Origin of the sequence: Bradyrhizobium sp. SUTN9-2, assembly GCF_003122645.1 — a bacterium.
Taxonomy (GTDB): domain Bacteria; phylum Pseudomonadota; class Alphaproteobacteria; order Rhizobiales; family Xanthobacteraceae; genus Bradyrhizobium; species Bradyrhizobium yuanmingense.
The window spans coordinates 163207-210870 of sequence record NZ_LAXE01000001.1; the positions used below are offsets into that span (position 1 = coordinate 163207).

Genomic DNA, 47664 nt, shown 5'->3' on the forward strand with positions numbered 1-47664 from the left:
ACACGGCCGACGTAAACCCGATGGCTGGGAGCGTTGTCGCCCGAGCGGCTGGTTTCCGGGATGATCCGGACGTTCTTGGCTTGAAGCGAGAGGGTGACGATTTGGCCGTTGAACTCGTTGTTGCCGGTCTTCTTGAAGGTGCCGATGGTCGCCATGGTAATTCTCCTGATCTCTGTTTCCCGAGCCCGCACCTTGCGGCCTCGATGGTGATCGACAGGCCGGAGGCGATCGACGGCGCACCCCGAAGGGGCCGAAGCGTCAGCGGAGGATGGCAGCCAGGCGACTTTCTTGTTTCGCGAGGAATGACGGCGCAGCCGGCAGGGGAAGAAAGTCGATCGGCGCCGTTGCGCCATAGGCGGTCGAGGCGTCAGCCGTCCTTCGGCCAGATCAATCCATCGAAGAGGCCGCTTGGTGCGCTCGGTCCGAACAGAGCTGACATCAAGGAGAACGTGGCGATCTGCGAGTCCACTGAAAGAGTTGGCGCAACCGGATCCAATGGTGATGAGCTCTCTTTATTGCAGGTAGACCGATCTTCGCTTCCACGATAGCGCGTCGACAGCACACCACATTCACGAGAGCGGCTGGCCGTATCTGTGATCCGTCGCCGTTTGGTCGATGCCGCATACGACCGCCACGAAACTGCCACCCTGCGATGATCGGTCGAGGCTCGACGCTTGGGCCGCTCTGAGTGTAGCTCAAAGACAAGAATCGCGAGCACGCTGGATGCCTGATCCAGTCAGCCCCTTCCAATATGACGCTGCCGGCTTGCGCCAAGACTTGCCGCCCCTACAGGGGTTACGACAATTCGCCGCGCGGACCAAAAGGAGGGATCTCGCGCAAATGATGACCGCCAAGAGCTCGAGTGAGAAGAGAACCGGATGAGCGACAAAAGCGATCTTGAAAACAGAGCCATCGAAGCGATATGGAACTATCGTGAGGCCTTCGCCGTGGTCGGGCGCCTGGAGAGAAAACAGCGTTCCGCGCATCGATCATTGACCAAAGCGCTGATTAAATTGCGCCGCGCCACAAAGAGCGAAGACCCGCGGTCTCTCAAGGACAGCATCGAGATTACCTTGGCAGCTGTCTCGCGGCACGACGAAGCGCGGGCCACCCTAGACGAGGCGGCTGCACTAATGGAGTCAGCGCGCCTGACTTTGGCCGCCCTCGAGCGCCAACTGGGATATCTCCCACGTGTCTTGAAAGCGTGATTCGGACTAGCTCAAAGAATGCTAGGAGCTAACCTATGAACGTCGACACCGCCTCATCGTCTGAGCATCGAGCCGAGGTCGCGCGAGCCTGCCCCGGAACCTAGACGCGCAGGAAATACATGATCGCCTCGAGGTTCGGCGCGTTGCTGCTGTTCGGTTCCATCGCCTTCGCCGGCTCTGGCCACGGCTGGACTGCCGGCGCGTATAGTTGTCTGCCGTTAGCTCCGATCACGTTTGCCGCCTGGCTCAACGCACTGGGCACCAAACCTTCGCTCCATATCGCCATTGGATTGCTTATAGCAGCAGGCGTCGTGCTCGTGGGGACTGCATATGCCAACGCTGGCCGAAGGTACAAACTACTTCTTTCATTATTGGCGCGTGCAGGGTCCCATAGCCGGGGCGGTTATCGCTCTCATCTATTTCAACTGGGTCTTCGCTTGCGGGCTGCCGTGGTGGCGCCGTCGCGCAGAGCCTTAACGTCGTAACTGACCTGCTTTAGCGTTCGCCTCGCTTTGTAAGGCATCTGCAAGGGGACCAGACACATAACGGGCCAATGGATCGAAATGTCTCATGACATTGACAGGATTTCCGCCGGCCAAACGAAGCGTATTGAATCTGAAGAACACGCCCGGGTTATCTGCGTAGCAGCCCATCATGCGCAGCCAATCAAATGGCTCCGCCGCGTCGCTGTCAGCAACATGCTTGTTCAGAGTGACTGCTCTGGCGATGCAGGTTCTCGTGAATCCATGCATAAAGGCGACGGTGTATTCGGTTGATACGACGTATTTCGTCCGCGCCTCTCCCTGCAACTCATGAACTTTACCGACTGCCCGGCGCTGCTCAGCTTCGGTCAAGGCCGGCAGTCCCTCCAGAACCTGCCGCCAGTAGCCGATCAGGCGGGCAGATATTTCCTTTCGCGCCCCGCGGCTGACATCGCCAGCGCTCAAATCGTCGATCAGAACGTTTCGAAGGGCGAAGTCAGGGCCAAAGTTTTCTATTGGGAGCGCGCTTTGACCCATCAGCAGCACAGTTGAAACGAGCAGCAGGAATATCCGAAGCGCGCCCATGTTCCAATTCCGTCGGACGGGGAGGATTGATTCGAGTCCGGAGCAAAGCACCTTGCTCTCTTATTGCCGCGGAAGCGTGGTCCAAATTTTCTCCGCGAAGCCGCGCTTGTCGAGCTTCCACGTTTGGCGATCAACGACGGCCCTCCCGGCTCGGCACTTGAAGGAATAGGCCGATTCGTGGCCGGTGGCGTAGGCTGCAACGGGCGCGTCATCCGGGGTATTTCTGCAAAAGGCATCGGCTCCTGGGTTGTCCTTCGCGGTGTTGATCTTCACGCAGGGCAGGTTTGCTCCGATGAAACAGACCGTGACCCGTCCATCCATGCAGCGGTACTGCGCCTGGGTCGCGAATGTTGAAGGATCTGGTTCTGCTCCGGCGTCAGGGAACAACTTCTTGAAGGCTTTGACGGTCGGCTCCCGCAGCGTGGGTTCATAATTTCGCACGTTGTCATCGTTGCGAACGCTCGCGCAGTGCTCGAACAGTCCTTCCTTTGCTGCAGCGCCCTCGGCCTGCGACGTCACGAGCCCGAGGCCGCACAGCGAACTGGCAAACGCCGCCGCAATACCGATCGGAAGTCTTGCCATCAGCTCATTCTCCGAATAGTCGGCCGCAGTTACTGCGCGGCACAACGATGAAACACCTCTGGCTTCTCGGCAATCCAGGAAAAGCCATGCAGCGCAAGCTCAATGGTTTCCGGTGACCGACGCCGGATCACCACCGTCCCAGGCGTCTCCGGACTGCCGCCCTTGTAGCAGCGCGCGGCAAATCGGGTCTCGCCATGACTGCGTTTGGGTCTCCAAAGCTTGCAGCCGATTTCATAGAATTCGAGTTCCGATGACGTAATGGTCAGAACATCGACCTCACCATTCACCTGCTCGCAGCGTGGTGGATTGCTCGACCACTTACCTCGAAACTCATCGGCCGCAGTGGCGGCACCGACGGTCGATGCCAGGAAGACGAAGCCGCCAGCAAGAGAGATGATGCGCTGCGCCGCCGCCACGAGAGACATTTGATCACACTCGATTGACCAGTCGCGATAAGCCTAATCCAAGTCGATCGGCGCAGATGCCCCAGAATGCGCATAGTCCGCTTGCACATTTGAGCATTCGACTGCCGAAGCGATGGAGGTCATCCCCGATGCGGAACTCGGTCATGGCGATCGGTCATCCTCGTCGCGCGAGAGGCTTGCTCGCGGCCTCGCTGGCAGCGTGGAGCTTCTTCATGATCGTGGCCACGATGCTGCCGCTGCTCGCCGGCGCCGTCTCCTCGCTGATTCGCAGTGACACGGTTTGGCCCACCGCCGGAGAGATTTTCGGTCCCATTGGTTTCATGGCGGCAGTCGGACTGCCGACCTCCCTGGTCATTTGCTTCGCGCTTGGCTATCCGGCCTGGAAAGTCTCCAGCGCCTGCGGACTCACGACTCGATGGGACGCGATCAAGATCGGCGCCGTCATCGGCGCGGCGCTCTATCTTCTGGTGGCTGTAGGCTTCCACGTCCTGACCTACATCAAGGGCAGCAGCTTCTCGTACAGTCAGGGTGGGGTTCTGCTGACAAAGGACAGTCTGCCGACATTGCAAGGCATTGTCTTCGATCTTTTCCTCATGCTGTTCTACGCCGCTGATGGTGCAGTCGCCGGACTTGCCGCTTGGTTGACGGGCGGAAGCAGGTGACATTCCTGCAGTCGCCGCCTAAACGACTGCGTGACGCGTTTGTTTTCATGAGAAGGAGATGCAGCACTAATTCTTCCGACAACCGGAGCCAGCCGCCTCATCGGCCTTGGCAAGAGCGGCTTCATTCGCGTTTGCCATGTGGATGTCGACCGTTCCGTAGGCGCAGGCCTTCGCGCCCTCAATTGCAAAGACTGAGAGCTCCTGAACCTCGCTATCGTCGTCCGCCCGCCGCCAGGTCCGGATTACCGCGGCCCTTGGGATGCCTCCGCGCATGACCCAATGTACTTTTTCACCGAATGCTTTGCCGGAATCGCGCCATTGCGCCGTGGTTCCGGCCTTCTCGGTCGCCCGCGACGGCGCAATGGTAAGTGCCACCATGTTTCCCTCGTCCGAGAACTGCACTGCGTAGCCGGCGGGCCCCGGGCAGGTTCGCAGCGCAGGCCGAATCCGGGTCGCGACTCGTTCTTGCACCTTGGTCCGTCGACCGGTAAACACGGTCTGGGCAGAGGCTCCGCCTGCGAGCAGAATGACAGCCGCAAGAGTGCTCGTTCTCAGCATTCTGATCCTCTCAAACGGTGCGGCAGGCGCGAGTTCTTTTCCCCGCGATCGCGAGTATCTTCCCCGCGATGATGTGCCGTTGCTGCTCTGCTCGCCTTGGCCGCCCCCACTGCTTTGAACGCCTAGTCAACTTTCTGAATCTTTGCAGCCTTGATGATCGGCTCCCAGCGTGCGATTTCCGCGTTGATGACCGCCCGAAATTGCTCGGGCGAATTGCCGACCGGCTCCATGTACTGGGTCGCGAGCTTCTCGCGCACCGCCTTTGAGGTTATCGCCTCTGTGACTTCCTTGTTGATCGTGTTGGCAAGCGCTTTGGGCGTGCCCCGCGGCGCAATGAGCCCCATCCACGCGTCGGCTTCGACGTCAATGCCCGATTCCTTCAGCGTAGGCACGTTGGGCAGGAAGGATGAGCGCTTGGGCAGCGAAACGGCAAGAACTTTTACTTTTCCGGAGGTTGCTTGCGGCATCACGGCTACGGCCGGCAACGCGGCGAGCTGCACGTCACCACTCACCAGTCCAATCACGGCTGCGGGTGAGGAGGGATAAGGAACCTGCACCATCTTTGCACCGCTCTTGAGGCCGATCGCCTCCATTGCGAGATGCGATAGCGAGCCGTTGCCGATCGAGCCGAAATTGTATTTGTCGGGCTCCTTCTTAAGCAGCGCGATCAATTCGGCCATCGAATTCACATTGAGGGAAGAATTGACGGCGATGACGCTGGCGGTCGTCACAAGCTGGGTGATCGGCACGATGTCTTTCGCCGGATCATAGGGCAATTTCGACATTAGCAGGGTATCAATGGCGAGCGGGGCGCCGATGCTGACGCCGATGGTTGTGCCGTCCGGCGTAGCCTTGGCGACCGCATCGGTTCCAATGACGCCGCCCGCGCCCGCTTTGCTCTCCACCACGAAGGCCGAGCCCGGATGCTTCTTCTGCAATTCGTCGCCGATAAGCCGCGCCACCATGTCTGGCGTAGAACCCGCTCCGAACGGAACGATGATCGTGACCGCTTTTGCCGGCCATTCCTGAGCAAATGCGCTCGGGGAGACGAGCGCGACGATCGAGCACGCAAGACCAAAAATCAGCGTTCCCGCAATTTTCATGATTGATCTCCTCTCGATCGTCCAGGCTTGACGATCCGGCCGCCGAGCGCTGGTCGTCCGTCGATCAGGGAGCGCCTTGCGGCTAAGCGATCCGTCTCGATCAGACGGAGAATTCAAGACATGCATCATCGCGATTACGAAATAAATCCGATAACTTGCGTGCTCGATGTGCGCGGTGTGCATGTCGCCTCCGCCGGTCGGTTCCGAGCAGCCCCGGTTCCTTGAACGTCGTGAGGCGGCGATCCAGAGCAACGCGGATGCGGGCGCAGGCGGCAGTATTGAGCGTTTACAGTTCTACCGAGCCCGAGAGCGCACCGCGTTCGACGACACCCTCCACAAACCTGACACGATCAGACACCAGACATATCGATAATCCGATCATCCGTAACTAAGGACAACAATGAATCCGGATATTTACTTGCTCGGTCGGGGCAGTGCGGAAGTGGAGCGGCTCAAGCGGCAAATCGAGATGCTTGCCGTCGATTCCAACGCGCAGCTGGATCGGGTCGGAATCAAGAACGGCGAAAGTATCGTTGACCTCGGTTGTGGCCCGGGAGGCGCTCTGCATCTTCTTGCGGAGCGCGTCGGAGCAAATGGGTCGGTGCTAGGCATCGACCGAAGCAGCCAATTCGTGCAGTTGGCGAGCCGCTTCGTTGCGGATCGCGGATTGTCGCAAGTCGATGTCCGGGAGGGCGATGCGTACGATACCGGATTGCCGAAGGCCAGCTTCGACGGGGCTCACATGCGGCTTCTGCTGGTCAACGTGCCGGAGGCCGAGCGGATCGTGCGCGAGCTGGTTTCGCTCGTGCGGCCCGGTGGTTGGGTCGCAAGCTTTGAGGCCGATTACGTTCCCCACTGTTTCGACCCGCCTTTACCCGCATGGACCCGTCTGCTCGACGCGTACGCCGCCTATGCGCAGGCGCAAGGGATCGATTTGTCGGTCGGACGGCATCTCCACCGGCTGTTCCGCGATGCAGGCGTTGTCGATATCCAGGTCGATGCGATCATTCACGTCTTCCCAACCGGCCATGAGCGGCGCTCGTTCCCGTGTGGCCTGATTGGTAATGTTCGCGACAAGCTGGTCGAGGGCAAGTTCCTGACACGGGAGGACCTCGAGCGAGATATCGAAGCGCTCGAAGAGCACCTCTCCCGGCCCGATGTACAGATTACGTCCAACCTGTTCTTTCGGCTTACCGGTCGGCTGCCGCAGTAAGGACCGACGGCAGGCGCTGCGTCAGTGGATTCCCTGTTTGGAGCATCAATGGTACAGCCGAGCCAAATCGATCTTGCCCGCATCGAAGCGCTTCGGGGAAATGTCGAAACGGCGCTGCCGATTCTCGCTCAGTATGCCGAGGCGGGCGACGACGGTGCTGCGGCTTCTGCAGCAGAGCTGTCCGCCTATCTGTGGCGATGGGACGTCGTGATCGCTCAGGCCGCGCGGCTGATTGCCAATCCCTACGCGGTCTATGCGGGCAATGTCTTTGACGAGCTTGTCCTGCTGCTGGGACGTGCGGGGCGCGAGACGGGAGATTGGCGCGCAATCGCCCGCGTGGCCGACGCCGCTTCACAGCGGGTCGAGGCGGATCTGAAGGCAAACCCCTGGGGTTTTCCGGAAACAAAGATCGAGGGCTCTCGTTATCGTCTGCTCACAATACTCGATCGGCTCGGTGAGTACGCTCTTGGAGACGGACATATCCGGTCGTATGGCGAGCTCGATATCTTCAGCCCGAGGCCGCAGATACCAAGGCCAGATCTCTTCGACGCCGCCATGAAATCGAAGTGGAATCGAAATTGCTCACAGGAACGTCGGTTCATCTTCGCCTGCATGCACTGTGTCGACGACGAGGTGATCCGCTTGTTCGACATGATGGACGGCAAAGTGCCGTTGTTTGATCACGCCGTTTCAGTTACGAAGGCGTTTCTGCGCCGGGGTGAGGAAACCATGGCGTGGCAGGTGGTGCGCGCCAATTGGGTGGAATGGGCGCCGGTCGATCGAGCCCAGACGGCACCTCTCATCTTGCTCATCGACGCGGGCTTGGCGGGTCTCGTTACGAAGGATCGAGCCATGGAACTCGTTCATTGTCCGCGCGCCACGTTTCTGTCCGAAGGGCGCGCTCCCGGCCGAGGGGGATGAGGCTCACTTGGATGGCGATAAGTTCGGTCGCATCCGCCGTCTCACTGGAGGAATCGCATGAAGCGTTTTGCCGCCAGCTGCATGATAGCCAGCCTGTTCTTGACTTCCGCTCATGCCGAGAACGGCAACGCTCCGGCCTTCTTCGTCTTGGACGAACGCAGCGGACATCAATTCGACATGCAAGCATGGCAACAGGCGGCAAAGGCATCGAAGGGCGGGCAATTTGTCCGGACCTATCGGCTCCTGGGCGACGATTCGGTCTTGCGAAAGGCCAGGGACGATGCAGCAAAGGCGAAGGCATCGGACAATGTCGTGCACCTCATGACCACGACCACGCCCGACAAGAACTCCCGCGAATTCCGCGAGTCGCTCGCTCAACTGAAGCAACAGTTCCAGACCGATCCGAAATTCAAAGGCGTTAGCGCGCTGGCCGAATGGCCGATGTGCGCCCTTGTCCAACTGGGCCCGGGCAACGACGGCAGCAGTTTGCGCGGCACAATGCTGTTTGTTCTCAACCATCCGCAAGCGAGCGCGGCCTGCTATCCTTTGGTCCAAATCTACTTCACCACGCCACCGGGTCCTGACGGCAAGCGCATCGCACCAGTGAGGGTCGATAGTACATCCGTCGCACTGCAGGCGGCACTTCCCCCCATGAAACTTGCCCGGAAAATGCTTGCCGACAAGGCGGCCTTCCAGCAGGGCAAGCTCATCGAGCGGCCGACAAACGTCTTTGCGCCGGCCGAGGAGATATTCATCCACGCCTATTTCGAAAACGTCGGCCGTAAGGATGTCGGGACGCCGATGGCCAGTTACGAGATTGGCCTCGATATCGAAGTGCGGGACGAGACTGGCAAGGTCGTAAAGGCATTTCCCGACGAGCACACCTACAAGGGTGCTTCTCCGCCGCCGTTTCCGGAATCGCTCGACTACTTCACCAACTTCGTGACCGCCGGCATCACGATCGGTGAACCCGGCGAGTACACGATCGCTTACATCTTTCACGATCGCTCCCGGCAGGAGACCCCGCCCGTGGCGGCGGAATTCGCCGTGACAGTCAAGTAGATCGTTAAAGTCACCCGGTCACGGAGATTTGTCGTCTGATCTGCGAGGAGCGCAGGCGCATGGATTGGAGCGACGCTGATGCTTCCAAGCCGCGTGTTCGCGCAGATGAAAATCCATCTTCGTCCGTTAGCTGGATTGGTGGGTTTTGGTTCTGGGAAGGTTGAAAATGCTTTATCTTTCGACGGAGATTGACTGACACTCGCTCCGCCGCACTGCGTTTTCATTGTATTAGGCCGTTCGGAGCTACGGCAACGCATTGAGTATAGCGCGACAACGGCTATTGCGGTTAAATCAATCAACGACCCGGTCGCAAGTCTCCACGCGAATAGTGGCTCGGAAGAGATCCGTTGTCTCGCTCGGTCATAGGTCTTGGACAGAGACAATAAAATGCCCGGCGTGATCGATCGTGCAATGTGCAAGCCCCCAGAAATCAACCGACATTCAAGAGCGACGGTCGCGAAGGTCATATTTTCTTCGAGAACCCCGTGCTAACTGTCGCTTGGTTGTCGCGGCCGGATGTACGCCGTGGCATCACGGGAGCCCCGGTTCTCATGCCGGGGTTTTTCGTTTCCAGCGCGAGAAGTCCGCCGACTCAAGATCTTTAATGCGCTTGATTTGAGTAGGACCACGAAGTGTCGCAGCCCGCCGCGACAGTCCTGCTTGGATCGACCAGAGTCGTCCGAAGCGGCGCAGAGCGAAAAGCCGAACAGCAGGCAGACATGGCGCAGAATATCTACGACAATCCCGATTTCTTCGCTGGCTACAGCCAGTTGCCCCGGCAGGTGCATGGGCTGGACGGCGCTCCTGAATGGCCCGCGATCCGGGCCATGCTGCCCGATTTGGGTGGGAAACGTGTCGTCGATCTGGGATGTGGCTTCGGCTGGGCCTCGCGCTGGATGCGCGAGCAGGGCGCGGCCTCGGTTCTGGGTCTGGATCTGTCGCAGAACATGATCGAGCGTGCCAGGGCGGACACAGCGGACACCGCCATCGAGTATCGCATCGCCGATCTCGACACACTGGACCTCCCTGAGGCGGCTTTCGACCTCGCCTACAGCGCACTGACCTTTCACTATGTTCAGGATTTTGGCCGCCTCGTACATGTGATCCGCAAAACGCTCGTTCCTGACGGGCATTTCGTCTTTACGATTGAGCATCCGATCTTCATGGCAGCGGCACATCCGCACTGGATTTCCGATGAGGAGAGCCGCAAAACTTGGCCGGTCAATCGATATTCCGTCGAGGGTGAACGTCGGACGGACTGGTTCGCCAAGGGCGTTCTGAAATACCACAGGACGCTTGGCACAACCCTGAACGCGCTGATCGGCGCGGGCTTTCAAATTCGGCGAGTGGAGGAGTTTGCCCCAACACGCGAGCAGATCCAGCAGATGCCGCAATTGGCCGAAGAACTCGAACGTCCCATGATGCTGATTGTGTCTGCGTCCGCATCGATCGCCGGTAAAGTTTCGAAGCCGTCGTGATATTCGGCCTGATTGGGTCCCTTCCGGGCCCGCCCCGGTATTGATATCAGCCCGGCGTCAAGCGTTGTCTCGCCGGCCCGTCTGCGGCCATGCCGGTGAAGCGAGCCAAGGCCGTGATGCTGACCGCAACGGCCCCGGCGATCGCGAAGACCGTTTGCCAGGTGGACGAAGGCATCGCGATCTGGGCGATTCCATGCGTCGCGCTGTAACCGGCGACGGTGGCGGGCGCGACATAGAGGAGGATGATCAAGAGTCTAAGCCAAGTCCATGGCACGAAGGCGAGCGCGAGTTGGCCAATGCAAATGGTTGCACCGCCCGCTACGAGCCCTGCTGCAGCGCCGCCGAGCACTCCGGCGCCGGTGTGGAAGGCCCAGGTGCCGATCGTCAGGCCAACGAAGAAAGGCAGTGCAGAAACAGCGAGCGTGAACAGCAACCAGCAGAAGAAGCCGATGCCAACGAGGACAAGCAGTGGTCCAAAGATGATCATGGTGGTGGTCTCCGTGAGATGAAGGTCTGACGGTCGCGCCTTCCACCACCACCACGGCGCAATCGACAGCATAACCAAAAACGGCGGCGACGGGGAGCGGAAATCCGAAAGGACCTCCGCTCACCGGCCAGCGATTTGAACCGCCCCTTCGTCATTGGAACGGATCGAATTCGTAGATCACGGCGGCCGGATCGCCGTCGTATTCGGTGGCGGGCATGACGCCGTATCCGCCCATGCCGGTGCGGAAGATAACGACGCAGACCATGAGGGTGGTGGCGAGGTTCCATGCGCTGGCGAAGGCAAGGGTTTGAGACATCGGTCCGGCTCCTGTTCTGAGGCGGGGACCATCCCCGCGCGACAGGCGCCCGATGTGTCCGGGCGTGGGCCGCAATCACCGCGCAGGCGAAGACAAGCGGCGGCACGCTTCAGCGTAAGCCGACCCCTTGATGAGGTGGAACGGCCCGCTCCAACAGCATCAGAGTGCTAAGATCGTGGCCGTTGTTGTAAACGCCACAAGGAGGGACCGTTCCGTGAAAGATGTTACTACTATTGGGCTGGACTTAGCTAAGCAGGTTTTTCAGGTTCATGGTGCCGACGCTGAAGGCGCGCCGCAGTTCAATCGAAAGCTGCGGCGCGCGGATGTCTTGCGCTTTTTCGCAAAATTGCCACCGTGCTTGGTCGGAATGGAAGCATGCGCGAGCGCGCATTATTGGGCGCGCGAGATCGCGGCTTTAGGTCATGACGTCAAACTGCTGCCACCTCAATACGTGAAGCCATTCGTCAAGCGCGGGAAGACTGATGCTGCCGACGCAGAAGCGATCAGCGAGGCTGTAACGCGAAAGACTATGCGCTTCGTCCCGGTCAAGACGGCTGAGCAGCAGGCAGCCGCTATGGTTCTGAAGACGCGCGCCTTGCTCGTGCGTCAGAGAACGCAAGCGATAAATGCTCTGCGTGCGCATATGGGAGAATTGGGTATCATCGCTCCGGTCGGAATATCCAACGTCAAAGGGCTGGGCGAGATCATTCGGGATGAAAGCGATGCACGTCTGCCAACAGCTGCGCGCTTTGCCTTGGCCGAGATGATTATACAGATCGAATTGCTGGCCGAGCAGATCGACAAGCTCGAGCGTGAAATCGTCGTCCGGGCCAGGCAAGATGCTGATATGCGCCGCCTTGCCACCATCCCGGGCGTCGGAGCCATCATCGCCATGGCCGTGAAGGCTTTGGTTCCCGATCCCGGTGGCTTCAAGTCAGGTCGCCACTTCGCAGCCTGGGTTGGCCTGACGCCAAAAACGCATTCGAGTGGCGGCAAGGAGCGCCTGGGGCGGATCTCAAAAATGGGAAATCAGGAGTTGCGGTCCTTGCTTACGACTGGAGCCGCATCCGTTCTTCGTCACGTGCGATACCACGACAAGGCATGGCCGTGGTTAAAGGAGATGCTCCAGCGGCGGCCCTTCAAGGTCGTAGCGGTTGCGCTAGCTTTGCCAATAAGATCGCTCGGATAATCTGGGCATTGTTGAACAGAGGGGGCGTATACCGCGTCCCTGTGCAAATAATGGCGGAGCCGGTAAGGGGATGAGCAGGGCCGCCATAAGGAGCTGACCGGCAAGGGCCGGCAGAAGCGAGGTGTATAAAGCAGACGATGAACCCACGGGACGAAATCCCGAGACAGGCTAGGCCGAAACCCGCGACGCGCATAAAGCGCGCCCCCTTGATTCAGCCAACTGCTTCGCGGACTTCATCGAGGCCAGCGGTCAACTGCCGCGCAAACAGGCCGGACATATGACCGCACCGTCCTCGTGCTGGGAAATCGACTGAAAACACTCTTGCACCGCGGGCCGTTCCACATATGCGGGTTGATGGCGTCAGGCCAGCGCCCGGATCAAGGATCAGCGCCGATGCAGCGGGCGGTGTTCGCCGGACAGGAGACTGCATGCCGGGTCTGCGCGGCTCTCGGCTGGAACATCGTTGCCGTCACAGTGCGGTGGCTGATCGGTTGGAATGGATTGCGGATTGACGTGCGGTTGAGGAGGCCGGCATGGCGGAGTTCACAGGACGCGACCTGCATCTGGTGAAAAAGCTCTCGCGATCGCGGTGCTGACGATCGAGCGTCAGCCTGGGCCGTTTCAGTCGGCTTCGGATCAGAGCGACATGAAGACGTTGCTCGATGATACGATCGAGAACGATACCGAGCTGGCCTTTTATGCGCAGGTGGCGAGGATCGCCGTGACCGGCGAGCCGGACCAGACGGGCCGATCATCAAATGCAGGGTAGTCCGTCGACTGCCTGACCGCATTAGCGCTTGAAGCCGCGTAGCGGAAACGCGGCAGCCACGTGGTTCCGGCGCCGCAGAATGCGCCGACGTACACGTGTTGATACTCGACAGACAGAAAGCGTTGTAGCCGAACGCCCGGCCTCCGAACATCAGCGATTACCGCGGTAGGAAGAGAACCTCGGATTCATGAGACTTGTCCTGATATGATTCAGGAATTGCGATTCTTACGGTAGCTGACTTCCCACCTACTTCTGCAGGCCTGAGGTCGTCACGATCACTCAAGCCTCAACAAAAAACGAGGATACCCGGCATGGGAGAGATCAATATCCCCCGCGATCAACAAAATGCCCTCGCGGCGATCGATAACAGTGAGTTGGACAGGCTTATCGGGCAAGCGGTCCGCGAGGAGCGATTGGGTGATCTGCACCGTCTTCCTCTCGCGAATTGCGGACCCTATGTTGCAAAACAACTTCTTTATTTTGAACGGGCCTTGACGAAACACCGTGAGGCCAAGGCACCGCGAAAGCGCGCGGAAACAGAAAACACCCTCCGACGCGCGGGCACTGATTTGTCCTACGCGGTCGAGGCCATGAAGCGACGAATGGAAGAGGAACAGAAGGAGGGTCAGCTCTTTTACGTCGATGATCAGATCGTGCCGCCTTACCGCTGCGATAAGCGCCTGAATGTCAGAGTGAGCTATCGGTGGCGGCGGACGGTCGATGACGAGTGGACGTCCGGCAGCATAACATTCATCCATGACGTAGATCTACGTCCCAACTATACGATGCCTACTCCCAAGCGAAAGCTTAGCGCCGCCAGGCGGGAGCAGGATCGGCAGACCGAGCTGTATGAAACATGGCAGCACCTGATGAGAGGAGCGCTCTATTCGGTTAGGGATTATTTCAGAGAAGGTGGCGACGGCGACAAGATTCCGCAGACATTTCAGGCGACGGTCGATTCGCATACCCGAGGTCTTAACAATTACAGCACTCGGTTCTGGAGGCAGCCGGTCTAATTTTCGAGGTGATCGAATCAGCCCATCATTTCGAAGCGGCAACATCCGCGCCGGCGGGCTCGCGTTCCAGCCAAAACCCTGCTGCTTGAAACCAGACTTTTTCGGTATCGTTAGAGCTTTGGATCGCCGACGTGCAGCGCGCGAATCGGAACCTCGCCAGACGGCAGGCCTTCGAGCGTGGCATGCAGACGTTTTCCCGCCTCCTCGTCGCGGCCACCTATGCATGGATAAATTGAGACGGCACCAATCGAAGCGGCCTCGAACCGTCTTCGACACCGGACTGCGCGAAGAAGAAAGCCCTTCCAAGATTCGTCGCTCAGTGGCATCAGAAGCCGGCCGCCTTCGGCCAGGCGATCGAGCCAAAGGCGGGATGGATGGGTCGATCCGGCGAAGACGATGATGACGTCAAGTTCACCAACGTCTACCGGCCGGCCGTCGCCTGAGATGACATCGACCTGCGGCCAGTTCACGAGGTTCGCTCGGGCCTGCGAGGCCAGCATCGGGTCGGTTTCAACTGCTGTCACGCGACCAGTGGACCCGACAATCTCGGCCAACACCGCCGAATAGTATCCGGTTCCGGCACCAACCTGGAGCACGCGCTCGCCGCGCGCAATGTCGAGATGCTCAAAGTTGCGCGCCCAGAAGCTGGGCATCCCATTGTTAAGGTTGCGGCTCGCATCGATCGTCACAAGAACGTCATGATAGAGCCAGCGCAGGTCAGTATCGGGGGTCAGGAATGCATCGCGGTACGGCTCCGAGATGATGCGCCACGGTCCGGGACCGACAAATTTCTCGCGTGGAACAGACGCAAATGCCTCGATCAGCTGGGGGTTACGCAGGACGGGGACCTTGTATCGCAGATCTTCTGCATACCAGCGGCGCGCAGCTGCCATCGTATGGTCCATGAAAGCTCTCCTGTTACGATACAGACGATGCGTCTGATGTCCGCCTGCGCAGACATGTCAAAAAATATTCTCATCCGATGTCCGCACTGGGCCCGGTGAAGCGCATATTGGTGTGACCGTGGAAAGATTAACGATAGCTCCCAAGGCAGATGATGCGGGCGGCCGCGGGCGATGCCGCAACCGCGATCGACGCATTGTCCGATCTCGAACTCGTGCGGCTAAAAGCTCTGGCGCGGTCGTGGAGCCGCGACCTGCCGGGAGGCCTCGGCTGGAGCGACATCCTCCACGAGGCGATCGCACGCGTCCTCGATGGCTCGCGCCCCTGGCCACCCGACGTCCCCATTCTGGCGTTTCTGTCGGGTGTCATGCGCAGCATCTGCAACGACCATTGGCGGCGTGCGCGGCTCGAGCAAAGGCTACTTGTGAGCCGCGATGATCCGGACCAGAGAAGTTTCCCCGATGATGAGGGCGATGAGGTGCCCGATCCGGAGCGGGTCTTGGCCGCCGCACAGATGTTGGCCAACATCTATCGGCTGTTCAAAGCCGATCCGCTGGCGCTGAAGATCATCGCCGGCATGGCTGATGGCCTGGCGGCCAGGGAGATCTGCAATATCCACGATATATCCGAGCTCGACTACGACACGACGCGACGGCGGATGCGACGCGCTCTGCTGCGCGATCAACGGAACTGGAGCAAGTGATGACACGCTGGCATCCGACTGGCGATCTGGCCCGCCTGCTCCAAGCGCTGAGCGAGGAAATCCTTGCCGCGAGTGATGAGGAGGTACGGCAGACCTCCGGCTTGCAAGGATGGACAACCGCCAACACCGCCCTTGACGTCAGAGAGGTGATCAATGCCGCGCGCGGGGACGAGAGTGGGAGCCTTAATCAAAATTGTGATCTGAACGAAGATCTGAGCGGACCTGGTGCCAGGCTGCGGCCAGCGCGTCGGGGCCGCGGCCCGTTTCACAATCAGCGGCATTGAGCGAGCCGGACGGATTTTGCGGCAGCGCTCACGCGCCGCCGAATTTCCAGACCGGGATACCTAGTTTCTTGGCCTTGTCGGCGAGATTGTCCTGGATCCCGGTGCCGGGGAAGTGCATCACGCCGATCGGCAGCGTCTTCAGCATAGCATCGTTGCGTTTGAACGGAGCCGCCTTGGCATGCTTCGTCCAGTCGGGCTTGAAAGCGATCTGCGGGACCTTGCGGTTGTCGGCCCATTTGGCAGCGATCAGCTCAGCCCCCTTGGGCGATCCGCCGTGCAGCAGCACCATGTCGGCATGCTTGGCGTGCACCTGGTCAAGCTTGGCCCAGATCAAACGATGATCGTTGAAGTCGAGACCACCAGTCAGCGCGACTTTCGGGCCGGGTGGCAGGAGCACCTGATTGTCGGCGCGCTTCTTCGCGGCGAGGAAATCGCGGCTGTCGATCATCGCGGAGGTCAGATTGCGGTGGTTGACCTTTGACCCGTTGCGCGGTCGCCAAGCGGAATGGGTGTGGCGTTCGAACTCGTCGGCGGCCTGGTCGCGCATCAGCTCGAAGGCGCCTCGTCGCTCGATCAGCGTCTGCCCTTCCGCCGTCAGTCGCTCCAATTCGACGGATTTCACCTCGCTGCCGTCCTGCTCCCGCTGCGACCGCTGCTGCGCCAGCTCGTTATCGTCAAGCTCGCGCTCGATCCTGTCGATGGCACGATGGAAGACGTTCACTGTCGACCAGAGCAGGTCTTCGAGGTCGGGCTCGAGACGGGTATCGGACAGCGCCACCACCAGGGCATCGAAGATGTCGAGGATGCTACCGGCGAGGACTTGCGCTTCAGGGAGCCGCCGGGGATCGGGCTCATCGTGGAAGGGACGGTAGCCATAGAGCTGAAGTTCCTGGAGGACCTGGTCGGTCGGGGATGAGTTGTGCTGCGGCTCGAAATTGTCGTCAGTGGTCATTGCGGCTTTCCCTCGTCGGATCGACCGCGCCCATCGCGGCCTTCATGGCGACGAAAGCGGCAGGCGGAACGGACTTGCACCCGCAGCGCGAGCGGAGGGCCGGAGCCTTGGCGGAGGGCCGAAGGGGGCCGACTATTTTGCCTCGCGATGTAAAGGCGGCTCTGCCGCCGACGGAAAATAGTCGGCCCACGAGGTTGCCGGTCCGGGCCGCTTGCCGCCCGATCGCCCTCTCAGAAGGCCGTGGGTGCGGCCCTCTCCGGCGCAGAGGGGAAGCCGCAATGACCACCGGCCTCGAAGACGAAGCGGTCGCCTCGCCCCTCATCCCGTTCCGGCTATGCCGCCAACTCCATAAAGCGCGCGACATCCTGCGCCGCGATCTGCACGCGGCTCGCGGCCCGAAGGGCGTCAAATCCGAGCAGGCGAAGATCCTCGTTGAAGTCGCCAAGCCGCGGCGAGATCACGATTGCCTCGATCCCGGCCTCCTGCGCCCGATCGATCAAGGTCGCCATGGCGCCGTCACCGGCAGGATCATCGTCCCGGGCGATGTAGAGCCGGCGGAGCGTGTCCGGGAGAAGGATGGCGGAGAGATGCGCCGCCGAGAGGGCTGCGACCATCGGCATGGTCGGCAGAACGCTGCGGAGCGAGAGCATCGTCTCGATACCCTCGCCGGCTGCCATGACTTCACCAGCTACGCCAAATCGAACGGCGTGACCAAGCAAGTCGCCCATCGCCCGCTTCGGCGTGTCGATCAGCGCCTTACCGAGCATCGTCTCGCTGAAGCCGCCGGGGTCAAGCCAGGTGCGATGCGCGCCGGTCAGGTGGCCGTTCAGATCGGTGACGGCGGCGATCATCGCCGGCCAGGTCTCGGTCGGGCTGTGGTCGTCGGGCCGGTAGTAGCAACGTGGGTGAAAGCGCAGGCTTCCAGTTTCGTGCAAAGCCGTAATGCCGCGATTGCGGAGATACGCTTCCACGAGTGTACCCACGATCGACTGCGACATGCCGACGAGTCGCCGCGCTGCCTCGGGCGATCCGAGGGGCGCGGGCGATTTTCGTGACGGGGGCCGATTTAGCTCTACCTCCAGTTCTGGACGCGGCAGATTCAGAAAGCGTCGGGCCTCATTGGCGACATCGCGAAAAGTAGTGAAACCGCAGCTCTCGCGGATCACGTCGAGGAGATCGCCATGTTCGGCCGAGGCGGCATCTCGCCAATGCCCGGCGGCGCCAGCACCGGATTCCGGTCCGCTGAGCCGGACGAACATCGACCGGCCGGGCGTATTGCGAACGTCGCCGACTATCCAGTAGCGGCCCTGGCGCCGCCCGTTGGACAGGTAATGGCGGCACACCGCCTCGGCGTCACGCGCGAGACGGCGGGCCAGTTCGGAGACGTTGTCGCGGGCCATCAGGCGGCCTCCCGCTCACTGACGCGCGCGACCGGATAGTGGTCGAGCACCTTTGCCAACACCGCGGCACCCGTCGCATCTGATGGCACGAACATGCGCAGCTTCCACGAGATGATCTCGCTGAAGAGGCCGTAGGCGCGCAGCCGGTCACGCATCGCATCGGTGAAGCCGGACAGCTCGATGCAATGGGCGCCCATCACGCGGACACGACGAAGCTGCAGGTCCTCGGCGAGGTCGAGGACGGTGCGCCCCTCCATCAGCGCCGAGAAAGCTTCGTCCGGGGTCAGGCTGCTGGTGCCCGTCGCGCAAGCGTTCGCCGCCCAGGCTGGCGAGACTCTGCGACCGATGATGCGCTCGCCTTCGTCGGTCTGGAGACGATAGACGCGGGTCGACTCGTTCGGAAGTCGCTTCCAAATCGGCAACAGCAAGCCGGCAACGATGTGGAGAGTACTCTCGGCGAACTCGGGGACGTCGACGACTTCGCCGTTCCATGCCACGGCGAATGTCTCGCGATCCGCAGGTTGCCAGTGGCTTTCGTCCATCATCTTCATCGAAGCGCGATGGTGCTCCATCGGGCGAATCAGCCGCACGCGGCGTTCGATCTCGCCGTCATCGAGCATGAGGCTTGGCGCCGGAATCTGCAGCGCGGCACGCCCCGAGCGCTCGTTGAGGAGCAGCACCGCCCGAGCATCGGCGAGATAATCGAGCGCTTGATGCAGCGTCATGGGGTGATTGCGCCGGCGTTCGGTGATCGTGAGCAGCCGGGTTTCCGCGCCGGTCGCGGGGTGCGTGTAGATCGGGCGCCGATCGGTGACGATGAAGCTCTCGGCCTGCAGGGTCTCCAGGCCGACGTCGTAGACGCCGCTGGCAATAGCGCCCTCGACCTTGGCGTTCAGCAATTGCTCGAAGGCCGTGAACAGCACACCTTGCAGGTCGATGGTGAGCGCGAGCAGCCGGTTCAGGAACGTCGTGATGGGCGGGAGTTCGTCCTTTTGCCATTCGCGTCCATGAGCTTCAAGCCCGTGGCGTCTTCGAAGATCTGGAGCGAGCAGCCTTCGACCTTGCCTCGCACAAGCAGCAGATAGAGTTGGCGCAGCGCATCGCGAGCGTAGTGGCTCTCAAGATTGTCCTCCGGCCGGAACAGGCCCTGGCCGCCGGTCTGGCGCTGGCCGCGCGTGATCGCGCCCAGCGTGTCGAGCCGGCGGGCAATGGTTGAGAGGAAGCGCTTCTCCGCCTTCACGTCGGTGGCAATGGGGCGGAACAGCGGTGGCTGCGCCTGATTGGTGCGGTTCGTTCGACCGAGACCCTGGATGGCGGCATCGGCCTTCCAGCCCGGTTCGAGCAAATAATGGACGCGGAGCCGGCGATTCCGCGCCGAGAGTTCGGCGTGGTAGCTGCGACCCGTACCGCCAGCCTCCGAGAAGACAAGCACGCGCTTCAAGTCGTCCATGAAGGCGGCGGTCTCTGCGAGATTGGCGGAGGCGGCACGGTTCTCGACGGCAAGGCGGTCACCCCTGCGCACCACGCGCCGCGAACGTCCGGTCACTTCCGCAACAAGATCCGTGCCGAAACGCTGCACGATCTGGTCGAGCGCGCCGGGAACGGGCGGAAGCGATGCGAGCCGCTCGATCAACTCATTGCGGCGGGCGACCGCCTCGCGGCTCTCGACCGGCTGGCCATCGCGGAAGACGGGCCGGGAGGAGAGATTGCCGTCGCTGTCAGTGAAGGGCTCATAGAGCTGCACCGGGAAGGAATGGGCGAGGTAATCCAGAACATACTCGCGCGGCGTGATGTCCACGCGCACGTCGTTCCATTCCTCAGGTGGAATCTCGGCGAGGCGGCGCTCCATCAGCGCTTCGCCGGTCGACACGATCTGGATCACCGCCGCATGGCCCTCGGCCAGATCGCGCTCGACGGAGCGGATCAGGGTTGGCGTCTTCATGCTGGTGAGCAGATGGCCGAAGAACCGCTGCTTGGCGGATTCGAAGGCCGAGCGCGCGGCCGCCTTGGCCTGGCGATTGAGCGTGCCGGTGTCGCCGGTGATGTTGGCGAGCGGCCCTGAACGAAACATCGGCGAACGTCAGAGAAATGGACTCCAGATGGTTCTGACTATTTCGGGTTGCGAGTTTGCCGGAGTTTTGATTAACCGTGGTCGGCGGATTGCGGCACTCCCCAGCAAACTCTTCTGACGGTGAAAGCGCACCAGGGCATCTCCCTCTTTCCTTCGGCGCTTAGCGGATTTTTTGCTCGGGACTATGCAGGTTTCATGCAGATTTCGGCAAACATGCGTCACGATTCCTGGCAGATCTTAAAGCATCGCAAATTTCAGATACAACACTGACACTTGAACCGCAAATCCGCAGCATCGCTAGAGCATCAACCTCTGCACTGCCCAATGGATACGCGCTTACGCGGCAATAGATCTTCGTAACAGCATTGGTCGGTCCTACCTTTCGAACCAGCTACTGACCCCGCCTACGAAGCGCCGCATGTTGAGCTCCGAGGTCATCGGTCCACGCGCGCGGCCCGAGCAACTTTGAGTGCAGACATTCATGGCGCATTAGTTTCCCGACCTGCGCTTATACCGACCGCGCAGTACTACGCCCTTATGTTAGTCAAGAAGTCACCGACCTGCCCCTGTAACGAAGCGATATTTTTGCTCAAATGCCTTACCTTCCCAACGGCTTGGTCTGCCGATGATCCAGAGGCGCGCGAGGCGGCATTCAACCGGTCAATATCCCTGGAAGCTTCGCGCATATCAACACTGATGCTGGTGATGCTTCTTGAGATGTCGTTCGTCACAATCGATTGCTCTTCTATCGCTGCCGAGATGCTGCTCGATATCTCTTGCACTTTGTCGATGATGTCGGCGATGTCACCCATCGCTGCAGTCGCCAGCTCCGTCCTTTGTTGGATGGCGAGAATCTGAGTATCAACCTCGCTCGTCGCCTTGGCTGCCTGCGCAGCAAGATTTTTCACTTCTCCCGCCACCACTGCAAAGCCTCGCCCCGCTTCGCCAGCCCGTGCTGCCTCGATGGTTGCGTTGAGCGCCAGCAAATTGGTTTGCGAGGCTATACCCTCGATCATCTGGACGACGCTGCTGATCTTTGTCACCGAAGCAACGAGCTCACTTAATGTTGCTTCAGCGTGTGCGGTCTTGCCGCGCGCGCTTTGCGAAATATTCGCTGCGGTCAACACTTGTCGGCTGATCTCAGAAATCGACGCCGATAATTCCTGAGCAGCCGAGGACACGGCCGTCGAGTTTTCCTCGGTCTTTTTCACCATTTCGTCATCGCTTCAGTGCGAAGACAGACATCTCCCGTCGAAGCAGTAATTTCCGATGCGACCGCTTTCATGTCCTGCATCGAGCTCGCCACAACGTCCACGACCCACGACACATCACTGTCAAACCTCTTCGCAAGACTCAGTCTCTCTTCCCGCATGCGAACCAGGTCGGTTATGTCCTGCCAAACACACACGACGATCGGACGGCCTTCGAACCTCGAGACGACAAGACTTATCCTGACTGGAATGGAGGTCTGATCTTTGCGCCGAAGCCACCATTCGATCGCGACGTGACCTGACCTCATCACAACCTCATTGGTCTCTTCGAACATCTGCGCAACAGTTTTGCCGTTCGGCTGAGGATCCAGGGAAATGGAGGCGATACTCAATCCTTTCAGGTCTTCTGCGCTGGAAAGCCCAAGTAGCGGTGCCGCGCGCCAGCATCGAATTGGTGGATAACTGAGAAAGAGAGCCACCGTGCTCGGAGCCGTCAAGGACGGCCCTTTGAGCCACCGCCTCCGGCGGTCTTCGATCCTTCCGCTCCTGCGCGCGGCGGCGGGCCGGGAGGCGTCGGGACGAAGGACATCCCGACCATCGACCGCGCCTCCGGCGGGTCAAACAAAGGGCGACCAGGCGAGCCGGCTGTCCTCTCCCACTGACATTTCTAATGAGCGGAACCTGCGACTTGTCTATTGGGCGCCGACAAGTGCATTCCCACAATGACGCACTTTGCGAACGGGCTGAAGGCGACGAAGGCGCCCGTGCGGCCGGGCGGTGTGCTCCCTGTCTGGCTGGTGGAGCAAGGCGCGCCAAGAGCGCGCCTTTTGCTCACCCCTACTACGATCTGCGGCATCAAAACATCGTGTTGTTGTTCGCTGGATTATCGGGAATAGGCTGCACCACGTCCCAGTGTTCGACGATCTTGCCGTTCTCCAGCTTAAAGATGTCTACGATCGCGCGGCCTCTGCTGCCGGGCTCGCCGACGGAGTGAACGTGCAGGATGACAAAGTCGCCATCCACGAAGCTGCGCTTGATCTCGCTATGCGAGTTCGGGAACTTTTCGCGAAGAAAGCCGATAAATTTTCGGAACCCCTCCGGACCATCGGGCGCATTTGGATTGTGTTGGACATAACGATTTCCGACATAAGCAAGGGCCGAATCGGCGTCCTTCTGATTGAGGCCCTTCTCGTAGAAGGCCAGCACGGCGGCGCGGTTGGCTTCTTCCTGCGCGCTGGCGGCCATCACAGCGCTACTGCCGAGGGACAGTATAAAAATGGAAGCCGCAATCATTGCGACGGGCCGGACGATTAAATGCATATGAACTCCTAGGGGCCGCAGCCTCTGTCTTGCGATTGAGGAGGCCTGTATAGCTTTCTCGCCGGCCGACGTTAAGATAGTACCTGTAATCTCACAAAGTTACCGTGAGGAAACCCTGCGAAATGCGCAAACGTGAGTTCTCGTAGACCAGCAGGCGACGCGAGTTCGCTAAAGCGCCGCAAGTTCGGAAGTGCTACCGGCGTTACCGAGGTGTGACCCAATTGGTGGCTCCGCTTGGCCTCGAAAGGCCAACTATCCACCGAGGAGGATCTTCCGTGCCTCCGCCGGGGAGGCCGGTCTCGCCCCCTGGCGCGTGATAACCCGAGCTGCCTCCTCGACGAGTTGGGCGTTGCTCGACGCAAGTTGTCCTTTTGCGATGTAGAGATTGTCTTCGAGACCCACCCGCACGTGGCCTCCAAGTTCGCACGCCGCAGCGGCGATCTTGAACTGATCGTGTGAAATTCCAAATGCGCTCCAGAGCGCTCCGGGAGGAAGCATGGCGCGCATGACCTGAAGGACGTCCGACTGGGCCGGCGCTCCCCAAGGAACGCCCAGACAAAACTGGAAGAACGCCGGAGATTTCAGAACCCCGACTTCCAGTAGGTGTTTGGCTAACCGAATGTGACCCAGATCAAAAACCTCGATTTCGGGCTTGATGTTTGCATCTCTTATTGCCCGCCCCATCACCTCAAGGTCTTGAACGAGGTTGACCATCGCGATTCGTCCAAAATTCAACGTAGCTACATCCAGGCTGCAGACTTCCGGCTTCAGCTTCAGGATGTGCTCCAGTCGTTGTTGTGGAGTCATCGGCGGATTCACGCCTGGGGCCGGGTGGAGCAGCAGACCTTCCGCCGCATATAGCGAACCCGGGCCGCTGGTTAAGTTCACCACGACGTCCGTTGATGACCCCCGAATTCTTTCGACGACTTCCGAATAGTGCCCGAACTCGACCGACGGTGCACCCGTTGCCGGATCGCGAACGTGAATGTGCACGACAGCCGCGCCTGCCTTTGCGGCGTCTATTGCCTGATCAGCGATTTGCTTCGGCGTGATCGGAACTGCGGGATTCTTGCTAACTGTGTCGCCGGCACCGGTCAGCGCGCAAGTGATGATGGTCGGATTCAACATCGATCTTGACCAGCTTTGCTTCTATTGATGTTCGGCGTCGATCAGCACGAAGGCGACCCTGCAGATCCGGTCGGTACGATTGGACCAAGCATGGTTGGTGCCACGCTGGATTAAGACATCGCCGGGCCGCATCAGCGTCTCGCCTTCGTCGAGCATCGCCCAGATTTCCCCTTCCAGCACGATCGCGTAGTCGAGCGTATGCGTTTTGTGGAAGAAGAAGTGCCGCGCCTTGGTGTCAAAGGCTTCGGGGCTGCCGATCCCCTTCCTGAACTTCTCAAGCTCCTCGCGAGAGTAGAGGCTGTCCGGCGGAAATTCGGCAATGCGCAAAACATTCCCGCCGGCCGGAGGTTCAATGGCGAGCTTGCGATTGCCTGGAGCGGTTTCCACCTGCTGCACGATATCCGCAGGGGTTCTGTCGGCAACCCAGAGAACGGTTCCCGCCAACCCCGGTGTACCCGGCACGACATGCACATTGGGTGCTGCGCTATCCGAGACAATGACTGAACGGCCGTCAGCGCGATGTCCGGTCACGATGCGACGAACGGGTTTTGCCATGATGATTGGTTCTCGAACTGAGTATGAGCGGATTAGATACAGGTGCTATCGGCCCCGCTTGGGCTCCCCTGCGGATCACCAGAACTTCTTGCGCTTCTCGGGCCACCAGCGCTTTTCTTCGGGAGGACCGATCTTGGTGCGGAGCGTGCCAATCCGAGAGACCTCAAGCTCAAGAACGTCACCGGCCTCAAGCTTCCGGCCGATCTCCAGACCGGATCCGTTGCCAACCGTACCCGAAGCAAACAGGTCGCCCGGCTGCACGTATTCCGAGATCGACATGTAAGCCAGGGATTCACCCGGCGCCCAAACGGTCTCCGCGCTATTGCCGCGGGAGCATTCCTTGCCGTTGATGCGAACCGTCATCTCCAGATCATCGAGGCGGCCGATCTCGTCCATCGTCACGATCCATGGACCGATGCCGAAGGCAAAGTCCTTGCCTTTCCCGGGGCCCATGCCGATCTTCATCTCAAGCTTCTGGATGTCGCGCGCGCTGAAATCGTTGAAGATCGTCACGCCGAAGATCGCCCGCTGCGCCTCGTCGGGTGTCAGGTTGTGGCAGACGCGCCCGACGATGTAGCCAAGCTCCAATTCGTAATCGAAGTGGTCGGTATAGAATGGCTTGGGCACTTCGGCATCGTGACCAACCGCGGTGAACGGGGTGCCTTTGAAGTAACCGGGAATCTCGAGCAACGCTTCGGCAGGCTCGCCCCCGACACGCTCATGAAATTGCTTGATGTGCTTGACGAATGTCAGGCCATCCCGGATGACCGGAGGATCGACCGCGCTCAGCCAGTTCACGCTCGAGATTGCAGTGGAGGCATCGTCAGCGCGCGTCTGTAGCGCCTCGTGGGCGGTTTCCAGGAAGACATCTCCAAGACCAATCGCTGCCGACATGCTCCCGGGGAAGATCGCCGAGGCTAACCGCTGAGCCCCCTCCTCCGTCGCGCCCTTCGCCTGCCGACGAAGGATTTCCGCCGTCGCGAGGTCGACCACCCTGCTCTTCGCTGTGTCCACAGCGACAAGGCGCGTGACCGTTCCGAACGGCGTTGCGACTGAAATTCGTCCGAGCTTCATGGCTTCCTCCTAGTTATTATACGAAACGTATCGTCTCGTTAACTGCGGTCGAGAGTCAAGCGAGGTCGTTTACCAGCTTTCAACAGCTCTCGAGGGAAGTCGTTTGTCGGAAGACGTGACGCCGTGCTACGGAAACGCACTGGCTCGATATCCATTGAAGTTTGCTCGACACTGGCCATGCCATCACCCAAGCGCGTCCCAGCACGCGGACCGATAAACTCTAAAGATACCGACCCCTCGGATCCAAGGCCGATCGGGAGACCGCGCGATCTCGCCTCCAGGCGGTCGATTTTGTCGGCCACAATGGCCCTTCTGCAGACGGTTTCGGTCAGCGATCTCGCGATCGAAACAGTGGCGCGCGACGCCGGGGTTTCAAAAGCCACGATCTATCGGTGGTGGGACAGCAAGGGCGCGCTGGTCATCGACGCGTTCATGGAATCCCATTTCAGCAATACCCCGATGCCAACCGCCGTCGATCCACGGACCGCCATCAAACGGCACCTGACTTCCCTCGCGCAGTATTTCAGCGGCCGGGCCGGGAAGCTGGTCGTTCAGATCCTGTGCGAAGGTCATGACAACAATGCGCTGTTGGCCGAGTTCAATGCACGGTTCGCAAAGAACCGTCGGCGTCTCGTTCAGGAGACCTTCAAGCGGGGGCAGCGGGAGGGCCTCTTCAGGCCCGACATTGATGCGGCCTGGGCTGTCGAGATGCTTTATTCGCCGATCTACCGGCGCTTGATTTTCGGCGAGCCGCTGGATGGAGAGTTCATCACGCTCCTTTGCGGGAGCGTCGATGCCATGTTTTCCACGGAGTCTAAGTCCAAGGCGTCGCGACAGAAATCAAAGACGTAATTCTCGCCGGCTTCGCATTGTCACGCGATCTCGGCGCCGGCGGGTGGCTCAATGAACGACTTGCGACGGGGCGCCACGACGGCCAACGAGGATACCGAGGTGGCAACAGCCTTGTTCTCGCGATCCAGAAGCTGCGCGCGCGTGAACACGACCGCCTTTCCGCAGCGTTCGACTTCGGCGACTGCTCTGTATGGCCCCGGTTTGGCCGACCTGAGATAAGAGACGTTGATGTTGATCGTTGCGACGGAAAGTCCGTCAGGAATTGCCAGCAGCGCGGCATACGCCATGGCGAAGTCCAGCATCATCGTGACCGCGCCCCCGTGAATGACGTCCTCAGCCTGCAAGAACTGCTCACCGACAAGGAAGGACAGCTCGATACTTGGCCCTAAGAGGTCGATTTCTTCAAGCTTGGTTCCCAAGGCTTCGGCGAGGGAGGTCGACCTGACAGCAGCCGGCAATCCCTCCCCCGACCGGTATTGCCGCAGAAATTTTTGATCCAGGTTCATTGCCGATACCAAATGAATGTCACCGTGATGCCGCGCTCGGCGCGATCGCACTGTCGCGGAAGACCGAGAACCGACCAACCAGGCAAAGAAGGGACGAGACGAGCAGGCAGGTTGCGGCGACTACAAACCAGGGCAAGTAGTTGCCGGCTCGATCGTAGAGCATTCCGGCCAGAATCGGCCCACCGCCGCCACCGATCGACACCGCGAGATAGATGCCGCCAAATAACGTGCTGAAGTGCGCTGGTGGGAAGCGTCTGCCGACAAGGAAAAGAGCGAGGTCAAATTCTGAGCCAATCGTGAATCCCATTGCAAGGGTTCCCGGTAAGATCAACTCCGAATTACCCGAGGTCAGCATGAGCACCCCGCAGGCAGATAACAGAAAGCCGACGTGCTTACGCGCATTGAGGCCGCATTGGCCAGGAAGCGGCTTCGAGAACCTGACGTGTCGCGGAACACCCAGGTTTGCGATCGCGCTCGCAAGACCAATGCTTTCTGGGGTCGCGACCTCCCTGGACCCTCTGAATTGAATTCCTGCGTCCCTTCCGATTTGACGATGCCCCCAGTCTTGCCCTTGTCGGCGCATGGTCATGCCGCTCGAGCGGAGAACGCTGATGGCGTCCAATTCCAGGGCAGAAGCTCGTGCAGCCGATGAACTGGGTGGGCCCAGCATCTCCGCCCAGGCGCCCCTGGCGCGCTTGTCGAGTGAGCAAAGAAGCGGATTGGCGTATACCAGGACAAGCTCAAGCTGAATCTACATCGGGGCAATCATTGAAGGCGCGTTGAGCGTGGGGTAACGAGCTCTTGGCTCGAGCGGAGGCAAGTGAGCGCGCCATGTGATTTTCCGAGGCGTACCGCGCGGCGAGGCTGCATTGGCCGAGTCCGCTTTTCAGTCTCGGGACATACCCGCAGCCAGACTAGGTCATGTGCCGGCAGCCGAGAGGCGCAAGTATTTTTGCTACGCCCTGTAACGCCATCTTGCGACTGTGAACTAAAGTCGACGCGCCAACTCGTCCCGGTTCGACAAGAGCTATGCGCGTCATCGTGAATATCGTTTTCTTCCGGCATTCTGGGTGTCACCATCGCAACTGTCTCGACCGTGACGTCTCGCGCGGCAGAGTGCTGGAGAAGACGAATGACAGACGCTAAATTCCTTACCCCGGAGGAAGTGTCCGCACGATATCGTAACGAGGTCACTGTTGGTACGCTGCGGAATTGGCGCGCGATGCGAACAGGGCCCGCATATATCAAGATCGGGAAAGCCGTCTTATACCCGGTCAGTGAGCTTGACGCTTGGGATCGCAGAAATCTTGTGATTTGTAGTGCGTCGAAAGGACTGGAGTAAGCTAGCTCCCTCAGGCCCGCACACTGTAGGCTCGCATCCTTCATGCCGCGATACTCGCCAACCGCGCACAGTTTTCCACGCTCGGCGGTGTACGTCGTCAATCGTCGCCCACGTCGAAAATGAGCTCGCGCCACTGGGCCATTTTCCCAACGGGCCTTCCAGCGATGATCAAATACTCAATAGAGTGAAGGCGACGTTGAGCTGAGTACTCGCTTCGACGTGAGTCCCCTGTCTTTGAGAGATCGCAGAAGGTAGTGTAGACTCGTTCGTGATCCAGCGTGCTCTAAAGCAAACGGTCGATGCGCAGACCGTCGTGAGGGTGATGTTCACGTTGGATCATCGTGGACCGATCCCAGGTCCATACCCCAATGGCTCTTTGCTGCGACAAAAATGGCCCTACATCAAAGCGATATCCCCTGAGCGAGAATGATGCACAACCACCCCAGCGGCGATCCCTCGCCCTCGCAGGCCGACATCCAGATGACCAGGGCGATCATCGACATCGCAAAACCGCTCGGGATTGCCGTGCACGACCACATCATCGTCGGCAAGAACGGGCATGCGAGCTTGAGGGGGTTGCGGTTGATCTAGACGATCAGAACGCCTGGTTCTTGGCGGCTTTCAAATGGTCTTCCGCGGCCGTGATGCCGGCGAATGCCTTCAGCGTCAGGGCGGTCGGTTGCGGCTTCCATTCGGCAACCATTTTCTCGGCCTTCTCGAGCTCAGGCTTGGACAACAGGGAAGCCATCTCGTTCACGTTCTTGGCCGGCGCCACCTTCGAGAGCTTGAAATAGGCATACGACAGGGACAGGTCCCTCGGCGTGCCCTTTCCTGCGGAATATGCGCGGGACAGGCTGAAGAGGGCGCTGGGGAGACCCTGGTCGCCCGCCATCTTCCACCATTTCAGCGCTTCTTCCGAATTCCCTTGTCGGTCATACATGAGAGCGACGTCGTGCTGGGCACGCGCGTAACCGGCCTTGGCGGACACAAGCTTGTACTTCAATGCCTGATCCGGATTTGTTGCGACGACGCCCACGCCTTGCCCGTCATAATAACAGCCGAGCTTGTAGGCTCCGAGCGGATCGTTGGCCGCAGCCGATTTTTGAAACCACTCGAATGCCTGGCTGCGGTCCTGCTGTGTGCCGATGCCGTTATTGTGCATCATGCCGACATGATATTGCGCCTCCGCATCTCCGCGATTGGCCAACGCAACCATCGCATTGAAGGTGCGGGTGTCATTCGCGCTGGCGGGCGCCGCGACAAGCAGAAGGCACGAAAAGGCCAGGGCAACGAATTTCATGTCAAAGCCCGATCGAGTTTGAACGATTCCTGTCTTGGTCTCTCCAAATGCGAGAAAAGTTCGAGCCGGCAATATTCCGGGGTCAAGGCGATTTTTGGCCCATCCGAGTTCGTCCCGTCAGGGCACGACCAAACGCCGCACCGCCTTAGCGGTCTCGGCCGACGCCCTACTGCCGCAGCATGATCAGGGGATCGGCGGTGTCGGGGACGCGGCGCCATTGCGCGTTGTCGTCGGCCTCGAACTGCCAGGCTTCGCCGGATTTCGACATCAGGATGATCTGGCCGCGCTCGAGGCGCCATTGCGTCGGGTTGAACTGCGCGATCGTGGCGTCGCATCTCGGCTTGAGGAAAACTTGGAAATTGTCCGCATCAGCCTCGGTGTTGGTCAGCGTCAGCCCGCACACCGGCTGGCCGTTGCGGCGCACCATCGACCAATCGCCGATCATCTGGTCCATTGACTTCGCCATCGAGCGCGCGGCGGCGAGATCCTGCAGAATGTAGACGCCCTCACCCTGGCGCAGGCCCTCGAAGATGCCGGCCTCGACCTCGGTGAAGTCGATCACGGCTTCGCCGGTCGCATCCTGCAGGCGCACGATGTCGAGGCCCCTCACGCTCCAGGCCACGATGTCCTTGGTGAAGGGCAGCGCGGTCTTGCAGGACGGCTCCAGCTCCAGCTTGAAACCCTGGCCTGCGGCGTCAGCCTTCAGCGTGACGACGCAGGTCTTGCTGCGCTCGGTGGTCGAGAGCTCCCATTGTCCGGGCATCTGCTTCTTCAGGCTCGCCGCATCCTGCGCATGCGCGATGCCGATCGCGGCCAAGGAGGCCGCGACGGCGCCGATCGCGGCCAGGCAGGCCGCAACGACATATGCGAGAAGGCGACGAGCGATCATCAGCGTCCCTTGACCGGCGTTTCCGCAACCGGCGTCAGCGGCGCCTTGCCGGCGAACCAGGCCTTGAGATTGTCGACCACGAGCTGGTCCATGGCGTTGCGCGTCACCACCGAGGCCGAGCCGATATGCGGCAGCAGCACGACGTTCTGCATGGTCTTGAGCTCGTCGGGCACGTTCGGCTCGGCCGCAAACACGTCGAGCCCGGCGGCGAGAATGGTGCCGGATTTCAGCGCCTGGATCAGCGCCGGCTCGTCGATCACCGAGCCGCGGGCGACGTTGACCAGCACGCCGCGCGGGCCGAGCGCCTTGAGCACCTCTTCATTGATCATCTTGTTGGTGCTGGCACCGCCGGGCACGATCACAACAAGCGTGTCGACCGCTTTCGCCATCTCGATCAGGTCAGGATAGTGCTTGTACGAGACGTCCTTGGAGGGATTGCGGGAGTGGTAGACCACCGGCACCAGCGAGGCATCTAACCGGCGCGCGATGGCCTGGCCGATCCGGCCCATGCCGACGATGCCGACCTTGCGGTCGCGCAGCGAGCCGACGCTGAGCGGATAGTTCTGGGTCTGCCAGAGCCCGGAGCGGACATAGCGGTCGGCCTTGATGAACTCGCGCAAGGTGGAGATCAGAAGGCCCATCGCGACGTCGGCGACCTCCTCGGTCAAGACGTCGGGCGTGTTGGTCACGATAATGCCGTGCTCGGCCGCATATTTGGCATCGATGTGGTCGTAGCCGACGCCGAAGCTCGCCACCATCTCCAGCTTCGGCAGCTGCGACAGCGAGTCCTTGTCCGCACGCACGGTGTGGTAGGTCACCGCGACGCCGCGGATCTTGTCGCGGACCGCCGGCGTCAGCCGCTCGAGATCGCCGCGCGTCTCTGCCTTGTGCACGACGAAATGATCGGAAAACCCGTTCTCGAGGATCGGCCGCACCGGCCCATAGATCAGAAGGTCGATCTTTTCGGACGAAATCGAACCGGCAGCCATCAGTTTTCCTTTCCAAGCGCGCTCTCATGCCAGCGCCGTAAAACGAGGTGGGAAACTAGCGCCAGCACCCCATAGATGACAATCCCGGCCAGCGACAACAGAAGCAGCGCGGCGAACATGCGGGGTATGTTCAAGCGATAGCCTGACTCGGCGATCCTGTAGGCGAGCCCGGAGCCGGCGCCGGCCGTTCCGGCCGCGATCTCGGCCACGACCGCGCCGATCAGCGACAGGCCGCCGGCGATGCGCAGGCCCCCGAGAATGTAGGGCAGCGCCGCCGGCAGCTTGAGGAAGCGCAGGGTTTGCGGCTTCGATGCGCCATAGAGCTGGAACAGGCCGGCGAGGTTGCGGTCCACCGAGTTCAGCCCGAGCGTGGTGTTCGACAGCACCGGGAAGAAGGCGACGATGAAGGCGCAGACGACCACCGCGGTCTGCTGCTCCAGATAGATCAGCAAGAGCGGCGCGATCGCGATGACAGGCGTCACCTGCAGCACGATTGCATAGGGGAACAGCGAATATTCCACCCATTTCGACTGGTTGAACAGCAGCGCCAGTGCGATGCCGCCGATGCTGGCGGCGACAAAACCTTCGAGCGTGGTGACAAGCGTGGTCGCCAGCGATTGTGACAGCACCGCCCAGTCCTTGATCAGTGTCAGCACGATGACGGAGGGCGCCGGCAGCACGTAAGGCGGGATCTCCCTGATGCGGACCACGAGTTCCCAGGCAAAGAGGCCGGCTGCGAAGACGATGACGGGCAGCACGAAGCGCATCGCGCGTTGCGCGCCGGACGATTTTGCGGGCACGGGAGCTTGAGCGTTCATAGCGTCGACTGCCCCGAATAGGACGGCGCCAGCGCGGCCGACACGCGTCGGCAATAATCGGAATAGGCCGTCGAGGTGCGAAACTCCTCGCCCCGCGGCTCGACCGTCTCGATGCGGATGTCGGCCTGGATGCGGCCGGGGCGCGCCGTCATGACGACGACGCGCTGCGACAGATAGACGGATTCGAACACCGAATGGGTGACGAAGATGACGGTCTTGCGTAAGCCTCGCCACAGCGCCAGCAGATCGTTGTTGAGGCGGAAGCGCGTGATCTCGTCGAGCGCGGCGAACGGCTCGTCCATCAGCAGGATATCAGGATCGGTGACGAGCGCACGCGCCAGCGACACCCGCATCTTCATGCCGCCGGAGAGCTCGCGCGGAAAGGCATCGGCGAAATCAGCAAGGCCGACGCTGGCCAGCGCCGCGTCGGCACGCGCGCGCCCCTCCGCTTTCGGCACACCGCCGAGCTTCAGCGGCAGTCGCACGTTCTCACGGACGTTGGCCCAGGGCATCAGGGTGGGCTCCTGGAACACGAAACCGATACCGTGGCCCGGCTGCGGCACGCCCTCTTGCCGTGCCACCCGCACCGTGCCCGACGACGGCGCGCTGAGCTCGGCGATCAGCCGCAACACTGTCGACTTGCCACAGCCGGAGGGGCCCAGCAGCGAGATGAACTCGCCCTTGCGGACGGCAAGGTCGAACGGGCCGAGCGCCATCACGCCGTTGTCGTAAGTTTTCGTCACGCCACGCAGGCTGACGGCGAGATGCGTCAGGCTGGCCTCGACGGCGGGCGCGGTTCTGCTCTCTGTCATCACGCGCTGAACATGGCGGGGCACGTCACCTCCCCCCAGCGGGGAGAGGTCGGCGCGCAGCGCCGGGTGAGGGGCCTCAGGTCCAACGAGGGAGCGTTACCCCTCACCCGCACCGCATCTGGCGATGCGATGCGACCTCTCCCTTCGGGAGAGGTGGGCGCCAGCCTCACCGGCGTGCCTGATCTCAACATTTACGGCTTGTTCGGGCGCAGCTCGACGCCGACGCCCTTGTTGACGAAGCGCAGCGTGTAGGATTTGCGGTAGTCGAGATCCGCCTTCACGACCCCAGCCTTGACCATCTTGTTAAAGAAGGAGGCATAGCGCTCGTCGCTCATTGCGCCGATGCCGTTCTTCAAGCTGTCGCCGGAATCGACGATGCCGTGCTCCTTCATCTTGACGACGGAATAGGCCAGGAGATCGTCGGTCATCTCCGGGTTGAGCTGCTTGATCAGGGCGTTGCCGGCGGAATTGTCCCGGTAGAGGTAATTGTACCAGCCGATCATGGAGGCATCGACGAAGCGCTGCACGAGGTCAGGCTTCTTCTCGACGATCTCGCGGCGGGTTTCGATCAGCGTCGAATAGGTGTTGAAGCCGTAATCAGCGAGCAGCAGCACATTGGGCTTGAAGCCGGCGGCCTTCTCCACCGCAAACGGCTCGGAGGTGACGTAACCCTGCATCGCGCTCTTCGGGTTGGCGATGAAGGGCTGCGGATTGAAATTATAGGGGCGGACGTTCTTGTCGCTGAAGCCGTATTCGGATTTCAGCCACTGGAAGTAGCTGGTCATGCCTTCCTTGGAGACGAACAGCGTCAGCGGCTTGAGGTCCTCGATCTTGGCGACCTTGGCGTCGGGCTGCGTCAGCATCACCTGCGGATCCTTCTGGAAAATCGCGGCGATGGTGATGACGGGAACGTTGTTGGCGACGGCATCGAACGACATCAGCGTGTTCGCGGCCATGAAGAAATCGATCTTGCCGGCGATCAGCAGCATCCGGTTGTTCTCGTTCGGGCCGCCAGGGACGATGGTGACGTCGAGGCCGTATTTCTTGTAGGTGCCGTCGGCGACCGCCTGGAAGAAGCCGCCATGCTCGGCCTCGGCGACCCAGTTGGTGCCGAAGGTGACCTTGTCGAGCGTTTGGGCGCGCGCCGGCGCAAAGGAGGCAAGAGCGGCCAACAAGCCCGCAACTAACGCTCGCCGCAGATGAAAGGGGGTCATATTGGCACTCCGTCGATCGTGGCTGGCCCAATCGCGACTGGTCCGGGTGAAGGCAACGCGATAGAACCGCATGACATCAGGGGATGCGAGCCGCCCGGGCCCGCATCCCCTCATACCGCAAATTACGTGACAAATTCGGGCAAGGAAACCTCGATGACGCCCTCCCGCGACTGGATCGACATCGACTGGGCTGATGCGAGCCCGGACGAGGCGTCGCGCTGGATCGCGGTGCTGCCGCTGGCGGCAACCGAGCAGCACGGCCCGCATCTGCCGCTGACGACGGACGTGCTGATCACGGACGCCTACCTCGCACGTGTGCGCCAGCTGTTACCCACCAGCATTCCGGCGAGCTTCCTCCCGGTCGAACGGGTCGGGATTTCGACCGAACATATCGACTATCCGGGCACGCAGACGCTGCCGACTGAAATCGCGCTGAGGAAATGGGCAGCGATCGGCGCGGACGTTGCACGCCGCGGCGTGAGGAAGCTCGTCATCGTCACCAGCCATGGCGGCAACAGCGCGGCGATGATGCTGGTCGCGCAGGATCTGCGTGCGCATCACAAGCTGTTCGTGGTGACGACGTCGTGGTCGCGGCTCTCAGGCGCCGACAAATTGTTCCCGGCCGATGAAGTGCGGCACGGCATTCACGGCGGCGCGGTCGAAACCTCGATCATGCTGGCGCGCTATCCGGATCAGGTGCACAAGGATGCGATCGCCGATTTTCCCGCGAGCAGCATCGCGATCGAGCAGCAATATCGCTGGCTGTCGACGCAGCGGCCGGCGCCGTTCGCCTGGCAGGCGCAGGATCTCAACACCAGCGGTGCCGTCGGCAACGCGACGCTGGCGCAGCCAGAGAAGGGCGAGCAGCTGCTCGATCAGGGCGCGACGGCGTTCTGCGAGCTGCTGGGTGAGGTCGATAACTTCGACGTGAACAGGCTTGCCAAGGGTCCCCTCGGCTAGGGGGCATCTTCCTGGATTCATTCAGGAAAGATCTATTCTTCGCGAGCACGTTTGCGGTCTTCGAACCGGACGCGAGCAGCCTCCGTCCAACTGGGCACGCGGGCCACAACGGACCGCCTCAACCCCGGATGGAGTTTCACATGTCGATCAAGACCAAGATTGCCGCCGCAGCTCTCGCTGCTCTCACTGTTGCCGGCAGCATCGCATCCACCACCACCTCGGCCGAAGCCAAGCAGCCCGGCTGGGTCTGGGGCGTCGGTGCCGGCATCGCCACCGCCGCCGTCGTCGGCTCCGCGATCGCCGCCAGCAACGATCCCTATTACCACGGCTACCACCGCTGCGGCTGGGTCGCCCAGTACAACGCCTTCGGCCAGTACGTCGGCCGCGTTCGCACCTGCTACTGATCTGACTATCTGAGGCCGATCTCCACGTGGATCCCGCGTCCGACACGGGCGCCTCATCCACCCCGTGTCGTGCCCCCGACCCCGCCCGGCCGTCCCCCCGGGCGGGGTCATTCGTGTTGCGGCCAGAACAGCCCATGATGAGTCGGACAACCCTTCCGATTGCACGTTCCGCGTGTCAGGATACGAATGGGCGGCTGGAGGGCGAGCGTGAGTTGGCAGATCTCAATTGGATCGATCCTGATTGCGATCCTGACATCGACACAGGCATGTCCCGAGCCGGCCTCACAGCCGCTAACGGCGACCCAGGGCGACAGCCGCCCTGCCGTAGACCTCGAGCTCGTCATCGCAGTCGACGTTTCTTACTCAATGGAGCCGGATGACCTTGCAGCCCAACGCGAAGGCTATGCCAAGGCCATCGTCTCGCAGGAGTTTCTCCGGGCGGTGCGAGCCGGTCCTGCCGGCAAGATCGCGCTGACCTATTTCGAATGGTCATCGACCAGCGACCAGAAAATTGTCGTTCCCTGGCGACAGATCGACGGGCCGGGAGCGGCTGAGGCGGTCGCAACTGAAATCACCAATGCACCGATCCGCCGCGGTTCGCGCACCTCGATTTCAAGTGCAATTAAGTTCGCCGCCTCGCTATTCGAGCAGAACCCCTACAGTGGTCCGCGCCGTATCATCGACGTCTCGGGCGATGGCCCCAACAGCAATGGCGATCCGGTCACCTCAGCGCGCGACAAAGCGTTGCAGCAAGGCCTCGTCATCACAGGCCTGCCGGTCATGACCAACGCAACACCCGCTGCTCCGACAGACTTTCAGCATATCGACCATATCGATTGGTACTACGAGGATTGCGTGATCGGCGGCCCGGGTTCCTTTGTCGTACCGGTCACCGATCGCGAAAATTTCAAGGAGGCGATCCGGACCAAGCTGACTCTCGAGGTGGCGGGCCAAACGCCAGATCAATCGCCTGCCCCCTCTACGGACAAGGAGCCGCGCGTTCTCTGCACGATCGGCGAGAAACTCTGGCAGGAGCGCTGGGGCGCGATCACACCGGGGAGCAATAGTCCGGCCATGAGCAAACCGGCGGCGAGCAGTCAGTCCAGCAAGGATGACGCGCTGCTCGACAAGAAGATCAAGGGCATCTGCCGCGGCTGCTAGGTCCTTCCGCGGGCCGGGAACCGGCCATCGCCCCCCATGGCCCACCATCCCTGACAGGTCCTCCCGCAAGCGGCCGGGCTCCGCTCGGGCTGTTCAGGTTGCTGAGCAGAGGGGCGATGTTGCAGCCGCGTCACATAGTGGTGCGAACTCTCCTCTATGGCGATGGGGATCAGTTGCTATTGCGAATTATTCGCAATAAGGCTTGTCGCAGATTCAGGAGCTTGGGACGAAGTCGAGGCGAATCGAGACCATCCCGGCCGGTCGCCTCGAACGCGGAGGCCTGGTGACAGAATCGCCGCGACCCGGCAGGGATATCGCGGCGGGTGGGACACATTCGCGTTTGGGGGCGTGCGTTTGGCGTTGAGAGGTCACAGACACCGGTGCTTGCGAACGGCCGCGGCGATTGCCACGGGCGTGCTGGCTTTTCCGACCGCCGGCCGCGCGGCCGATCTGCCGCTGAAGGAGCCGGCCTTGAGAGCGGTCTATGACTGGACCGGTCTCTATATCGGCGCGCATGCCGGCTACAGCCGCGGCTCGTCGCGCTTCGCGCTGAACGACGGCACCGCACTCGGCGACAGCGGCGTCTTCAGCGGCATGATCGGCGGCGTGCAGGCGGGCTACAATTACCGCCTCAACTCCGGCTGGCTGGTCGGCGTCGAAGGCGATTTTACGTTTCCCAACTACATCACCTCGAACTCGATCGTCTCGTTCCTGGCAACGCCCGCCAACACCGTCACCCAGCAATGGGACTACGCCGCGAGCGTGCGCGGCCGCGTCGGCTACACCAGCGGTCCCTGGCTCATCTATGCCACCGGCGGCTTCGCCTGGATGGGCGAGCGCTATTTCGACGCGCCGGCCTCCGGCGCCGAAATCCCGAAGATCCTGAACACGCGGCCCGGCTGGGTCGCAGGCGCCGGCCTCGAATACGCCTTCGCGCCGCATTGGAGCGCGCGGCTCGAATATCTCTACAGCCGCTTCGACGGCGCCAACGTCGCCTTCTCCACGGGCGCGCAATACACGTCCTCGTCGCTCGACTTCCAGCAGGTCAGGCTCGGCCTCAACCGCAAGGTCGATTGGCCGGGCCTGCCTAGCTATGATCCGAAGAGCTCACTGATCGACACCGAATCGGACCGCTGGGAGATTCACGGCCAGACCACCTATCTGCCGCAAGGCTATCCATCCTTTCCCGCGCTCTATACCGGGCCGAACTCGCTGTCGCCATCGCGGCAGGCCAAAGCGACCTGGAGCAACAGCCTGTTCCTGAACGCGCGGCTGTGGGACGGCGGCGAGGTCTATTACAATCCCGAGCTGCTGCAGGGATTTGGACTGAACGACACGGTCGGTGCGGCCGGATTTCCGAACGGCGAAGCGCAGAAGTCGAACTTCCCCTATCCGCACTACAACACCTCGCGCCTGTTCGTGCGCCAGACGTTTGGATTCGGCGGCGAGCAGGAAGAGCTCGCGAGCGGTCAGCTGCAGCTGGGGCAGAAGGTCGACGTGTCACGCCTGACGATTCAGGCCGGCAAGTTTCCGGTGATCGACGTGTTCGACGGCAATGCCTACGCCAAGGATACGCGCCGGGATTTCATGAACTGGTCGATCTGGGCGCCCGGCGCCTTCGACTATTCCGCCGACAAGGTCGGTCTCACCTACGGCGTCACCGCCGAGCTCAACCAGAAGCAATGGGCGCTACGCGGCGGCTATTTCCTGATGGTCTCCGAGTCCAACGCCAATCACTTCGACACCAGGGTCGGGGAGCGCGGTCAATATTTGCTCGAGCTCGAGACGCGCTTCTCGCTGTTCGGCCGGCCGGGCAAGCTCAGGACCATCGGCTGGCTCGATAGCGCCAACATGGGCAGCTTCCGCGAGACGCTGGACAATCCCGCGCTCAATCTCGACATCGCGCAGACCCGGCGCGGCCGCCTGAAGTACGGCTACGTGCTCAACCTCGAGCAGGCGATCACCGACGATGTCGGCCTGTTCGGCCGCTGGAGCTGGAACGACGGCAAGACCGAAACGCTGGCCTTCACCGACATTCATCGCAGCCTGTCCGGCGGCGTTTCGATCAAGGGCACGACTTGGGGCCGACCCGACGACGTGATCGGCGTCGGCGGCGCGATCAATGCGATCTCGCAGGATTATCGCGACTTCCTCGCCGCCGGCGGCCTCGGTGTGCTGGTCGGCGACGGCGCGCTGAACTACCGCAAGGAACGTATCCTTGAAACCTATTACGCCTATGCGGTGAACAAGAACATCACCCTCACCGCCGACTACCAGCTCATCGTCAACCCCGCCTACAATGCCGACCGCGGACCGGTGTCGGTGTTTTCGGGGCGGCTGCACGGGGAGTTCTGAGCTGCGGCTCGGGCGCGATGAAATCAGGTGATGGCCGTTTCACCTCTCCCGCTTGCGGGAGAGGTCGGCGCGAAGCGCCGGGTGAGGGCTTTCTCCTCTTGGGGATTGTCCCATTGTGGAAACACCCTCTCCCCGACCCTCTCCCGCAAGCGGGAGAGGGAGCGCACTTCCTTTGCAGCGATCAGCTCTGATATCGCGACGTTCTACGCCGCGCGGATCGCGTCGAGGAATTTTCCGACCTCGACCTTGAGCCGGCTGCTCTCGCCGGACAGCGATCTCGCCGATGCGAGCACGTTGGAGGAGGCCGATCCGGTCTGGCTCGCGCCGCGCTGCACGTCGACGATGCTGGCGGAGACCTGCTGGGTGCCGCGTGCGGCCTGCTGCACATTGCGTGAGATCTCGCGCGTCGCTGCGCCCTGCTCCTCGACCGCCGCGGCGATCGCGGACGCGATCTCGGACATGCGGGAGATGGTGTCGCCGATCGACTTGATGGCGCCGACGGAGTCCTCCGTCGCGGCCTGGATGCCGGAGATCTGCTGGCTGATTTCGCCGGTCGCCTTGGCGGTCTGCTCGGCCAGCGCCTTGACCTCGGACGCGACGACCGCGAAGCCGCGACCGGCCTCGCCGGCGCGCGCCGCCTCGATGGTGGCGTTGAGCGCCAGAAGGTTGGTCTGGCCGGCGATCTGACTGATGAGCTCGACGACGTCGCCGATCCGCCCCGCAGCCCTGGCGAGCTCGCCGACATGCTCGTTGGTCCGCCCGGCCTGCTGCACGGCCTCGCCGGCGATGCGCGCGGAATCCTGAACCTGACGGCTGATCTCGTCGACCGACGAGGCCATCTCCTCGGCCGCGGCGGCAACGGTCTGCACGTTGGTGGAGGCCTGCTCGGATGCGGCGGCAACGGTCGCGGTGACCTTTTCCGATTGCTCGGCCGTGCTCGTCAGCGTTCCCGCGGAGGCTTCCAGCTCCGAGGATGCCGATGAGACGGTGTTGATGACGTCGCCGATCATGGCTTCGAACTCGCGCGCGATCTGATCCATGCGCTGGCTGCGCTTCAGCTTCGCTTCCGCTTCGATCGCGGCCGCCTCGTCGGCGGACTTCTTGGCGAGCAGCGAATCCTTGAAATGCTGGAGCGAGCCTGCGACCTGGCCGATCTCGTCGCTGCGGCCCGTCGCCGGAATCTCGACCTCGTGCTGCCCGGCGGCGAGCGCTCCGATCACGTCGGCGATCCGGCCGAGCGGCGTCACCACGCGCCTGCGCAGCATGATGGTTACGCCACCGAGCGTGCCGAGCAGGGCCAGCACGGCGACACCGGCCAGTGCGAGCATCGCCAGCGCGCCGTCGCGCGCGGCCGAGGCACGCTCGGCGGCTTCCGCCAGCGCGGCGTCGCGCACGCCGTAGAACATCTGGATGGCCGGCACGATGACCTTCGCCAGTTCGTCGGCGGTGGCAACGTATTTGCCGTCACTCCGGGCCGCAGGAAGCTCCTTGTCCACAGCAACTGCAGCTTTTCCGAAATATGATTCCGTCGCAGCCTTCAGCGCGGTGGCGATGCGGACGGGATTTCCGAGTTGCTCGAGACCGGCCTCGATGCGCTCGCGATCGACCTCCACGCGTCCCTGCATGCGGTCCATCAGCGACAATTCGGCCGCGGTGAGCGGACGGCGCGCGGAGAGCGCTGGGGACAGCGTGGCCGCACGGCTGCCGGCCGAAACACGCAGGTCCTGCGCCGTCCGCGCCAGGTTCAACAGCGCCGCAAGCGAGGAATCGGCGTTGATCACCTTGGCCTCGAGCTTGTTCATGACAGGCTCGAGATTGGCGAGGACCTCGGCAACACCGGGCAGGAAGCCCTTTGTCACGGCGCTGTCGCGCGTCGCGAGGGGAACGCTCATCGCACGATCGGCCGCGGCGGTGATGTCTTTCAGCCGCCGCGCGGCACGGTCGAGATTCTCGGCAATCGCGCCGCCGTCATCCAGCACCATGACGGCGCGCGTTGCGGCCTCGAAGCCCGCCTCGGCCGTTTTCGTGGCCTTCGTCGCAGCTTCGAGCTGCGCCTGCGTTGCGGCGCCCTCCTGGAAGATCGGTCCGATATAGGGAGCGCGAAGGCTGGCGACGTGCTGGCTGGCCATCAGCGTCGCGCCAAAGGCATCGACTGTCTTGATCGCGTCGGAGCGGTTCGTGAAGATGCGGGCCTGCGGTATCAGCACCTCGGCGCCGAGAATGACTGCAAATACCGTCACCGTCAGCATCGACAGCGCAAAAAGCTTCCCGATCCGCATCCTCAGGTTCCCCGACTTTACTTCTGCAATGTCGAAAACCTAGCCGGCGGGCCACTAAGGGCTCGTTAAGCAACGATCCGTAGTTCCGCGGGGTGTCAAGTCGTCGCGGACGCCTCTGGGAACGCCGTCGCGCACGGGTTCCCTTTCGGCATGAATAAGCAGAATCGCCAGCACTTCCGCACTGAATACCTATATCAGTGGCTTGCCGGCATCCCGGCCACACTTGCTTACCTCCGGAACGTCAATGCTTTCGCTCGAACTCGCCATCGTCGTCGTCCTGATCGTCATCAACGGCCTGCTCTCCATGTCGGAGCTGGCCGTGGTGTCATCGCGCCCAGCGCGGCTGTCGCTGCTCGCGGCCAAGGGCGTGCGCGGCGCCGAGCGGGCGCTGACGCTGGCGGCCGATCCCGGCAAGTTCCTCTCGACGGTGCAGATCGGCATCACGCTGGTCGGTGTGCTCTCCGGCGCGTTCTCGGGCGCGACGCTCGGGCAGCGGCTGACGCAATGGCTGCTCGAGCTCGGCCTGTCCCCAGGCATTGCCGACATCGTCGGCGTCGGCATCGTGGTCACGCTCATCACCTACGGCACCTTGATCGTCGGCGAGCTGGTGCCGAAGCAGGTGGCGCTGCGCGACCCCGAGAGCATCGCGGTGCGGGTCGCGCCGGCGATGCACGCGCTCGCGAAAATATCGCTGCCGCTCGTGTTTCTGCTCGACGTCTCCGGCAAGCTGATCCTCACGCTGCTCGGCCGCGGCGGCAAGGCCGAGGAGAAAGTCTCGGAGGACGAGATCCATCACCTCGTCAGCGAGGCCGAGAGCGCAGGCGTGCTCGAGCCGGGCGAGAAGGAGATGATCGCCGGCGTGATGCGGCTGGGCGACCGGCCGGTCGGCGCGGTCATGACGCCGCGCACCGAGGTCGACGAGATCGACCTGAACGACGATCCCGCCGCCATCCAGGACATCATCGCCAAGAGCCCGCATTCGCGCTTTCCCGTCTCCGACGGCGACCGCGACAAGCCGATCGGCGTGCTGCAGGCCAAGGATTTGCTGATCGCCTATATGAACGAACGCAGCCCGGACCTGCGCGCGCTCGTGCGCGAGGCGCCCGGCATCCCGGTGTCGGCAGATGCGCGCGACGTGCTGACCATCCTGAAAGCGGCCCCGGTTCACGTCGGGCTCGTCTACGACGAATACGGCGCCTTCGAAGGCATGGTGACCGCCGCCGACATCCTCTACTCGATCGTCGGCGCCTTTCATTCCGAGGAGGGACCGCCCGAGCCGGCCTTCATCAGGCGCGACGACGATTCGCTGCTGGTCTCCGGCTGGATGCCGGTCGACGAGTTCGGCGAGCTGCTCGGCATCGAGCTGCCGCCGCATCGCTACAACACGGTCGCAGGCCTCGTGCTGCAACAATTCAACATGCTGCCCGATGTCGGCGATGCCTTCGATTTCGGCGGCTGGCACATCGAGGTGGTCGATCTCGACGGGCGAAGGATCGACAAGATATTGGCGAGCCGATTGACTGAGGTCGAGACGGGGTAGCAGGTGACGGCGCACCCGCTTTTCCTTCTCCCCTTGTGGGAGAAGGTGGCGCGAAGCGCCGGATGAGGGGTTGTCTCCGCACATTCAATCGAAAATTGGATTCGCGGATAGAACCCCTCACCCGTCTCGCCGCTACGCGGCGAGCCACCCTCTCCCACAAGGGGAGAGGGAAACATCATCACCCGAACCTGACCCCGATCCGCTTTTCCTTGCGCCAGACCACCGTGCAGGTCCGATGCGTGCCGTCGGCCTGGACGAACAGGGTGAAATGATCGGGAATGCCGACGGGGCTGGCGACGTCGAGTGCGGCGCCGGTATCGGAGAGATTGCGGACGGTGCAGTCGATCGCGCCGCCGCCGAACTCGATCGTTCCGGCCTTCAGCACGCGATGTCGGGCCTTGTCGCGTCGCTCGTCCATGGGGCGAATCTACACCCAAAGTTGAACCAGCCGTTAAACCCTACCCTCCGCTCTCGGCAATTTGAGGTCCCTGGCCTACGGCAGCCGCAGCCCGCATCTTACAACGCCGGCTGGAACGTCTCGGCGCGCGCCATCTGCCAGGCGTCGCGGAAGCGCGGGTCTTCCGTGCCTTCGAGCAGCTCGCCCGGACGCAGCGCCGGATAGAGCTGCGCGAACGACTTCACCTGGGTCGTCGACGTCCGTTGGCTGAAATGGATCGGCCGCAGCTGCTGCGGATGTTCGAGCCCGGCCGCGGCGATCAGCTCGGTCAGCGAGTGCAGCGTGGCATGGTGATAATTGTGCACGCGGTCGATCTTGAGCGGCACATAGAGCGCGCGCGCCCGCGTCGGGTCCTGCGTCGCCACGCCGGTCGGGCAGCGGTCGGTATGGCAGCTCAACGACTGGATGCAGCCGAGCGAGAACATGAAGCCGCGCGCCGAATTGCACCAATCGGCGCCGATCGCCATGGCGCGCGCCATGTCGAAGGCGGTCGCGATCTTGCCGGAGGCGCCGATCTTGATGCGGTCGCGCGCATTGATACCGACCAGCGCGTTGTGGACGAAATTGACGCCCTCGCGCATCGGCATCCCCAGATGATCCATGAACTCGAGCGGCGCGGCACCGGTGCCGCCCTCATTGCCGTCGACGACGATGAAATCAGGATAGATTCCGGTCTGAAGCATCGCCTTGCAGATCGCCAGGAACTCCCAGGGATGGCCGATGCAGAGCTTGAAGCCGGCCGGCTTGCCGCCCGAAAGGCGGCGCATCTCGGCGATGAACTGCATCATGCCCACGGGCGTCGAGAAGGCGCGGTGCGAGGCCGGCGAGATGCAGTCCTCGCCCATGGCGACGCCGCGGATCTTGGAGATCTCCTCGGAGACCTTGGCCGCCGGCAGCACGCCGCCATGGCCGGGCTTGGCACCCTGGCTGACCTTGAGCTCGACCATCTTGATCTGGTCGTCGCCGGCGACGCGCGCGAACGCTTCGGGATCGAAGCTGCCGTCGAGATGACGGCAGCCGAAATAGCCCGAGCCGATCTCCCAGATGATGTCGCCGCCCATCTCGCGGTGATAGGGGCTGACGCCGCCCTCGCCGGTGTCATGGGCGAAACCACCCTTTTTGGCGCCGGCATTCAGCGCGCGCACGGCGTTGGGGCTGAGCGCGCCAAAACTCATCGCCGAGATGTTGAACACCGAGGCCGAATAGGGCTTTGCGCAGTCCGGCCCGCCGATCACGACGCGGAATTTCTCCGTCGCATGCTCCTTCGGCGAGACCGAGTGATGCATCCACTCATAGCCCTCGCGATAGACGTCCTCCTGGGTGCCGAAAGGACGCTTGTCGAGCTCCATCTTGGCGCGCTGATAGACCACCGCGCGGGTGTCGCGCGAGAACGGCATGCCGTCCTTCTCGCTCTCGAAGAAATATTGCCGCATCTCGGGGCGGATCTCTTCGAGCAGGAAGCGGATATGCGCCGAAATCGGGTAGTTGCGCAGCACCGCGTGGCTCTTCTGCAGGAGATCGCGGACGCCGAGCAGGGTCAGCGCGCCGAAGATCAGGATCGGAATCAGCAGGATGTCGAAGATCTTGCCGTCGGAGATGCCGATGCCGATCAGGAGCGCGGTGACCACCGCGCAGATCGTCAGCACGATGAAGCGCGGCGAGAAGGGCAGCAGCAGGGTTTCCATGATCCCCTCCTCCGCCAGCGGCAGGCGTTTGGGGGCTTGCTGCGTCTTGTTGTCGTCGGCCACGATTCCCATCCTCTCGCCAGCAGAAGGCGTCACGATACGCTCGCGCCTGTCATACGGATATGACGCCGCCCTTGTTTCAGGCTAGCGAATTCGGCCGAGACAAATCAATCAGCCGGATGGACGGATTTTGCGGTGCAGCAGAGGGGTCGGATGGGGTCAGGCTGGAGGCGGCGCAAGCCATGCAGTGTCCCGGGCAAGCGCAAGCGCAGACCCGGGACCCAGAATGTAACACCATGCGATGCGGCGAGATGGGCCCCGGCTCTGCAGCGCGCCGCCGAAGGGGCGCTGCGTCCGGGGCACGAGAGCGTAGCGCTCAGCGCTCGACGAAGGCCTTCTCGATCACGAAATGGCCGGGCTTGTTGCCGCTTCCTTCGACGAAGTCGCGGCTCTCGAACATCTGCTTCAGCTCTTCCAGCATCGCTGGGCTGCCGCACATCATGATGCGGTCGGTTGCGATGTCGAGCGGGCCCTGCCCGATGTCGTTGAAGATCTGCTCGGAGCTGATGAGATCGGTGATGCGGCCGCGATTCCGGAACGGCTCGCGGGTCACGGTCGGATAATAGACGAGCTTGTCCGCGAGCAGCTCGCCGAACAGCTCATCCTCGCGCAGGGTCGCGACCAGCTTCTCGCCATAGGCGAGCTCGGAGACCTGGCGGCAGCCATGCACCAGCACGATGGACTCGAACTGGTCGTAGACCTCGGGGTCCTTGATCAGGCTGGCGAAGGGCGCAAGGCCGGTGCCGGTCGAGAGCAGCATCAGCCGCTTGCCGGGAAGCAGGTTATCCGTGATCAGCGTGCCGGTCGCCTTGCGGCCGACCAGGATGGTGTCGCCTTCCTTGATCTTCTGCAGGCGCGAGGTCAACGGACCGTCCTGCACCTTGATCGAGAAGAACTCGAGTTCTTCCTCGTGGTTGGCGCTCGCCATGCTGTAGGCCCGCAGCAGCGGCCGGCCATCGACCTCGAGGCCGATCATGGCGAACTGGCCGTTCTGGAACCGGAAGCCGGTATCGCGGGTGGCGCGGAAGCTGAACAGCGTGTCGGTCCAGTGGTGGACGGAAAGAACCTTCTCTCGGTAAAACGCGCTCATGATTTTCGATATTCCGAATAACTGCAGTTTTAGGGCAAAAGCGTTGCCCGGCCCTGAAATCGGGGCGGCACCATTTGCCATGGCGGAGGATTTCGCGTGTGTGATCTACGCCATTGAGACCAATAATCAACCTCGTTTCGGATGCAATTGATGCCGGTCAAACCGGCATTTGCGGCAGAACTGGTCACATCATTAAGGAATCTGCTGCCTGGCGCGCGCGGAGGATAATATCTTTTCCCTCTCGTCCTTCATTGCAGCACTTAATTTCCGGCGCGCTCGCAAGAATTTCATTAAGAATAGCTCTGATTTTCAGCCGGTTTGGCGCCGATGCCCGCATTTTTGCGGCTTTTGGCGACAGGAATGACGAAACACCATGGCAAGCGGCGAGCGGATCTTCGTTCAGGCGATCAGGCGGTATTGCGCGGAGAGGGGCATCGCGGTCGATGTCCGCTCCGACGGCTGGCTGATCGCAATGCGCCGGGGGCCGCGGCGCCGTTTCGCCTTCGGCTACGACATCGGCCTCAACAGCGCCATCGCCCATCGCCTCGCCAATGACAAATCGGCCACCGCCGAGGCGCTGACGCTGGCGGAGGTGCCCTGCGTTCCGCATCGGCTGTTCCTCAACCCGAAGCTGGGCGTGCATGTCGCCGGCGCCGATTGGCGCGAGGGGATGCTGGCGCAGCTTGCCCAAAACCCGCAGGGCGTGGTGGTGAAGCCGAACGAGGGGACATCGGGGCGATCGGTGTTCAAGGTGACGACGGAGGCGGAGCTCGACCACGCGGCCGACGAGGTCTTTTCGATGAGTACCGGGCTCGTGATCTCGCCCTTTGTCGCGATCGAGGAGGAGGTCCGCGTGGTCCTGCTCGATGACATGCCGCTCGTCGTCTACAGCAAGCAGCGCGGCTCGGATTGGCGGCACAATCTCGATGCCGGCGCAAAGCCGGTGTTGCTGGAGGACGGCGAAGTCCGCGCGGCCTGCGCAAAGCTCGCGATCGATGCCGCGTGCGCCATCAGCATCGTCTTTGCTTCGATCGACGTGGTTCGCGTGAACGGCGAATGGAAGGTGCTCGAGATCAATTCCGGCGTGATGATGGAGGCGCTGGGCAAGCTGCACCCGGAGCTGGTGCAGGCGGCGTATGACGCGGCGCTCGACCGGGTGTTTGATAACAATTAGCTGCGAAGCACACTGCACCCTCTCCCCTTGTGGGAGAGGGTGGCTCACCGCGTAGCGGTGAGACGGGTGAGGGGTCTCTCTCCGCGCGCGAGCCTCTCGCAACAGGACTCGCGGATGCAA

At 61.8% G+C, this 47664-nt stretch carries 45 protein-coding genes and 4 pseudogenes; 19 read left to right on the forward strand and 30 right to left on the reverse strand.

Annotated elements, in window-relative coordinates:
• On the reverse strand, nucleotides 1–155 hold a 155-nt coding region (locus XF30_RS00770), incomplete at its 3' end, for a DUF736 family protein (RefSeq protein ID WP_146207779.1).
• Between the two features lie 723 nt (nucleotides 156–878).
• On the opposite strand from XF30_RS00770, the gene XF30_RS00780 reads away from it, so the two are divergent.
• Nucleotides 879–1208, forward strand: coding sequence for a hypothetical protein (locus XF30_RS00780; RefSeq protein WP_109141664.1), 330 nt, complete (start codon nucleotides 879–881; stop codon nucleotides 1206–1208).
• 473 nt (nucleotides 1209–1681) lie between these two features.
• On the opposite strand, the gene XF30_RS00790 is transcribed toward XF30_RS00780, so the two are convergent.
• The 3 genes from XF30_RS00790 to XF30_RS00800 are packed head-to-tail and all read right to left on the reverse strand — an operon-like array spanning nucleotide 1682 to nucleotide 3282.
• The gene (locus XF30_RS00790) at nucleotides 1682–2275 is read right to left on the reverse strand and encodes a hypothetical protein (RefSeq protein ID WP_109141666.1); all 594 of its coding nucleotides are present in this window, start codon (nucleotides 2273–2275) and stop codon (nucleotides 1682–1684) included.
• Nucleotides 2276–2335: 60 nt separating this feature from the next.
• On the reverse strand, nucleotides 2336–2857 hold the full coding sequence (locus XF30_RS00795) for a hypothetical protein (protein ID WP_146207647.1): 522 nt from the start codon (nucleotides 2855–2857) through the stop codon (nucleotides 2336–2338).
• Between the two features lie 29 nt (nucleotides 2858–2886).
• Nucleotides 2887–3282: a hypothetical protein gene (locus XF30_RS00800; protein ID WP_109141668.1), complete on the reverse strand. Its 396-nt coding sequence runs from the start codon at nucleotides 3280–3282 to the stop codon at nucleotides 2887–2889.
• Nucleotides 3283–3425: 143 nt separating this feature from the next.
• On the opposite strand from XF30_RS00800, the gene XF30_RS00805 reads away from it, so the two are divergent.
• Complete coding sequence (locus XF30_RS00805) at nucleotides 3426–3944, forward strand: hypothetical protein (RefSeq protein ID WP_146207648.1); 519 nt, start codon at nucleotides 3426–3428, stop codon at nucleotides 3942–3944.
• 66 nt (nucleotides 3945–4010) lie between these two features.
• Here the strand turns inward: XF30_RS00805 and XF30_RS39035 are convergent, their stop codons facing one another.
• A complete protein-coding gene (locus tag XF30_RS39035; RefSeq protein ID WP_225130322.1) occupies nucleotides 4011–4322 on the reverse strand; it encodes a hypothetical protein in 312 nt (103 codons plus the stop codon).
• 302 nt (nucleotides 4323–4624) lie between these two features.
• On the reverse strand, nucleotides 4625–5605 hold the full coding sequence (locus XF30_RS00815; RefSeq protein ID WP_204524488.1) for a Bug family tripartite tricarboxylate transporter substrate binding protein: 981 nt from the start codon (nucleotides 5603–5605) through the stop codon (nucleotides 4625–4627).
• A 400-nt stretch (nucleotides 5606–6005) separates the two neighbouring features.
• Between XF30_RS00815 and XF30_RS00825 the strand changes: the two genes are divergently transcribed.
• The 4 genes from XF30_RS00825 (at nucleotide 6006) to XF30_RS00840 (ending at nucleotide 10279) form a co-directional block, all read left to right on the forward strand.
• A complete protein-coding gene (locus XF30_RS00825) occupies nucleotides 6006–6818 on the forward strand; it encodes a methyltransferase domain-containing protein (RefSeq protein ID WP_109141672.1) in 813 nt (270 codons plus the stop codon).
• 48 nt (nucleotides 6819–6866) lie between these two features.
• Nucleotides 6867–7739 (forward strand): hypothetical protein, encoded by an 873-nt coding sequence (locus tag XF30_RS00830; RefSeq protein WP_109141673.1) that lies wholly within the window; start codon nucleotides 6867–6869, stop codon nucleotides 7737–7739.
• Between the two features lie 57 nt (nucleotides 7740–7796).
• Entirely contained in the window at nucleotides 7797–8801 is a 1005-nt protein-coding gene (locus tag XF30_RS00835; protein ID WP_109141674.1) for a hypothetical protein, read from the forward strand.
• Between the two features lie 719 nt (nucleotides 8802–9520).
• A complete protein-coding gene (locus XF30_RS00840) occupies nucleotides 9521–10279 on the forward strand; it encodes a class I SAM-dependent methyltransferase (protein ID WP_109145506.1) in 759 nt (252 codons plus the stop codon).
• 46 nt (nucleotides 10280–10325) lie between these two features.
• On the opposite strand, the gene XF30_RS00845 is transcribed toward XF30_RS00840, so the two are convergent.
• The gene (locus tag XF30_RS00845; protein ID WP_192892999.1) at nucleotides 10326–10766 is read right to left on the reverse strand and encodes a hypothetical protein; all 441 of its coding nucleotides are present in this window, start codon (nucleotides 10764–10766) and stop codon (nucleotides 10326–10328) included.
• Nucleotides 10767–10917: 151 nt separating this feature from the next.
• Nucleotides 10918–11082, reverse strand: coding sequence for a hypothetical protein (locus XF30_RS38375; protein WP_192893000.1), 165 nt, complete (start codon nucleotides 11080–11082; stop codon nucleotides 10918–10920).
• A gap of 214 nt (nucleotides 11083–11296) precedes the next feature.
• Between XF30_RS38375 and XF30_RS00850 the strand changes: the two are divergent.
• The 3 genes and pseudogenes from XF30_RS00850 to XF30_RS00860 all read left to right on the forward strand — a co-directional run bounded on the left by XF30_RS00850 (nucleotide 11297) and on the right by XF30_RS00860 (nucleotide 14056).
• Nucleotides 11297–12345 (forward strand): annotated as a pseudogene (locus tag XF30_RS00850) (IS110 family RNA-guided transposase).
• Nucleotides 12346–12917: 572 nt separating this feature from the next.
• Entirely contained in the window at nucleotides 12918–13040 is a 123-nt protein-coding gene (locus tag XF30_RS39740) for a hypothetical protein (RefSeq protein ID WP_276519407.1), read from the forward strand.
• Between the two features lie 311 nt (nucleotides 13041–13351).
• Nucleotides 13352–14056, forward strand: coding sequence for a hypothetical protein (locus XF30_RS00860; RefSeq protein ID WP_109141676.1), 705 nt, complete (start codon nucleotides 13352–13354; stop codon nucleotides 14054–14056).
• Nucleotides 14057–14166: 110 nt separating this feature from the next.
• Here the strand turns inward: XF30_RS00860 and XF30_RS00865 are convergent, their stop codons facing one another.
• Complete coding sequence (locus XF30_RS00865; protein ID WP_225130314.1) at nucleotides 14167–14961, reverse strand: protein-L-isoaspartate O-methyltransferase family protein; 795 nt, start codon at nucleotides 14959–14961, stop codon at nucleotides 14167–14169.
• Nucleotides 14962–15110: 149 nt separating this feature from the next.
• Between XF30_RS00865 and XF30_RS00870 the strand changes: the two genes are divergently transcribed.
• Nucleotides 15111–15662, forward strand: coding sequence for an RNA polymerase sigma factor (locus XF30_RS00870; protein ID WP_244608849.1), 552 nt, complete (start codon nucleotides 15111–15113; stop codon nucleotides 15660–15662).
• A gap of 312 nt (nucleotides 15663–15974) precedes the next feature.
• On the opposite strand, the gene XF30_RS00880 is transcribed toward XF30_RS00870, so the two are convergent.
• The 9 genes and pseudogenes from XF30_RS00880 to XF30_RS00920 form a co-directional block, all read right to left on the reverse strand.
• Nucleotides 15975–16898 carry a DUF2493 domain-containing protein gene (locus XF30_RS00880; RefSeq protein WP_109141678.1) on the reverse strand — a complete coding sequence of 308 codons (924 nt, stop codon included), beginning with the start codon at nucleotides 16896–16898 and terminating at the stop codon, nucleotides 15975–15977.
• Between the two features lie 332 nt (nucleotides 16899–17230).
• Nucleotides 17231–18298 (reverse strand): DUF7146 domain-containing protein, encoded by a 1068-nt coding sequence (locus XF30_RS00885; protein WP_109141679.1) that lies wholly within the window; start codon nucleotides 18296–18298, stop codon nucleotides 17231–17233.
• Nucleotides 18298–20348: pseudogene (locus XF30_RS40030) on the reverse strand (strawberry notch C-terminal domain-containing protein); the annotation flags it as partial. The gene XF30_RS00885 and the pseudogene XF30_RS40030, both read right to left, overlap by 1 nt.
• Before the next feature lie 548 nt (nucleotides 20349–20896).
• Nucleotides 20897–21583, reverse strand: coding sequence for a methyl-accepting chemotaxis protein (locus tag XF30_RS00895; protein WP_109141680.1), 687 nt, complete (start codon nucleotides 21581–21583; stop codon nucleotides 20897–20899).
• Complete coding sequence (locus XF30_RS00900) at nucleotides 21577–22059, reverse strand: PAS domain-containing protein (protein WP_146207649.1); 483 nt, start codon at nucleotides 22057–22059, stop codon at nucleotides 21577–21579. The genes XF30_RS00895 and XF30_RS00900 overlap by 7 nt, the downstream gene beginning before the upstream one ends.
• Nucleotides 22060–22435: 376 nt before the next feature.
• A complete protein-coding gene (locus XF30_RS00905; RefSeq protein WP_109141682.1) occupies nucleotides 22436–22900 on the reverse strand; it encodes a nuclear transport factor 2 family protein in 465 nt (154 codons plus the stop codon).
• 252 nt (nucleotides 22901–23152) lie between these two features.
• Nucleotides 23153–24028, reverse strand: coding sequence for a beta-keto acid cleavage family enzyme (locus XF30_RS00910; protein ID WP_109141683.1), 876 nt, complete (start codon nucleotides 24026–24028; stop codon nucleotides 23153–23155).
• A gap of 21 nt (nucleotides 24029–24049) precedes the next feature.
• Nucleotides 24050–24583, reverse strand: coding sequence for a cupin domain-containing protein (locus tag XF30_RS00915; RefSeq protein WP_109141684.1), 534 nt, complete (start codon nucleotides 24581–24583; stop codon nucleotides 24050–24052).
• 75 nt (nucleotides 24584–24658) lie between these two features.
• A complete protein-coding gene (locus XF30_RS00920; RefSeq protein ID WP_109141685.1) occupies nucleotides 24659–25657 on the reverse strand; it encodes a fumarylacetoacetate hydrolase family protein in 999 nt (332 codons plus the stop codon).
• Nucleotides 25658–25834: 177 nt separating this feature from the next.
• Here XF30_RS00920 and XF30_RS00925 point away from each other — a divergent pair, with 177 nt between their 5' ends.
• Entirely contained in the window at nucleotides 25835–26509 is a 675-nt protein-coding gene (locus XF30_RS00925; protein ID WP_225130309.1) for a TetR/AcrR family transcriptional regulator, read from the forward strand.
• A 20-nt stretch (nucleotides 26510–26529) separates the two neighbouring features.
• Here XF30_RS00925 and XF30_RS00930 read toward each other — a convergent pair whose 3' ends face one another.
• Nucleotides 26530–27015, reverse strand: a complete 486-nt coding sequence (locus XF30_RS00930; RefSeq protein WP_109141687.1) for a PaaI family thioesterase — start codon at nucleotides 27013–27015, stop codon at nucleotides 26530–26532.
• Between the two features lie 19 nt (nucleotides 27016–27034).
• Entirely contained in the window at nucleotides 27035–27322 is a 288-nt protein-coding gene (locus XF30_RS00935; protein WP_225130307.1) for a hypothetical protein, read from the reverse strand.
• 825 nt (nucleotides 27323–28147) lie between these two features.
• On the opposite strand from XF30_RS00935, the gene XF30_RS39040 reads away from it, so the two are divergent.
• Together XF30_RS39040 and XF30_RS00945 are read left to right on the forward strand one after the other, a co-directional pair.
• A complete protein-coding gene (locus tag XF30_RS39040; protein ID WP_109141688.1) occupies nucleotides 28148–28357 on the forward strand; it encodes a helix-turn-helix transcriptional regulator in 210 nt (69 codons plus the stop codon).
• 426 nt (nucleotides 28358–28783) lie between these two features.
• A pseudogene (locus tag XF30_RS00945) lies at nucleotides 28784–28948 on the forward strand (JAB domain-containing protein); the annotation flags it as partial.
• A gap of 4 nt (nucleotides 28949–28952) precedes the next feature.
• Here XF30_RS00945 and XF30_RS00950 read toward each other — a convergent pair.
• The 6 genes from XF30_RS00950 to XF30_RS00975 all read right to left on the reverse strand — a co-directional run bounded on the left by XF30_RS00950 (nucleotide 28953) and on the right by XF30_RS00975 (nucleotide 34379).
• Nucleotides 28953–29657, reverse strand: coding sequence for a tetratricopeptide repeat protein (locus tag XF30_RS00950; RefSeq protein WP_109141689.1), 705 nt, complete (start codon nucleotides 29655–29657; stop codon nucleotides 28953–28955).
• A 166-nt stretch (nucleotides 29658–29823) separates the two neighbouring features.
• Entirely contained in the window at nucleotides 29824–30546 is a 723-nt protein-coding gene (locus XF30_RS00955; protein ID WP_036014220.1) for an AprI/Inh family metalloprotease inhibitor, read from the reverse strand.
• A complete protein-coding gene (locus tag XF30_RS00960; protein ID WP_057027479.1) occupies nucleotides 30546–31535 on the reverse strand; it encodes a 2-hydroxyacid dehydrogenase in 990 nt (329 codons plus the stop codon). Before XF30_RS00960 ends, XF30_RS00955 begins: the two co-directional genes overlap by 1 nt.
• The gene (locus tag XF30_RS00965; RefSeq protein WP_057027478.1) at nucleotides 31535–32353 is read right to left on the reverse strand and encodes an ABC transporter permease; all 819 of its coding nucleotides are present in this window, start codon (nucleotides 32351–32353) and stop codon (nucleotides 31535–31537) included. The genes XF30_RS00960 and XF30_RS00965 overlap by 1 nt, the downstream gene beginning before the upstream one ends.
• Entirely contained in the window at nucleotides 32350–33165 is an 816-nt protein-coding gene (locus tag XF30_RS00970; protein ID WP_109141690.1) for an ABC transporter ATP-binding protein, read from the reverse strand. Before XF30_RS00970 ends, XF30_RS00965 begins: the two co-directional genes overlap by 4 nt.
• 191 nt (nucleotides 33166–33356) lie before the next feature.
• The gene (locus XF30_RS00975; RefSeq protein WP_036014224.1) at nucleotides 33357–34379 is read right to left on the reverse strand and encodes an ABC transporter substrate-binding protein; all 1023 of its coding nucleotides are present in this window, start codon (nucleotides 34377–34379) and stop codon (nucleotides 33357–33359) included.
• Nucleotides 34380–34532: 153 nt separating this feature from the next.
• Between XF30_RS00975 and XF30_RS00980 the strand changes: the two genes are divergently transcribed.
• The 4 genes and pseudogenes from XF30_RS00980 (at nucleotide 34533) to XF30_RS00995 (ending at nucleotide 39259) form a co-directional block, all read left to right on the forward strand.
• Entirely contained in the window at nucleotides 34533–35339 is an 807-nt protein-coding gene (locus XF30_RS00980; RefSeq protein WP_109141691.1) for a creatininase family protein, read from the forward strand.
• 140 nt (nucleotides 35340–35479) lie between these two features.
• Nucleotides 35480–35743 (forward strand): hypothetical protein, encoded by a 264-nt coding sequence (locus XF30_RS00985; RefSeq protein ID WP_036014244.1) that lies wholly within the window; start codon nucleotides 35480–35482, stop codon nucleotides 35741–35743.
• A 186-nt stretch (nucleotides 35744–35929) separates the two neighbouring features.
• Nucleotides 35930–36787: pseudogene (locus tag XF30_RS00990) on the forward strand (DUF1194 domain-containing protein); the annotation flags it as partial.
• A 501-nt stretch (nucleotides 36788–37288) separates the two neighbouring features.
• Nucleotides 37289–39259 (forward strand): carbohydrate porin, encoded by a 1971-nt coding sequence (locus tag XF30_RS00995; protein ID WP_109141692.1) that lies wholly within the window; start codon nucleotides 37289–37291, stop codon nucleotides 39257–39259.
• A gap of 203 nt (nucleotides 39260–39462) precedes the next feature.
• Here the strand turns inward: XF30_RS00995 and XF30_RS01000 are convergent, their stop codons facing one another.
• Nucleotides 39463–41538 (reverse strand): methyl-accepting chemotaxis protein, encoded by a 2076-nt coding sequence (locus tag XF30_RS01000; protein ID WP_109141693.1) that lies wholly within the window; start codon nucleotides 41536–41538, stop codon nucleotides 39463–39465.
• Between the two features lie 244 nt (nucleotides 41539–41782).
• Between XF30_RS01000 and XF30_RS01005 the strand changes: the two genes are divergently transcribed.
• On the forward strand, nucleotides 41783–43078 hold the full coding sequence (locus tag XF30_RS01005; RefSeq protein ID WP_036026403.1) for a hemolysin family protein: 1296 nt from the start codon (nucleotides 41783–41785) through the stop codon (nucleotides 43076–43078).
• 178 nt (nucleotides 43079–43256) lie between these two features.
• Here the strand turns inward: XF30_RS01005 and XF30_RS01010 are convergent, their stop codons facing one another.
• The 3 genes from XF30_RS01010 to XF30_RS01020 all read right to left on the reverse strand — a co-directional run bounded on the left by XF30_RS01010 (nucleotide 43257) and on the right by XF30_RS01020 (nucleotide 46370).
• Entirely contained in the window at nucleotides 43257–43496 is a 240-nt protein-coding gene (locus tag XF30_RS01010) for a PilZ domain-containing protein (protein WP_036014228.1), read from the reverse strand.
• A 98-nt stretch (nucleotides 43497–43594) separates the two neighbouring features.
• The gene (locus tag XF30_RS01015) at nucleotides 43595–45292 is read right to left on the reverse strand and encodes an FMN-binding glutamate synthase family protein (protein ID WP_192893374.1); all 1698 of its coding nucleotides are present in this window, start codon (nucleotides 45290–45292) and stop codon (nucleotides 43595–43597) included.
• Nucleotides 45293–45596: 304 nt separating this feature from the next.
• Complete coding sequence (locus XF30_RS01020; protein ID WP_036014229.1) at nucleotides 45597–46370, reverse strand: ferredoxin--NADP reductase; 774 nt, start codon at nucleotides 46368–46370, stop codon at nucleotides 45597–45599.
• A 373-nt stretch (nucleotides 46371–46743) separates the two neighbouring features.
• On the opposite strand from XF30_RS01020, the gene XF30_RS01025 reads away from it, so the two are divergent.
• Nucleotides 46744–47544 carry an ATP-grasp domain-containing protein gene (locus XF30_RS01025; protein WP_109141694.1) on the forward strand — a complete coding sequence of 267 codons (801 nt, stop codon included), beginning with the start codon at nucleotides 46744–46746 and terminating at the stop codon, nucleotides 47542–47544.
• Nucleotides 47545–47664 lie beyond the last annotated feature (120 nt).

Coding starts and splice junctions, on each gene's coding strand:
- XF30_RS00780 (WP_109141664.1), top strand. CDS start 879: ATGAGCGACAAAAGCGATCTTGAAAACAGAGCCATCGAAGCGATATGG.
- XF30_RS00790 (WP_109141666.1), bottom strand. CDS start 2,275: ATGGGCGCGCTTCGGATATTCCTGCTGCTCGTTTCAACTGTGCTGCTG.
- XF30_RS00865 (WP_225130314.1), bottom strand. CDS start 14,961: ATGGACCATACGATGGCAGCTGCGCGCCGCTGGTATGCAGAAGATCTG.
- XF30_RS00970 (WP_109141690.1), bottom strand. CDS start 33,165: ATGACAGAGAGCAGAACCGCGCCCGCCGTCGAGGCCAGCCTGACGCAT.
- XF30_RS00795 (WP_146207647.1), bottom strand. CDS start 2,857: ATGGCAAGACTTCCGATCGGTATTGCGGCGGCGTTTGCCAGTTCGCTG.
- XF30_RS00885 (WP_109141679.1), bottom strand. CDS start 18,298: ATGGCCCGCGACAACGTCTCCGAACTGGCCCGCCGTCTCGCGCGTGAC.
- XF30_RS00840 (WP_109145506.1), top strand. CDS start 9,521: ATGGCGCAGAATATCTACGACAATCCCGATTTCTTCGCTGGCTACAGC.
- XF30_RS00910 (WP_109141683.1), bottom strand. CDS start 24,028: ATGTTGAATCCGACCATCATCACTTGCGCGCTGACCGGTGCCGGCGAC.
- XF30_RS00905 (WP_109141682.1), bottom strand. CDS start 22,900: ATGCATTTAATCGTCCGGCCCGTCGCAATGATTGCGGCTTCCATTTTT.
- XF30_RS01020 (WP_036014229.1), bottom strand. CDS start 46,370: ATGAGCGCGTTTTACCGAGAGAAGGTTCTTTCCGTCCACCACTGGACC.
- XF30_RS00980 (WP_109141691.1), top strand. CDS start 34,533: ATGACGCCCTCCCGCGACTGGATCGACATCGACTGGGCTGATGCGAGC.
- XF30_RS00835 (WP_109141674.1), top strand. CDS start 7,797: ATGAAGCGTTTTGCCGCCAGCTGCATGATAGCCAGCCTGTTCTTGACT.
- XF30_RS01025 (WP_109141694.1), top strand. CDS start 46,744: ATGGCAAGCGGCGAGCGGATCTTCGTTCAGGCGATCAGGCGGTATTGC.
- XF30_RS01000 (WP_109141693.1), bottom strand. CDS start 41,538: ATGCGGATCGGGAAGCTTTTTGCGCTGTCGATGCTGACGGTGACGGTA.
- XF30_RS01005 (WP_036026403.1), top strand. CDS start 41,783: ATGCTTTCGCTCGAACTCGCCATCGTCGTCGTCCTGATCGTCATCAAC.
- XF30_RS00975 (WP_036014224.1), bottom strand. CDS start 34,379: ATGACCCCCTTTCATCTGCGGCGAGCGTTAGTTGCGGGCTTGTTGGCC.
- XF30_RS00930 (WP_109141687.1), bottom strand. CDS start 27,015: ATGAACCTGGATCAAAAATTTCTGCGGCAATACCGGTCGGGGGAGGGA.
- XF30_RS39040 (WP_109141688.1), top strand. CDS start 28,148: ATGACAGACGCTAAATTCCTTACCCCGGAGGAAGTGTCCGCACGATAT.
- XF30_RS00925 (WP_225130309.1), top strand. CDS start 25,835: ATGCCATCACCCAAGCGCGTCCCAGCACGCGGACCGATAAACTCTAAA.
- XF30_RS00860 (WP_109141676.1), top strand. CDS start 13,352: ATGGGAGAGATCAATATCCCCCGCGATCAACAAAATGCCCTCGCGGCG.
- XF30_RS00950 (WP_109141689.1), bottom strand. CDS start 29,657: ATGAAATTCGTTGCCCTGGCCTTTTCGTGCCTTCTGCTTGTCGCGGCG.
- XF30_RS00895 (WP_109141680.1), bottom strand. CDS start 21,583: ATGGTGAAAAAGACCGAGGAAAACTCGACGGCCGTGTCCTCGGCTGCT.
- XF30_RS00830 (WP_109141673.1), top strand. CDS start 6,867: ATGGTACAGCCGAGCCAAATCGATCTTGCCCGCATCGAAGCGCTTCGG.
- XF30_RS39740 (WP_276519407.1), top strand. CDS start 12,918: ATGAAGACGTTGCTCGATGATACGATCGAGAACGATACCGAGCTGGCC.
- XF30_RS00920 (WP_109141685.1), bottom strand. CDS start 25,657: ATGAAGCTCGGACGAATTTCAGTCGCAACGCCGTTCGGAACGGTCACG.
- XF30_RS00805 (WP_146207648.1), top strand. CDS start 3,426: ATGGCGATCGGTCATCCTCGTCGCGCGAGAGGCTTGCTCGCGGCCTCG.
- XF30_RS00870 (WP_244608849.1), top strand. CDS start 15,111: ATGATGCGGGCGGCCGCGGGCGATGCCGCAACCGCGATCGACGCATTG.
- XF30_RS00815 (WP_204524488.1), bottom strand. CDS start 5,605: ATGAAAATTGCGGGAACGCTGATTTTTGGTCTTGCGTGCTCGATCGTC.
- XF30_RS00965 (WP_057027478.1), bottom strand. CDS start 32,353: ATGAACGCTCAAGCTCCCGTGCCCGCAAAATCGTCCGGCGCGCAACGC.
- XF30_RS38375 (WP_192893000.1), bottom strand. CDS start 11,082: ATGTCTCAAACCCTTGCCTTCGCCAGCGCATGGAACCTCGCCACCACC.
- XF30_RS00825 (WP_109141672.1), top strand. CDS start 6,006: ATGAATCCGGATATTTACTTGCTCGGTCGGGGCAGTGCGGAAGTGGAG.
- XF30_RS00960 (WP_057027479.1), bottom strand. CDS start 31,535: ATGGCTGCCGGTTCGATTTCGTCCGAAAAGATCGACCTTCTGATCTAT.
- XF30_RS00985 (WP_036014244.1), top strand. CDS start 35,480: ATGTCGATCAAGACCAAGATTGCCGCCGCAGCTCTCGCTGCTCTCACT.
- XF30_RS00800 (WP_109141668.1), bottom strand. CDS start 3,282: ATGTCTCTCGTGGCGGCGGCGCAGCGCATCATCTCTCTTGCTGGCGGC.
- XF30_RS00880 (WP_109141678.1), bottom strand. CDS start 16,898: ATGACCACTGACGACAATTTCGAGCCGCAGCACAACTCATCCCCGACC.
- XF30_RS00915 (WP_109141684.1), bottom strand. CDS start 24,583: ATGGCAAAACCCGTTCGTCGCATCGTGACCGGACATCGCGCTGACGGC.
- XF30_RS00845 (WP_192892999.1), bottom strand. CDS start 10,766: ATGATCATCTTTGGACCACTGCTTGTCCTCGTTGGCATCGGCTTCTTC.
- XF30_RS00935 (WP_225130307.1), bottom strand. CDS start 27,322: ATGGGATTCACGATTGGCTCAGAATTTGACCTCGCTCTTTTCCTTGTC.
- XF30_RS01015 (WP_192893374.1), bottom strand. CDS start 45,292: ATGGGAATCGTGGCCGACGACAACAAGACGCAGCAAGCCCCCAAACGC.
- XF30_RS01010 (WP_036014228.1), bottom strand. CDS start 43,496: ATGGACGAGCGACGCGACAAGGCCCGACATCGCGTGCTGAAGGCCGGA.
- XF30_RS00955 (WP_036014220.1), bottom strand. CDS start 30,546: ATGATCGCTCGTCGCCTTCTCGCATATGTCGTTGCGGCCTGCCTGGCC.
- XF30_RS39035 (WP_225130322.1), bottom strand. CDS start 4,322: ATGGTGGCACTTACCATTGCGCCGTCGCGGGCGACCGAGAAGGCCGGA.